At 66.9% G+C, this 57473-nt stretch carries 51 protein-coding genes and 3 pseudogenes (1 of these 54 running past the window's edge); 29 read left to right on the forward strand and 25 right to left on the reverse strand.

Features of this window, described 5'->3' with window-relative positions:
• Positions 1-10: 10 nt before the first annotated feature.
• From ABQE89_RS19585 to ABQE89_RS19595, 3 genes and pseudogenes are all read right to left on the reverse strand, one after another.
• A complete protein-coding gene (locus tag ABQE89_RS19585; RefSeq protein WP_448419653.1) occupies positions 11-1273 on the reverse strand; it encodes a DEAD/DEAH box helicase in 1263 nt (420 codons plus the stop codon).
• Positions 1274-1455: 182 nt separating this feature from the next.
• A pseudogene (locus ABQE89_RS19590) lies at positions 1456-2490 on the reverse strand (LLM class F420-dependent oxidoreductase); the annotation flags it as partial.
• A 12-nt stretch (positions 2491-2502) separates the two neighbouring features.
• Positions 2503-3357 (reverse strand): dienelactone hydrolase family protein, encoded by an 855-nt coding sequence (locus ABQE89_RS19595; RefSeq protein WP_448419655.1) that lies wholly within the window; start codon positions 3355-3357, stop codon positions 2503-2505.
• Between the two features lie 55 nt (positions 3358-3412).
• Between ABQE89_RS19595 and glmS the strand changes: the two genes are divergently transcribed.
• Together glmS and ABQE89_RS19605 are read left to right on the forward strand one after the other, a co-directional pair.
• A complete protein-coding gene (glmS, locus tag ABQE89_RS19600; RefSeq protein WP_448419657.1) occupies positions 3413-5278 on the forward strand; it encodes a glutamine--fructose-6-phosphate transaminase (isomerizing) in 1866 nt (621 codons plus the stop codon).
• Positions 5278-6165: an alpha/beta fold hydrolase gene (locus ABQE89_RS19605; RefSeq protein WP_448419659.1), complete on the forward strand. Its 888-nt coding sequence runs from the start codon at positions 5278-5280 to the stop codon at positions 6163-6165. The genes glmS and ABQE89_RS19605 overlap by 1 nt, the downstream gene beginning before the upstream one ends.
• Here ABQE89_RS19605 and thpD read toward each other — a convergent pair.
• The 4 genes from thpD to ectA are packed head-to-tail and all read right to left on the reverse strand — an operon-like array spanning position 6116 to position 9321.
• The gene (thpD, locus tag ABQE89_RS19610) at positions 6116-7033 is read right to left on the reverse strand and encodes an ectoine hydroxylase (RefSeq protein ID WP_448419661.1); all 918 of its coding nucleotides are present in this window, start codon (positions 7031-7033) and stop codon (positions 6116-6118) included. The genes ABQE89_RS19605 and thpD overlap by 50 nt on opposite strands.
• Positions 7034-7038: 5 nt before the next feature.
• A complete protein-coding gene (locus tag ABQE89_RS19615) occupies positions 7039-7431 on the reverse strand; it encodes an ectoine synthase (protein WP_448419663.1) in 393 nt (130 codons plus the stop codon).
• A 27-nt stretch (positions 7432-7458) separates the two neighbouring features.
• On the reverse strand, positions 7459-8748 hold the full coding sequence (gene ectB, locus ABQE89_RS19620) for a diaminobutyrate--2-oxoglutarate transaminase (protein ID WP_448419665.1): 1290 nt from the start codon (positions 8746-8748) through the stop codon (positions 7459-7461).
• A gap of 24 nt (positions 8749-8772) precedes the next feature.
• Positions 8773-9321, reverse strand: a complete 549-nt coding sequence (gene ectA, locus ABQE89_RS19625; RefSeq protein WP_448419666.1) for a diaminobutyrate acetyltransferase — start codon at positions 9319-9321, stop codon at positions 8773-8775.
• Positions 9322-9658: 337 nt separating this feature from the next.
• Here ectA and ABQE89_RS19630 point away from each other — a divergent pair, with 337 nt between their 5' ends.
• The 12 genes from ABQE89_RS19630 (at position 9659) to ABQE89_RS19685 (ending at position 21287) form a co-directional block, all read left to right on the forward strand.
• The gene (locus ABQE89_RS19630; RefSeq protein ID WP_448419668.1) at positions 9659-11080 is read left to right on the forward strand and encodes an NAD(P)H-hydrate dehydratase; all 1422 of its coding nucleotides are present in this window, start codon (positions 9659-9661) and stop codon (positions 11078-11080) included.
• A gap of 25 nt (positions 11081-11105) precedes the next feature.
• Positions 11106-12488, forward strand: coding sequence for a glutamate decarboxylase (locus ABQE89_RS19635; protein WP_448419670.1), 1383 nt, complete (start codon positions 11106-11108; stop codon positions 12486-12488).
• A 40-nt stretch (positions 12489-12528) separates the two neighbouring features.
• Positions 12529-13695, forward strand: a complete 1167-nt coding sequence (gene alr, locus ABQE89_RS19640; RefSeq protein ID WP_448419672.1) for an alanine racemase — start codon at positions 12529-12531, stop codon at positions 13693-13695.
• Positions 13696-13781: 86 nt separating this feature from the next.
• The gene (locus ABQE89_RS19645) at positions 13782-14798 is read left to right on the forward strand and encodes an alpha/beta fold hydrolase (RefSeq protein WP_448419867.1); all 1017 of its coding nucleotides are present in this window, start codon (positions 13782-13784) and stop codon (positions 14796-14798) included.
• Entirely contained in the window at positions 14791-15261 is a 471-nt protein-coding gene (gene tsaE / locus ABQE89_RS19650; RefSeq protein ID WP_448419674.1) for a tRNA (adenosine(37)-N6)-threonylcarbamoyltransferase complex ATPase subunit type 1 TsaE, read from the forward strand. The genes ABQE89_RS19645 and tsaE overlap by 8 nt, the downstream gene beginning before the upstream one ends.
• On the forward strand, positions 15243-15833 hold the full coding sequence (gene tsaB, locus ABQE89_RS19655; protein ID WP_448419869.1) for a tRNA (adenosine(37)-N6)-threonylcarbamoyltransferase complex dimerization subunit type 1 TsaB: 591 nt from the start codon (positions 15243-15245) through the stop codon (positions 15831-15833). The genes tsaE and tsaB overlap by 19 nt, the downstream gene beginning before the upstream one ends.
• Positions 15830-16282: a ribosomal protein S18-alanine N-acetyltransferase gene (gene rimI, locus ABQE89_RS19660; RefSeq protein ID WP_448419675.1), complete on the forward strand. Its 453-nt coding sequence runs from the start codon at positions 15830-15832 to the stop codon at positions 16280-16282. The genes tsaB and rimI overlap by 4 nt, the downstream gene beginning before the upstream one ends.
• On the forward strand, positions 16279-17304 hold the full coding sequence (tsaD, locus tag ABQE89_RS19665; protein WP_448419677.1) for a tRNA (adenosine(37)-N6)-threonylcarbamoyltransferase complex transferase subunit TsaD: 1026 nt from the start codon (positions 16279-16281) through the stop codon (positions 17302-17304). Before rimI ends, tsaD begins: the two co-directional genes overlap by 4 nt.
• Positions 17301-17753 carry a nuclear transport factor 2 family protein gene (locus ABQE89_RS19670; RefSeq protein WP_448419679.1) on the forward strand — a complete coding sequence of 151 codons (453 nt, stop codon included), beginning with the start codon at positions 17301-17303 and terminating at the stop codon, positions 17751-17753. The genes tsaD and ABQE89_RS19670 overlap by 4 nt, the downstream gene beginning before the upstream one ends.
• Positions 17754-17915: 162 nt before the next feature.
• Complete coding sequence (gene groES, locus ABQE89_RS19675) at positions 17916-18218, forward strand: co-chaperone GroES (RefSeq protein ID WP_006244188.1); 303 nt, start codon at positions 17916-17918, stop codon at positions 18216-18218.
• Between the two features lie 77 nt (positions 18219-18295).
• A complete protein-coding gene (gene groL, locus ABQE89_RS19680) occupies positions 18296-19921 on the forward strand; it encodes a chaperonin GroEL (RefSeq protein WP_448419682.1) in 1626 nt (541 codons plus the stop codon).
• A gap of 310 nt (positions 19922-20231) precedes the next feature.
• Positions 20232-21287, forward strand: a complete 1056-nt coding sequence (locus ABQE89_RS19685) for a 3-deoxy-7-phosphoheptulonate synthase (protein WP_448419684.1) — start codon at positions 20232-20234, stop codon at positions 21285-21287.
• Positions 21288-21289: 2 nt separating this feature from the next.
• On the opposite strand, the gene ABQE89_RS19690 is transcribed toward ABQE89_RS19685, so the two are convergent.
• Positions 21290-21580, reverse strand: a complete 291-nt coding sequence (locus ABQE89_RS19690; protein ID WP_448419686.1) for a WhiB family transcriptional regulator — start codon at positions 21578-21580, stop codon at positions 21290-21292.
• Between the two features lie 400 nt (positions 21581-21980).
• Here ABQE89_RS19690 and ABQE89_RS19695 point away from each other — a divergent pair, with 400 nt between their 5' ends.
• The 3 genes from ABQE89_RS19695 (at position 21981) to ABQE89_RS19705 (ending at position 24541) form a co-directional block, all read left to right on the forward strand.
• The gene (locus ABQE89_RS19695) at positions 21981-22748 is read left to right on the forward strand and encodes a hypothetical protein (protein WP_448419688.1); all 768 of its coding nucleotides are present in this window, start codon (positions 21981-21983) and stop codon (positions 22746-22748) included.
• Between the two features lie 91 nt (positions 22749-22839).
• On the forward strand, positions 22840-23418 hold the full coding sequence (locus ABQE89_RS19700) for a sigma-70 family RNA polymerase sigma factor (protein ID WP_448419690.1): 579 nt from the start codon (positions 22840-22842) through the stop codon (positions 23416-23418).
• Positions 23411-24541: an anti-sigma-D factor RsdA gene (locus ABQE89_RS19705; RefSeq protein WP_448419692.1), complete on the forward strand. Its 1131-nt coding sequence runs from the start codon at positions 23411-23413 to the stop codon at positions 24539-24541. Before ABQE89_RS19700 ends, ABQE89_RS19705 begins: the two co-directional genes overlap by 8 nt.
• 77 nt (positions 24542-24618) lie before the next feature.
• Here ABQE89_RS19705 and ABQE89_RS19710 read toward each other — a convergent pair whose 3' ends face one another.
• Complete coding sequence (locus ABQE89_RS19710; RefSeq protein ID WP_003882245.1) at positions 24619-25023, reverse strand: DUF5319 domain-containing protein; 405 nt, start codon at positions 25021-25023, stop codon at positions 24619-24621.
• A gap of 89 nt (positions 25024-25112) precedes the next feature.
• Between ABQE89_RS19710 and guaB the strand changes: the two genes are divergently transcribed.
• From guaB to phoU, 4 genes are all read left to right on the forward strand, one after another.
• Positions 25113-26702, forward strand: coding sequence for an IMP dehydrogenase (gene guaB, locus ABQE89_RS19715; RefSeq protein WP_448419871.1), 1590 nt, complete (start codon positions 25113-25115; stop codon positions 26700-26702).
• Between the two features lie 22 nt (positions 26703-26724).
• Positions 26725-27846, forward strand: coding sequence for a GuaB3 family IMP dehydrogenase-related protein (locus ABQE89_RS19720; RefSeq protein ID WP_448419873.1), 1122 nt, complete (start codon positions 26725-26727; stop codon positions 27844-27846).
• A 133-nt stretch (positions 27847-27979) separates the two neighbouring features.
• Positions 27980-29716, forward strand: coding sequence for a GMC oxidoreductase (locus ABQE89_RS19725; protein ID WP_448419694.1), 1737 nt, complete (start codon positions 27980-27982; stop codon positions 29714-29716).
• 29 nt (positions 29717-29745) lie between these two features.
• Entirely contained in the window at positions 29746-30405 is a 660-nt protein-coding gene (gene phoU, locus ABQE89_RS19730; protein ID WP_448419696.1) for a phosphate signaling complex protein PhoU, read from the forward strand.
• Between the two features lie 12 nt (positions 30406-30417).
• Here phoU and ABQE89_RS19735 read toward each other — a convergent pair whose 3' ends face one another.
• Both ABQE89_RS19735 and ABQE89_RS19740 read right to left on the reverse strand, forming a co-directional pair.
• On the reverse strand, positions 30418-32775 hold the full coding sequence (locus ABQE89_RS19735) for a glycoside hydrolase family 65 protein (protein WP_448419698.1): 2358 nt from the start codon (positions 32773-32775) through the stop codon (positions 30418-30420).
• Positions 32772-33566: a beta-phosphoglucomutase family hydrolase gene (locus ABQE89_RS19740; RefSeq protein ID WP_448419700.1), complete on the reverse strand. Its 795-nt coding sequence runs from the start codon at positions 33564-33566 to the stop codon at positions 32772-32774. The genes ABQE89_RS19735 and ABQE89_RS19740 overlap by 4 nt, the downstream gene beginning before the upstream one ends.
• A gap of 31 nt (positions 33567-33597) precedes the next feature.
• Between ABQE89_RS19740 and guaA the strand changes: the two genes are divergently transcribed.
• Positions 33598-35157, forward strand: a complete 1560-nt coding sequence (gene guaA / locus ABQE89_RS19745; RefSeq protein ID WP_448419702.1) for a glutamine-hydrolyzing GMP synthase — start codon at positions 33598-33600, stop codon at positions 35155-35157.
• Here guaA and ABQE89_RS19750 read toward each other — a convergent pair whose 3' ends face one another.
• Genes ABQE89_RS19750 through ABQE89_RS19765 form a run of 4 tightly spaced genes read right to left on the reverse strand, consistent with a single transcriptional unit; the run spans position 35158 to position 39313 of the window.
• A complete protein-coding gene (locus ABQE89_RS19750) occupies positions 35158-36066 on the reverse strand; it encodes a MerR family transcriptional regulator (RefSeq protein WP_448419704.1) in 909 nt (302 codons plus the stop codon).
• A 1-nt stretch (position 36067) separates the two neighbouring features.
• Positions 36068-37570 carry a flavin-containing monooxygenase gene (locus tag ABQE89_RS19755; protein WP_448419706.1) on the reverse strand — a complete coding sequence of 501 codons (1503 nt, stop codon included), beginning with the start codon at positions 37568-37570 and terminating at the stop codon, positions 36068-36070.
• Positions 37554-38474, reverse strand: a complete 921-nt coding sequence (locus ABQE89_RS19760) for a ferritin-like domain-containing protein (protein WP_448419708.1) — start codon at positions 38472-38474, stop codon at positions 37554-37556. The genes ABQE89_RS19755 and ABQE89_RS19760 overlap by 17 nt, the downstream gene beginning before the upstream one ends.
• Positions 38475-38482: 8 nt before the next feature.
• Positions 38483-39313, reverse strand: a complete 831-nt coding sequence (locus ABQE89_RS19765; protein ID WP_448419710.1) for an SDR family NAD(P)-dependent oxidoreductase — start codon at positions 39311-39313, stop codon at positions 38483-38485.
• A gap of 221 nt (positions 39314-39534) precedes the next feature.
• Between ABQE89_RS19765 and ABQE89_RS19770 the strand changes: the two genes are divergently transcribed.
• The 3 genes and pseudogenes from ABQE89_RS19770 to ABQE89_RS19780 all read left to right on the forward strand — a co-directional run.
• The gene (locus tag ABQE89_RS19770) at positions 39535-40236 is read left to right on the forward strand and encodes a DnaE2-dependent mutagenesis accessory factor ImuA' (RefSeq protein ID WP_448419712.1); all 702 of its coding nucleotides are present in this window, start codon (positions 39535-39537) and stop codon (positions 40234-40236) included.
• Position 40237: 1 nt separating this feature from the next.
• A complete protein-coding gene (locus ABQE89_RS19775) occupies positions 40238-41815 on the forward strand; it encodes a DNA polymerase Y family protein (RefSeq protein ID WP_448419714.1) in 1578 nt (525 codons plus the stop codon).
• Positions 41816-41844: 29 nt separating this feature from the next.
• Positions 41845-41895: pseudogene (locus ABQE89_RS19780) on the forward strand (DUF6480 family protein); the annotation flags it as partial.
• A gap of 30 nt (positions 41896-41925) precedes the next feature.
• Here ABQE89_RS19780 and ABQE89_RS19785 read toward each other — a convergent pair.
• The 5 genes and pseudogenes from ABQE89_RS19785 to ABQE89_RS19805 form a co-directional block, all read right to left on the reverse strand.
• A pseudogene (locus tag ABQE89_RS19785) lies at positions 41926-43444 on the reverse strand (IS1182 family transposase); the annotation flags it as partial.
• A gap of 106 nt (positions 43445-43550) precedes the next feature.
• Positions 43551-45146 carry an FAD-dependent oxidoreductase gene (locus ABQE89_RS19790; RefSeq protein WP_448419716.1) on the reverse strand — a complete coding sequence of 532 codons (1596 nt, stop codon included), beginning with the start codon at positions 45144-45146 and terminating at the stop codon, positions 43551-43553.
• Positions 45147-45175: 29 nt separating this feature from the next.
• Positions 45176-46609, reverse strand: coding sequence for an NAD(P)(+) transhydrogenase (Re/Si-specific) subunit beta (locus tag ABQE89_RS19795; RefSeq protein ID WP_448419718.1), 1434 nt, complete (start codon positions 46607-46609; stop codon positions 45176-45178).
• Positions 46606-46932 carry an NAD(P) transhydrogenase subunit alpha part 2 gene (locus tag ABQE89_RS19800; protein WP_448419720.1) on the reverse strand — a complete coding sequence of 109 codons (327 nt, stop codon included), beginning with the start codon at positions 46930-46932 and terminating at the stop codon, positions 46606-46608. Before ABQE89_RS19800 ends, ABQE89_RS19795 begins: the two co-directional genes overlap by 4 nt.
• A complete protein-coding gene (locus ABQE89_RS19805) occupies positions 46932-48020 on the reverse strand; it encodes a Re/Si-specific NAD(P)(+) transhydrogenase subunit alpha (protein WP_448419722.1) in 1089 nt (362 codons plus the stop codon). The genes ABQE89_RS19800 and ABQE89_RS19805 overlap by 1 nt, the downstream gene beginning before the upstream one ends.
• A 305-nt stretch (positions 48021-48325) precedes the next feature.
• On the opposite strand from ABQE89_RS19805, the gene ABQE89_RS19810 reads away from it, so the two are divergent.
• The 3 genes from ABQE89_RS19810 (at position 48326) to ABQE89_RS19820 (ending at position 51372) form a co-directional block, all read left to right on the forward strand.
• The gene (locus ABQE89_RS19810) at positions 48326-49096 is read left to right on the forward strand and encodes a FadR/GntR family transcriptional regulator (RefSeq protein WP_448419724.1); all 771 of its coding nucleotides are present in this window, start codon (positions 48326-48328) and stop codon (positions 49094-49096) included.
• A gap of 323 nt (positions 49097-49419) precedes the next feature.
• The gene (locus tag ABQE89_RS19815) at positions 49420-50463 is read left to right on the forward strand and encodes a WD40/YVTN/BNR-like repeat-containing protein (protein ID WP_448419726.1); all 1044 of its coding nucleotides are present in this window, start codon (positions 49420-49422) and stop codon (positions 50461-50463) included.
• A gap of 36 nt (positions 50464-50499) precedes the next feature.
• The gene (locus ABQE89_RS19820; protein ID WP_448419728.1) at positions 50500-51372 is read left to right on the forward strand and encodes a phytanoyl-CoA dioxygenase family protein; all 873 of its coding nucleotides are present in this window, start codon (positions 50500-50502) and stop codon (positions 51370-51372) included.
• A 65-nt stretch (positions 51373-51437) separates the two neighbouring features.
• Here ABQE89_RS19820 and ABQE89_RS19825 read toward each other — a convergent pair whose 3' ends face one another.
• From ABQE89_RS19825 to ABQE89_RS19845, 5 genes are all read right to left on the reverse strand, one after another.
• The gene (locus ABQE89_RS19825) at positions 51438-52415 is read right to left on the reverse strand and encodes an alpha-ketoacid dehydrogenase subunit beta (protein ID WP_448419730.1); all 978 of its coding nucleotides are present in this window, start codon (positions 52413-52415) and stop codon (positions 51438-51440) included.
• A complete protein-coding gene (pdhA, locus tag ABQE89_RS19830) occupies positions 52412-53461 on the reverse strand; it encodes a pyruvate dehydrogenase (acetyl-transferring) E1 component subunit alpha (protein ID WP_448419732.1) in 1050 nt (349 codons plus the stop codon). The genes ABQE89_RS19825 and pdhA overlap by 4 nt, the downstream gene beginning before the upstream one ends.
• A 350-nt stretch (positions 53462-53811) precedes the next feature.
• Complete coding sequence (locus ABQE89_RS19835) at positions 53812-54030, reverse strand: ferredoxin (RefSeq protein ID WP_448419734.1); 219 nt, start codon at positions 54028-54030, stop codon at positions 53812-53814.
• Positions 54023-55234, reverse strand: a complete 1212-nt coding sequence (locus ABQE89_RS19840; RefSeq protein WP_448419736.1) for a cytochrome P450 — start codon at positions 55232-55234, stop codon at positions 54023-54025. Before ABQE89_RS19840 ends, ABQE89_RS19835 begins: the two co-directional genes overlap by 8 nt.
• 82 nt (positions 55235-55316) lie before the next feature.
• Positions 55317-56621: a dihydrolipoamide acetyltransferase family protein gene (locus ABQE89_RS19845; RefSeq protein WP_448419738.1), complete on the reverse strand. Its 1305-nt coding sequence runs from the start codon at positions 56619-56621 to the stop codon at positions 55317-55319.
• Between the two features lie 224 nt (positions 56622-56845).
• Here ABQE89_RS19845 and ABQE89_RS19850 point away from each other — a divergent pair, with 224 nt between their 5' ends.
• Positions 56846-57473, forward strand: partial view of a fumarylacetoacetate hydrolase family protein gene (locus ABQE89_RS19850; RefSeq protein WP_448419740.1) — the 5' portion only. It continues 392 nt past the right edge of the window; 628 of the gene's 1020 nt are visible here — the first part of the coding sequence; its start codon is at positions 56846-56848; its stop codon lies off the right edge, out of view.

Here is a 57473-nt window from a genome sequence, read left to right on the forward strand (position 1 = left end):
CCTCCGCGACCTAGGCGTTGACTGGGCGCCTGCGTCGTGACGGACGACGCCGACCGGGCTGCTGAGGCTTCGTCGGTGCCGGCCGGCTGGCGACGATCGGCTGAGAGAACGTGCGCTCACCCGGAGCGATCTGGTGCAGCACGGGATGCGAGGGCCCGCTGAACCGGGTGATCGTCGGCTTCACGCCCGCCTTACGGGTCAACTGCCGCACATCGGACACCTGATCGTCGAGCATCAGAGTGACCACGGTGCCCTCGGCTCCGGCGCGCGCGGTCCGCCCGGACCGGTGCAGATACGCCTTGTGTTCGACGGGCGGATCGGCATGCACGACCAGGGTCACCTCGTCGACGTGGATGCCGCGCGCGGCGATGTCCGTGGCGACGAGCACAGAAGCCGAGCCGTCGGAGAACGCCGCGAGGTTGCGCGTGCGTGCATTCTGCGAGAGGTTGCCGTGCAATTCCACGGCAGGCACGCCGCGTGAGTTCAGTTGACGGGTAAGCGCTTTGGCGCCGTGCTTGGTGCGCGCGAACACGATGGTCCGGCCCGGCGATGCCGCCAGGTCGGCGAGCACGTTGACCCGCGACGCCTTGTCGATGTGAAGCACGTGGTGATCCATCGCGCTGACCGGCGACTGCTCGGAGTCGACGCTGTGCACGACGGGATTGTTCAGGTACCGCTTGACCAGCACGTCGACTCCGCGATCCAGCGTGGCGGAGAACAGCATCCGCTGCCCGGTGCGCGGTGTCTTGTCCAGTAGCCGCTTCACCGGGGGCAGGAAGCCGAGATCGGCCATGTGGTCGGCCTCGTCGAGCACCGTGATTTCGATCGCGGAGAGGTCGGCGTGACGTGAGTTGACGTGATCTTCCAGACGGCCCGGGCACGCGATGACGATGTCGACGCCCTGACGCAGTTTCTGAATCTGCGGCTGTGGCCCGACGCCACCGAAGACGGTCACCGACCGAAGGCCGGTGGCGGCCGCCAGCGGTGCGAGGGTCGCCTCGATCTGGGAAGCCAATTCCCGCGTCGGCGCCAGGATGAGCGCCCTCGGGCGGCCTGGCTGACGCTTGGCCGGACTGGCAGTGAGCCTTGTCACAATCGGCAACAGGAAGGCGTATGTCTTACCGGATCCGGTGCGGCCGCGGCCCAAGACGTCGCGTCCGGCCAGCGAGTCCGGCAGTGTCGCCGACTGGATGGGGAACGGCGACTCGATGCCGTTGCGCGCCAGCGTGGCGACGACGGCCTGCGGCAGGCCGAGTTCGGCGAAGGTGGACACGGTTGTGCCACCGGGGTTTTGAACAGACAAGGGGAAACTCCGAAAGATGAGGATGGTCGTCCTGCCCGGCGCGGGTGATTCCGCGGCGCTCGGTGTGACGATCGAGAAGCGGCAAAAGGCAGAACAGAAATTGCCGCAGTCACCACTGTACAGACCCGCCGGCGATTTTCGTAATCGCTACCCAGCAGTGCGTGCACTTCCTCGACGAAGCCGACGGTTTCTCGCGGGTCGACAGACAGCGGTTGCAGCAGCAGTGTCGTCGCCCCGGCGTCGGTGTAGGCGGCCAGGCGCTCTTTGACGAAACCGCGTGGCCCAACCAGCGATATGGCGCGCACCAGGTCGTCGGGAACGGCGCCGATCGCCTCGGCCTTCCTGCCAGCCAGGTACAGATCCTGGATGTGGTCGGCCACCGCGCCGAACCCGTAACGGGTGGCCAGATCGTGGTAGAAGTTGCGGCCGCGGGCGCCCATCCCACCGATGTAGAGCGCCAATTGCGGCTTGACCCAGGACAACCGGTCGTCGACGTCGTCGCCGATCGCCAGTGGCGCGCTGACCATGACATCCAACGGACCCAGCGCCGCGTCCCGTTTGGCCAACCCGGCGCGCAGTGCGTCGCCCCAGACCTCGTCGGCCTTCTCCGGGTGGAAGAACACCGGCTGCCAGCCCTCGGCGATCTCGGCGGTCAACTCGACGTTCTTCGGGCCGAGTGCCGCGATCACAATCGGGATACGTTCGCGCACAGGGTGATTGATCAAGTGCAGCGGCTTACCCAGGCCGGTACCCCGGTCAGCGGGCAGCGGAATCTGGTAGTACTTGCCGTCGTATTGGACCCGCTCGCGCCGCCACACCTGCCTGCAGATGTCGACGACCTCGCGCGTGCGTCCCAGCGGGGCGTCGAACGGCACCCCGTGAAAGCCCTCCATCACCTGCGGACCGGACGTGCCGATGCCCAGCCGGAACCGGCCGTCGGAGACGTAGTCCAGGCCAGCTGCCGTCATCGCCAGCAGCGTGGGCGTGCGCACGTAGATCGGGACGACGCCCGTGCCCAGTTCGATTCGCGACGTCCTGGCCGCCAGGAATCCGAGCTGGCTGATCGCGTCATAGGAGTACGCCTCGGGAACCAGCACGATGCCTGCGCCGAGCTTTTCCAGTTCGACGACCTGATCGACGGCCTCGAGGAACCCGCCCGCGTAGTTGAGGAAGATGCCGGTGCGCATGTCAGAGATCCGTCACGGCTTCAGGAGGGCGACGACCTTGTTCTCGAGGTCCACCGGATCGTCGGCGAACGGGTCGAGAACCGGGGCCTTGGGCAGCGCGGCGTCCGGATCGGCGAATTCGCGGTAGGCCTTGTCACCGGTCAGGGTGTGCAGCAGGTAGCCGGTCATCAGCGCACGCACCACCTTCTGGGTGCTGCGGTCGGCGCCGGGCAGCCCGACCACGCGCGCCAGCCTGCGCCCCTCGATGAGCCCACCGGCCTTGGCCTTGTCGACCGTGCGGATCGTCGCGGTCTTCCACGCGCGGGCCAGCTCCACGGCGTTGGACCGCAGCGTCATCGGGTCGCCCGGTGCGGTGAACACCAGGCCGGGCACCTGCAGCGACGCTGCCGGTTCCTCGGCGCGGGGCTTGGTGACCGTCGGGAACGCCGCCACGACGGCCTTGGGTGCGTGCGGGCCGGCAGGCACACCGGCCGCGGCGAACACCGCCGCCGATGCGCCGAACCCGTGTCCGGCCAGGCCCAGTTTCGTCGGGTGCACGCTGATCTGACCCGGTCCGAGCCGCACGCCGGTGATGATGTCGAGGGTGGTGCCCAGGTCGAACGCGAAATTGAGCACCGACGGGGCCAGCCCGGTCTCGGTGTGCGGCGCCGCGGCGACGATGCCCCAGGACGCCAGGTGCTCCAGCGTTCCGTGGTAGCGGTCGGCGCCTGTGACCCAATCGTGGCCGAACGCCACCCCAGGAAGATTCAGGCCCGACTCGGGGGTGAACACCACGCCCGACAAACCGGCAAATGCCAGGTCACCGCGTAAAACGCGGTGCGGGCCGCGGCGGGTCAACGCCGTGAAGAGCTTCTTCGTGCGGGCCACCAGACGACCGTAGCGCAGGCGGTTGCCCGGCGCTCTTGCACTACCCTGGATGGCTATGTGCGGCATCGTCGGCTACGTCGGAAAGCGCCCTGCCTGCGCCATCGTCGTCGATGCGCTTCGCAGGATGGAGTACCGCGGATACGACTCCTCGGGTCTCGTGGTGCTCGACGGCGACGGTGAGTTGACGGTGCGGCGGCGGGCCGGGCGGCTGGCCAATCTGGAGGCCGCGCTGACTGAGGCCGACGCGCCCAGCCTGGCGGGCAGCACCGGACTCGGGCACACCCGGTGGGCCACCCACGGCAGACCGACCGACCGCAACGCGCATCCGCACCGAGATGTCAGCGGAAAGATCGCGGTGGTCCACAACGGCATCATCGAGAACTACGCCGCGATGCGCACCGAATTGGAAGCCCTGGGCGTGGAGTTCGCCAGCGACACCGACACCGAGGTCGCGGTGCACCTGGTCGCCCACCAGTACCACCACGGTGAGACCGCCGGGGACTTCCCGGCCTCGGTGCTCGCGGTGCTGCGACGGCTAGAGGGCCACTTCACGCTGGTGTTCGCCAACGCCGACGATCCGGGAACGATCGTCGCGGCGCGGCGCTCCACCCCGTTGGTGCTCGGCGTCGGTGACGGGGAGATGTTCGTCGGCTCCGACGTCGCCGCGTTCATCGAGCACACCCGCGACGCCGTCGAACTCGGGCAGGACCAGGCCGTGGTCGTCACCGCCGACGGCTACCGCATCACCGATTTCCACGGCGCCGAAGTCAGCGACTACCGCAGCTTCCACATCGACTGGGACATCTCGGCGGCCGAAAAGGGCGGCTATGAGTTCTTCATGCTCAAGGAGATCGCCGAGCAACCCGCCGCTGTCGCCGACACGCTGCTCGGCCACTTCGTGGACAACCGCATAGTGCTCGACGAGCAGCGGCTGTCCGACCAGGAGCTGCGCGAGATCGACAAGGTGTTTGTGGTGGCCTGCGGTACGGCGTTCCACTCCGGCCTGCTGGCGAAGTACGCGATCGAGCACTGGACCCGGCTGCCCGTCGAGGCCGAGCTGGCCAGCGAATTCCGTTACCGTGACCCGGTTTTGGACCGCCACACCCTGGTCGTGGCAATCTCGCAGTCCGGGGAGACCGCCGACACCCTGGAGGCAGTGCGGCACGCCAAGGGGCAGAAGGCCAAGGTGCTGGCCATCTGCAACACCAACGGTAGCCAGATCCCGCGGGAATGCGACGCGGTGCTCTACACCAGGGCAGGCCCCGAGATCGGCGTCGCGTCCACCAAGACGTTCCTCGCGCAGATCGCCGCCAATTACCTTGTCGGACTGGCGCTCGCGCAGGCCCGCGGCACCAAGTACCCCGACGAGGTGGCCCGCGAGTATCACGACCTGGAAGCCATGCCGGATCTGGTGGCGCGGGTGATCGACGGCATCGAGCCGGTGTTCGAGCTGGCCCGACGGTTCGCCAAATCGCAGACCGTGCTGTTCCTCGGCCGCCACGTCGGTTATCCGGTCGCGCTCGAGGGCGCGCTCAAGCTCAAGGAATTGGCGTACATGCACGCCGAGGGCTTCGCCGCCGGTGAGCTCAAGCACGGGCCGATCGCGCTGATCGAGGACGACCTGCCGGTGATCGTCGTGATGCCGTCGCCGAAGAACTCTCCGATGCTGCACGCCAAGCTGCTGTCGAACATCCGTGAGATCCAGGCACGCGGCGCCGTCACGATCGTCATTGCCGAAGAGGGTGACGACACCGTGCGGCCGCACGCCGACCATCTGATCGAGATACCGGCTGTGTCAACGCTTTTCCAGCCGCTGCTGTCGACCATCCCGCTGCAGGTGTTCGCGGCCGGTGTCGCGCGGGCCCGCGGTTACGACGTCGACAAACCGCGCAACCTCGCCAAGTCGGTGACCGTCGAATAGTGCCTTCTGTCGGGCACTTCCGCAGCGATGCGGCGCGTGAGCATTTCTTCGCCGCCTACGACGCCGCGATGGCCGCGCTGCCGCCCAGCGAACCCGTCGACGTCCCCACCTCGTTCGGCACCGTTCGGACCTACCGGTTCTCGGGGCCGGCGGCGGGCGCTCCCGTGGTGTTGCTGCCGGGCCGCAACGCCTCCACCCCGATGTGGGGCACCAATCTGGCCGACCTGCTGACCCGGCGCCCGGTCATCGGCATCGACCTGCTCGGCGAACCCGGCAGGTCCGTGCAGACCGTACCGATCACCGGCCCCGACGACGAGGCGCGGTGGCTCGACGAGACGCTTGCCGGTCTCGCGGTCGACAGCGCTCACCTGATGGGGGTGTCGATCGGCGGATGGACCGCGGTGAACCACGCCGTGCGGCGGCCCGGCCGGGCAGCATCGCTGGTGGTGTTGGACCCGGTGTTCACTTTCGCCCCGATCGCGGCCAAGGCGGTGTTGGCCTCGCCGGCGCTGTTTTTGCCCGGCGTGCCCAAGGCGGTGCGCCGCCGAGTGCTGAGCTGGATTTCCGGTGGCGCCGAGGTGACGGATCTGCCGGAGACGGCGCTGATCTCGGCCGGATCGACCGATTACGTGCTGGCCAAGCCGATGCCACGACGCTTCGGCGACGACGAGTTGCAGGGTCTGGGCATCCCCGTACTGGCGCTGATCGCGGGCCGCAGCGTGATGCACGACGGTGCTCGGGCGGCTGCTCGGGCGCAACAGCTGCTACCGCACGGGCAGGTCGAACTGTGGGCGGCCGCCTCACATGCGATCAACGGCGAGTATCAGGCCGAAATCGCTACGCGCGCACACCGTTTCTGGGCTGAAGTGGACTCGGCCCCGACGTGATATTCGGCCGCGCCGCGAGGAACTCCGGACGGGGCTTGCCCGCGGCGAACGGCGCGGTGAGTTGGTTCTCCACGGAGTTGAACACCAAGAAGATGTTCGACCGGGGAAACGGCGTGATGTTCGAACCGGAGCCGTGCATGACGTTGGCGTCGAACCACAGCGCGCTGCCCGCGGGCCCGGTGAACTGGTTGATCCCGCATCGGTGTGCGGTCTCGGTGAGAACCTTCTGGTCGGGAACGCCGACGTCCTGGCGGACCAGCGAGGTCGCGTGGTTGTCGTCCGGAGTGGCGCCCACGCAGGGGAAGAATGTCCGGTGCGACCCCGGCATCACCATCAGCGAGCCGTTGTAGGAGAAGTTGTCGGTCAGCGCGATCGAGCATGACACCGCGCGAATCGCCGGCATGCCGTCCTCGGCATGCCAGGTCTCGAAATCCGAGTGCCAATAGAAGCCGGTTCCGGTGAAGCCGGGCATGAAGTTGATCCGCGCCTGGTGGATGTAGACGTCGCTGCCCAACAGTTGGCGCGCGATCGGCAGCACCGTGTCGAGCGTGACTACCTGCGCGACAAGGTCGGACAACAGGTGCGGTTCGAACACCGACCGGACGCTGCCGTTGGGCTCCCGGATCACCCGCGGATCGGTCTGCTCGGTGTCGGCGCCCAGCCGGTCGAGTTCCCGGCGAAGCTCGGGCAGCCAGTCGGAGCCGACGGCCGCGGGCCGGATGAGATAACCCTGCTCGGCATAGCTGTTCAACGCCGCCTGATCCAGCGGCCCGTGAATCGCCTTGCCCCACACCGTCGGCTCGATGCGCGCGATGGGGGCAGCGGGCCGCTCCAGTCGGGTGGGGTAGTTGTCTACGACGGACCCCATCCCGATCACGCAGCCGGTTGGGGCGGCGGGTAGGCCCCCGTCTCGTCGTGGACTTCCTGACCTGTCACCGGCGGATTGAACACGCAGAACATCCGCAGCTGTTCGTCACAGGTCAGCTTGTGCCGCTCGTGGCCGTCGAGTAGATACATCGTCCCGGCCGACAGCGGGTACTGCCGACCGGTTTCCAGGTCGGTGAGGCCGCCTTTGCCTTCGACCACCCAGACGGCCTCGACGTGGTGCTGGTAGTGGAATTCGCAGACCGCGCCGGTTTCGATGGTGGTCTCGTGGAAGGAGAAGCCGACCCCGTCGCCGGCGAGCACGATGCGTTTGGATCGCCACGACCCGCCGGACACGTCGCGCTCGGTGCCCGTGATCTCCTCGGTGGTGCGGACAATCATGAAATGACTCCTCGGCTGTCGTCGAAACTAGGCCGCCGTCACGGCGACGGACTCGGCAAGAATGTCCAGTCCCGCCGAAAGGTCGGGCTGCGAGATCGTCAGCGGCGGCAGGATCTTGGCCACCTCGTCGGAGGGCCCGCTGGTCTCCATCAGCAGACCGCGTTCGAACGCTGCCCGGCAGACGGCGCTCGCCCGGTCCTCCTGCTCGAACCTCAACCCCTGCGCCATGCCGCGGCCGCGGGTCGATATGCCCTCGTGCGAGGCGGCGATGCCGTCGAGCCGGTCCCGGATGAACTGCCCCTTGCCAGTGGTGCTCTGGGCGAACGCATCGGTCTCCCAATAGGTTTCCAGCGCCTTGGTGGCGGTGATGAAGGCGGGGTTGTGGCCGCGAAAGGTTCCGTTGTGTTCGCCGGGTGCCCACACGTCGAGATCCGGGTGGAACAGCGTGATGGCCATGGGCAGGCCATAGCCACTGATGGACTTCGACAGGGTGACGATGTCGGGCACGATGCCAGCCGCCTCGAAACTGAAGAACGGGCCGGTGCGGCCGCATCCCATCTGCACATCGTCGACGATGAGCAGGATTTCACGCTGGCGGCACAGCTCGGCGAGCGCCTGCAGCCATTCGATACGCGCCGCGTTCAGCCCGCCCTCGCCCTGCACGGTCTCCACGATCACCGCAGCCGGCCGGTTGAGCCCGCTACCGGAGTCGTCGAGCACCCGCTCGAACCAGTGGAAGTCCTCGGTGACGCCGCCGAAGTAGTTGTCGTAGGGCATCGGGGTGGCATGGACCAACGGGATCCCGGCGCCCGCACGTTTCATCGAGTTGCCGGTCACCGAAAGGGCGCCCAGCGTCATGCCGTGAAACGCGTTGGTGAAGCTGACGATCGACTCGCGACCGGTGACCTTGCGCGCCAGCTTCAACGCCGATTCCACCGCATTGGTGCCGGTCGGACCGGGGAACTGCACCTTGTAGTCCAGATCGCGGGGTTTGAGCACCAACCCCGAGAACGCCTCCAGGAAGTCCTGTTTCGCCGTGGTGGCCATGTCCAGTGAGTGCACGACCCCGTCGGCGGCGAGGTAGTCGAGCACCGCGCGTTTGAGGATCGGGTTGTTGTGCCCGTAGTTGAGTGCACCCGCGCCCGCGAAGAAGTCCAGGTAGCGGCGGCCGGACGTGTCGGTCAGCCACGAACCCTGCGCGGTGTCCATCACGGTGGGCCAACTGCGGCAGTAACTGCGCACCTCGGACTCCACCGAGGAGAACACCTCGGGCAGGTCTTGTTGTTGATCGAGAATCTCAGCTTCTAGCAGCGACACTGCGTCTCCATTTCGGTTTCGGTTCTACAGACGAGCGGTGATGGGACCGATTCGCAGGATCGGCTCGTCCTCGTGATTGCCGTCGGCGTCGAGAAGATCGGCGCCGAAGTGTTCGTGTTCGGTGATCGGCACACCGTGTCGGCGCGCGAAACCGCCGAACAGTGCGCGGGACTGCTCATTACTCGGAGCGACCGTCGCCTCCACCGTGACCGGATGACCCCGACGGTCGGCGCGTACCCGGGTGACGAGCCCGTCGAGCATTGCGCTGCCCAACCCTTTGCCCTGCGCGGACGGGGAGACGGCGACCTGCCAGACGAACAGCACCTCGGGCCGGGTAGGTGGGTGATAACCGGTGATGAACCCCACCGGTTCCCCGTCGGCCTCCGCGATGATCGACGTGTCGGCGAAGTCGGTCGCCCACAGCAGATACGCATACGTCGAGTTGAGGTCGAGCGTTCGCGTGGCGTCCGCCAGTCGATGCATTGCGAGGGCATCCGAACCCTGGGGACGACGCAGGAGATAGGGAGGGGTTTGGGGGCCAGGGGGGCCGCGGTCGTGACCAAGCACGCGCATACCAGTTAGCTGTCACCGCCGATCAAGTTTCGAATCCATAGCGTCAAGTCATCGGTCGGATCGACCCAAGCACAGCGGCGCAGGTGTGATCAAGCTGCGACCAGCCCAGCTAACACGGGGGCAACCACCCCTGATTAGGCGAATGTCCAGCGGAAAGGCCGACAAGCGGGCGGACGGCCGACAGCCGCCCGCCGTTATCAAATCGTTATATTTGAAATGCGGCTCGCTGCTTCGGTTATATCGACGAATTTGCTGGCCAGCGCGTTGACGGACGGTCCCGATGCGTCTTCGGCCCGTCGCCGACCGGAACGATGACTTGCATGGAATCCTGACCTCGATGCGGTACTACTACTCCGCCGACCAGATCCGCGAGGCGGAAGCCCCGTTGCTCGCCTCGTTGCCCGACGGCGCGCTGATGCGGCGGGCGGCCAACGGTCTGGCGATCGCGATCGCGCGTGAGCTGTTCCTGCTCACCGGCGGTGTCGCCGGACGCCGGGTCTGCGCGGTCGTCGGGTCCGGTGACAACGGTGGCGACGCGCTGTGGGCGGCGACGTTGTTGCGCCGCCGCGGAACGGCATCCAGCGCGGTGGTGCTCAACCCAGAGCGGGTACACCGAAAGGGCCTGGCGGCATTCCTGCGCGCGGGCGGGCGGATTGTCGAACGTGTACCCCAGGCAACGGATCTGGTGATCGACGGGGTCGTCGGCATCTCGGGCTCCGGACCGCTGCGGCCGAACGCCGCCGAGGTGTTCGCCGCCGTCGAGGCGGCCGGCATCCCGGTGGTCGCCGTCGATGTCCCCAGCGGCGTCGACGTGCGCACCGGCGCGACCGAGGGCCCGCACGTCTGCGCCGCGCTGACGGTGACCTTCGGAGGTCTCAAGCCCGTGCACGCGCTCGGCGAGTGCGGCCGCGTCGAGTTGGTCGACATCGGCCTGGACCTGCCCGCCTCCGATGTACGGGGGTTCGAGGCCGCCGACGTGGCCGCGCGGTGGCCCACACCCGGGCCCGCCGACGACAAGTACACCCAGGGCGTCACCGGCATCCTGGCCGGCTCGGCGACCTATCCCGGCGCGGCGGTGCTCTGTACGGGCGCCGCGGTGGCCGCGACCTCGGGCATGGTGCGTTACGCGGGAAGTGCGACGCAACAGGTGCTTTCACACTGTCCGGAAGTCATCGCCACGGAGAGTGCGGCCGCGGCGGGCCGGGTGCAGGCGTGGGTCGTCGGCCCGGGATCGGGGACCGACGATTCCGGCGCGGCGGCACTGTGGTTCGCGATGGAGACCGACCTGCCGGTGATCGTCGACGCCGACGCGCTGACCATCCTGGCAGCCCATCCCGAACTGGTCGCCGATCGCGCCGCGCCCACCGTGTTGACCCCGCACGCGGGCGAATTCGCGCGTCTGGCCGGTGCACCGCCGGGCGCCGACCGTGTCGACGCCACCCGCAGACTGGCCGACCGACTGGGCGCGACCGTGCTTCTCAAGGGCAATGTCACCGTCGTCGCCGATCCGGGCGGGCCGGTCTACCTCAACCCCGCGGGCCAGTCCTGGGCCGCCACAGCAGGTTCCGGCGATGTGCTGTCGGGCATCATCGGCGCGCTGCTGGCCGCCGGCCTTCCGCCGGGGGAGGCGGCCGCCGCGGCGGCGTTCGTCCACGCCCGCGCCGCGAATCTGTCGGCCGTCGACCCCGGGCCACACGCCGCGCCGACGTCGGCATCCCGAATCCTCGACCATGTCCGAGCCGCTGTCGCCAATCTCTGATCCGAATCGAAAGGACGCCCAATCCATGTCGCCCAAGCACACTCCCGGTCCGCACGTCGCCCCCGCGTACACCGGACGGCTGGAGATGACGCCGGTGCCGTCACTGCGGATTCCCGACGAGTCGATGGATCCCGACACCGCATACCGGTTCATCCACGACGAGTTGATGCTCGACGGCAGCAGCAGGCTGAACCTCGCGACGTTCGTCACCACCTGGATGGATCCGCAGGCCGAGCGGCTGATGGCCGAGACCTTCGACAAGAACATGATCGACAAGGACGAGTATCCGGCGACCGCGGCGATCGAGCAGCGCTGCGTGTGCATGGTCGCCGACCTGTTCCACGCCGACGGGCTGCGTGACGACGACCCGTCGAGTGCGGTCGGGGTGTCGACCATCGGCTCGAGCGAGGCGGTGATGCTGGCCGGGCTCGCGATGAAGTGGCGGTGGCGGGAGAAGGTCGGCAAGGATTGGAAGAAGCGCACCCCGAATCTGGTGATGGGCGCCAACGTTCAGGTGGTGTGGGAAAAGTTCTGCCGCTACTTCGACGTCGAGGCGAGGTACCTGCCGATGGCCGAGGGCCGCTACGTCATCACCCCCGAGCAGGTGCTGGAGAACATCGACGAGGACACCATCGGCGTGGTGGCGATCCTGGGCACCACCTACACCGGTGAGCTCGAACCGATCGCCGAGATCTGCGCGGCGCTGGACAAGCTGGCCGCCGGCGGCGGATTGGACGTGCCCGTGCACGTCGACGCGGCCAGCGGCGGCTTCGTGGTGCCGTTTCTGCATCCCGATCTGGCATGGGACTTCCGGTTGCCGCGGGTGGTGTCGATCAACGTCAGCGGGCACAAGTACGGGCTGACCTATCCGGGCATCGGGTTCGTGGTGTGGCGCAGCGCGGAGTATCTGCCCGAAGGGCTGGTGTTCCACGTCAACTACCTGGGCGGCGACATGCCGACGTTCACGCTCAACTTCTCCAGGCCAGGCAATCAGGTGGTCGGCCAGTACTACAACTTCCTGCGGCTGGGACGGGCCGGCTACGGGCAGGTCATGCACGCGCTGTCGCGCACGGCGCGCTGGCTCGGCGATCAACTACGCGAAAGTGAGCACTTCGAGGTGGTGGCCGACGGGTCGGCGATCCCCGTGGTGAGCTTCCGGCTCACCGGTGAGCGCGGGTACACCGAGTTCGACGTGTCACAGGCGCTGCGGGCGTACGGCTGGCAGGTGCCCGCCTACACGATGCCCGAGGACGCCACCGACGTCAGGATGCTGCGGGTGGTGGTGCGGGAGGGCTTCTCGGCCGACCTGGCCAGGGCGTTGTACGACGACATGGGCACCGCGCTGTCGCACCTCGACGAGCTCAAACCGCAGGGACACTACGACCGGGTGCAGCCCTTCGCGCACTGAGAGCCGACCCCGTGGTCGCCGTCTGGGACAATCGGGGCAGATGGATACCTTGCAGGCAGACTCCACGACGGCGGCCGCCGAGGCGGTCATCGACCTCGACGCGATCGCGCACAACGTGCGACTGCTGCGTGAGCACGCCGGTTCGGCCCAGGTGATGGCCGTGGTGAAGGCCGACGGGTACGGCCACGGCGCGACGCAGGTCGGCCGCGCGGCGCTGGCGGCGGGGGCCGCCGAACTGGGGGTCGCCACCATCGACGAGGCATTGGCGCTGCGCCGCGACGGCGTCACCGCGCCCGTGCTGGCCTGGCTGCACCGCCCGGGCACCGACTTCGCCCCCGCGCTGCAGGCCGACGTGGAGATCGGGGTGTCGTCGGTGCGTCAGGTCGGCGAACTGCTCGACGCGGTCGAGCGCACGGGCCGCACCGCGACCGTCACCGTCAAGGTGGACACCGGGCTCAACCGCAACGGCGTGGGGACGGGTGACTATCCGGCGCTGCTGGCAGCGTTGAAACCCGCGCTGGCCGCCGACGCGATCCGGTTGCGCGGGATGATGTCGCACCTGGTGCACGGCGACGACCCGGACAACGCGCTCAATGACCTTCAGGCGCAACGACTTCGCGATCTGATCGAGCACTCCCGTGCCGAAGGTGTGCGTTATGACCTAGTGCACCTGAGCAACTCGCCAGCCGCGATGACTCGCCCCGACCTGGCCTTCGACATGGTGCGCCCGGGTATCGCCGTCTATGGCCAGACGCCCATACCCGAACGTGGCGACATGGGGCTGATCCCCGCGATGACGCTCAAATGCACTGTCGCACTGGTACGTTTCGCTCGCGCGGGGGAAGGTGTGTCCTACGGTCACACGTGGTTCGCCGAGCGTGACACCACGGTGGCGTTGTTGCCCATCGGCTACGCCGACGGGGTGTTCCGCAACCTGTCCGGCCGCATCGACGTGCTGATCAACGGCGTCCTGCGCCGCAGCGTCGGCCGCATCTGCATGGACCAGTTCGTCGTCGATGTCGGGCCCGACAGCGATGTCGCCGAGGGAGACGAAGCCATTCTGTTCGGGCCGGGCACCCGTGGTGAGCCGACCGCGCAACACTGGGCCGATCTGCTCGGCACCATCAACTACGAGGTGGTCACCAGCCCGCGCGGACGCGTCCTGCGCAGCTACCGTGCGACGAAACCGGCGGGGCGCAGTCGTTGAACGGCATCGCGCCGGGCCGACGTTGGGGCGGCTGGCTGGCGGGCGGAGCGGGATTGACCGCGGTCGGCGGCTCCGTCGCCGCTTCGATGGCGCGGTCGCTGCGTCGTCGGCTCAGCGCCGAGGATCCGTATGTCGACGAGGACTTTCGGCTGCTCGACGATGACCCGAGCGTGGTCGTCACCGCATCGGACGGCGTGCCGTTGGCGGTGCGCGAGGTGGGTCCGCAGGACGCGCCGCTGACCGTGGTGTTCGCGCACGGCTTCTGTCTTCGAATGGGCGCCTTTCATTTTCAGCGTGCCCGGCTGACCCAACAGTGGGGGCCGCAGGTGCGGATGGTGTTCTACGACCAGCGTGGCCACGGCGAATCGGGAGCGGCGGATCCGGCCACCTACACCGTCACGCAGCTGGGTCAGGATCTGGAGGCGGTGCTGGCCGTGATGGCCCCGCGCGGGCCGGTGGTGCTGGTCGGTCACTCGATGGGGGGCATGACGGTGCTGTCGCATGCCAGGCAGTATCCGCAGCGCTATCCGACCCGGGTCGTCGGTGCGGCGTTGATTTCGTCTGCGGCCGAGGGAGTTTCCCGGTCACCACTGGGCGAGATCCTGAGGAACCCCGCGCTGGAGGCGGTGCGGTTCGCGGCTAGGTACGCGCCGAAGACCGTCCATCGCACCCGCGGGTTCGCCAAATCGGTGATCGCGCCGATCCTGCGTGCCGCCTCCTACGGGGACCAGGAGATGAGTCCGACCGTCGCCGAGTTCTCCGAGCAGATGATGCACGCCACCCCCATCGAGACCGTGGTCGAGTTCCTGCACGCCCTCGAGGTGCACAACGAAACCGCGGGGCTGGTCACGCTGGCCAAGGTGCCCACACTCGTCGCGTGCGGCGACCGCGATCTGCTCACTCCGATGGAGTACTCCAAGAGCATGGCCGAGGTGCTGCCGAAGTGTGAACTCGTGATCGTCGAAGGCGCAGGGCATCTCGTGCAACTCGAAGCGCCCGAGATCATCGACGACGCGCTGGTTCGGTTGGTGCAGCGGGCGACGCCCTCCAAGCTCGTCGCGATGACGCGGCGGGTGCGCGAACGTGTCCGAAACCATGACTGAGCGCGGTTCAGGCACCGCGGAGTTGCCCACCGCCGAGGACACCCTCGCGCTCGGCGCGCGGCTCGGCGCGCAGTTGCGGGCCGGCGACGTCGTGGTGTTGTCCGGTCCGTTGGGAGCTGGAAAGACGGTGCTGGCCAAGGGTATCGCCGAGGCGATGGATGTCGAGGGCCCGGTGATCTCGCCGACGTTCGTGTTGGCCCGCGTGCACCGCGCGCGGCAGCCGGGCGCGCCCGCGATGATCCATGTCGACCTGTACCGCCTCCTCGACCAGGCGTCGGTCGACCTGCTCGCCGAACTCGACTCGCTGGACCTCGACACCGACCTCGGCGATGCCGTCGTGGTGGTGGAGTGGGGCGAGGGGCTGGCCGAGCGCCTGTCCGAACGCCATCTCGATGTCCGGCTCGAACGCGGTCGTGACACCGAGGTGCGCACCGCGATGTGGCGGTGGAGCACACCGTGCTGATCCTGGTCATCGACACCGCGACGCCCGCGGTGACCGCGGGCGTGGTCCACCGCGATCTGTCGGCGCGGACGCTGGCCGAGCGGGTCACCGTCGACGCCCGCGCGCACGCCGAGCGACTGACACCCAACATCGTCGCGGCGCTGGCCGACGCGGACATCAGCGCCGAGGACCTCGACGCGGTCGTGGTCGGCTGCGGGCCGGGCCCGTTCACCGGCCTGCGGGTCGGGATGGCGACCGCCGCGGCCTACGGCCACGCACTGGGCGTGCCGGTGTACGGGGTGTGCAGCCTCGACGCGATCGGCATCGACACCACCGGCGAGGCGCTGGTGGTCACCGACGCCCGCCGCCGCGAGGTGTACTGGGCGCGCTACCGCGACGGCGCGCGGGTCGACGGGCCCGCCGTCGACGCACCCGCCGATGTGCCGGGCGCCGCCGAGGCACTGAGCCGTCCGCCCACGTACCCGACGGTCGCGAACCTGGTGCGCGCCGTCGCGGACTGGGCCGCCGAGCCCGCCCCGCTGGTGCCGCTGTATCTGCGGCGCCCGGACGCCAAGCCGCCGGCGGCCAGATGACCGTCGAATACGGGCCGCTGAAGCCGTCGGATGCCGCGCGGTGCGCGGAGCTGGAGAGGCAGCTGTTCGACGGTGACGACCCGTGGCCCGAGCGGGCGTTTCTGACCGAACTCGCGGCCAAGCACATCCACTACGTGGCCGCGCGGGAGGCCGACAAGCTGGTCGGTTACGCGGGCATCGCTCGCCTCGGCCGGAGACGGCCCTTCGACTACGAAATCCACACCGTCGGCGTCGACCCCGCCTATCAGGGCCGGGGCATCGGCCGCGGGCTGGTGGCCAGGCTGCTCGACTTCGCCTCGGACGGCACCGTTTTCCTCGAAGTCCGCACCGACAACGAGGCCGCGATCAAGCTCTACGAGAGCTTCGGCTTCGTCAACGTCGGGCTGCGCAAGCGCTACTACCGGGTCAGCGGCGCCGACGCCTATACGATGAAGCGGAATCCGTCATGACAGTCATCCTGGCCATCGAAAGCTCCTGCGACGAAACCGGCGTCGGCATCGCCCGTCTCGGCGACGACGGCACCGTCACGCTGCTCGCCGACGAGGTCGCTTCCAGCGTCGACGAACACGCCCGGTTCGGTGGCGTCGTCCCGGAGATCGCGTCGCGCGCGCACCTCGAGGCGCTGGGACCGACGATGCGTCGGGCGTTGGCGACCGCCGACATCGAACGGCCCGACGTCGTCGCCGCGACCATCGGTCCGGGGCTGGCGGGCGCGCTGCTGGTGGGAGTCGCCGCGGCCAAGGCGTATTCGGCGGCGTGGGGAGTTCCGTTCTACGGCGTCAACCATCTCGGTGGCCATCTCGCCGCCGATGTGTACGACCACGGACCGCTGCCCGAGAGCGTCGGGCTGCTGGTGTCGGGTGGGCACACCAACCTGCTGCACGTGCGGTCGCTGGGTGAACCGATCGTCGAACTCGGCGGCACGGTCGACGATGCCGCGGGTGAGGCCTACGACAAGGTGGCCCGGCTGCTGGGGTTGGGCTACCCCGGCGGCAGAGTGCTCGACGAGCTGGCCCGCACCGGCGACCGGGAGGCGATCGTGTTTCCCCGCGGCATGACCGGGCCGCGCGACGACCCCTACTCGTTCAGCTTCTCCGGGTTGAAAACCGCGGTGGCGCGCTACGTGGAGGCGCATCCCGACGCCGCGCAGGCCGATGTGGCGGCGGGGTTCCAGGAGGCCGTCGCCGACGTGCTGAGCGCAAAGGCGATCCGGGCCGCCAACGACCTCGACGTGTCCACACTGCTGATCGCCGGGGGAGTGGCCGCCAATTCGCGGCTGCGGGAGCTGGCCGAACAGCGCTGCGCTGCGGCGGGATTGACCCTGCGGATTCCGCGGCCCCGGCTGTGCACCGACAACGGCGCGATGATCGCCTCGTTCGCCGCACACCTGATCGCGGCGGGGGCTGCACCGTCGGGGCTGGACGCGGCCAGCGATCCGGGGCTCCCGGTGGTACAGGGCCAGGTGGCGTGAGCGCGGCCGACAAGCTGGCGATCGGCGAGCTGCTGTACCGCTACGCCGAGCTGATCGATGCCGGCGACTTCGACGGTGTCGGCCGGTTGCTCGGCCGCGGCAGCTTCGCCGGGGTGGCCGGCGCCGAGGCGATCGCGAAGCTGTTCGCGTCGACCACCCGCCGGTACCCCGACCACGCGAACACCCCGCGGACCCGCCACCTGGTGCTCAACCCGATCGTCGAGGTCGGCACCGACGGCACCGCGACCGCCCGCTCGACGTTCTGCGTCGTGCAGAACACGGATGCGCTCGCCTTGCAGCCGATCGTCGTCGGCCGCTATCTGGACACCTTCGGTCGGGACGCGGATGGCTGGTACTTCACCGAGCGTCGGGTCGACGTGGAGATGGTCGGCGATGTCTCGGCCCACCTGTTCCTCGATTCGGGCGATTTAGGCAAGGGCCAACCTTGAGTGCTAGCACTCTCGGGTATAGAGTGCTAGGTGGCAGGTGGCCAACCCCCTGTGCCGGCACCCGCGACGACGGCGCGAGGGCTCGGACGCCGGCCGAACACCTGGTAAACGACACATCCGGGCTACCCGGATAGACAACCCAAACTAGTGGAGGGCTCCATCGTGGCGAGCGTGAACATCAAGCCACTCGAGGACAAGATCCTCGTCCAGGCCAACGAGGCCGAGACCACGACCGCGTCCGGTCTGGTCATTCCCGACACCGCCAAGGAGAAGCCGCAGGAAGGCACCGTCGTCGCAGTTGGCCCCGGCCGCTGGGACGAGGATGGCGAGAAGCGCATCCCCGTGGACGTGTCGGAAGGTGACACCGTCATCTACAGCAAGTACGGCGGCACCGAGATCAAGTACAACGGCGAGGAGTACCTGATCCTCTCAGCGCGCGACGTGCTCGCTGTCGTCAACAAGTAAGCACCGTGTTCCGCCCCGGCGATCCCCGTACCCACGGGTGATTTCCGGGGCGGTATGCGTACTAGGGGAAGACTTCTATGAGTAAACAGATTGAGTTCAACGAAACCGCGCGTCGCGCAATGGAAGCCGGTGTCGACAAGCTCGCCGACGCGGTACGCGTGACACTGGGCCCGCGCGGCCGTCACGTGGTGCTGGCCAAGGCGTTCGGCGGCCCGGTGGTGACCAACGACGGCGTCACCATCGCCCGCGAGATCGAACTGGAGGATCCGTTCGAGAACCTGGGCGCACAGCTGCTGAAGTCGGTGGCCACCAAGACCAACGACGTCACGGGCGACGGCACCACCACCGCCACGGTGCTGGCGCAGGCCCTGGTCAAGGCCGGGCTGAAGAACGTCGCAGCGGGTGCCAACCCGATGGCGATGGGTGCGGGCATCGCCAAGGCCGCCGACGCGGTTTCGGAGGCGCTGCTGGCCGCGGCCACCCCGGTGTCCGACAAGAAGGGCATCGCGCAGGTGGCCACCGTGTCCTCGCGCGACGAGCAGATCGGCGAAATGGTCGGCGAGGCGATGACCAAGGTCGGCCACGACGGGGTGGTGTCGGTCGAGGAGTCCTCCACGCTTGACACCGAGTTGGAGATCACCGACGGCGTCGGCTTCGACAAGGGCTACATCTCGGCGTACTTCATCACCGATTTCGACGCCCAGCAGGCGGTGCTCGAGGACGCGCTGGTGCTGCTGCACCGCGAGAAGATCAGCTCGCTGCCCGACCTGCTGCCGCTGCTGGAGAAGGTCGCCGAGGCCGGCAAGCCGCTGTTGATCGTCGCCGAAGATGTTGAGGGCGAGCCGCTTTCGACGCTGGTGGTCAACGCCATCCGCAAGACGCTGAAGGCCGTTGCGGTCAAGGCGCCGTTCTTCGGTGACCGCCGCAAGGCCTTCCTCGACGATCTCGCGGTCGTCACCGGCGCCCAGGTGGTCAACCCCGACGTCGGCCTGGTGCTGCGTGAGGTCGGCCTCGAGGTGCTCGGCACCGCGCGACGTGTCGTGGTCGACAAGGACAGCACCACGATCGTCGACGGCGGCGGCACCAAGGAGGCCATCGAGGCGCGTAAGGCGCAGTTGCGCGCGGAGATCGAGACCACCGATTCGGACTGGGATCGCGAGAAGCTCGAGGAGCGGCTGGCCAAGCTGGCCGGCGGCGTCGCGGTGATCAAGGCCGGTGCGGCCACCGAGACCGCGCTCAAGGAGCGCAAGGAAAGCGTCGAGGACGCCGTCGCGGCGGCCAAGGCCGCCGTCGAGGAAGGCATCGTCGCCGGTGGCGGTTCCGCGCTGGTGCGCGCCGCGAAGTCGCTGGACAAGCTGCGCGACAGCCTCAGCGGCGACGAGCGGCTAGGGGTCGAGGTGTTCGCCTCGGCGCTGTCGGCGCCGCTGTATTGGATCGCCGCCAACGCGGGCCTGGACGGATCGGTCGTGGTGCACAAGGTCGCCGAGTTGCCCGAGGGGCAGGGCTTCAACGCCGCCACGCTGACCTACGGCGATCTGGCTGCCGAGGGTGTGGTCGACCCGGTGAAGGTCACCCGCCTCGCGGTGCTCAACGCGGCGTCGGTCGCCCGGATGGTGCTGACCACCGAGACCGCTGTCGTCGAGAAGCCCGAGGAGGAAGACGAGCACGCGGGCCACGGCCACGGTCACGGCCACGCGCACTGAGTCAGTTCGTGACGAGCGCTCATCCTCGTACGGTTTGGCACCTCAAATCTGTACGAGGGTGAGCGCTCGCGCTTTGCACGGGCCCGATTTGGCCGGGCGTCGAGCGCCGGTATACCCTGGGCTCCGTGAACATCGGTATGCGTGCCAGCTATTGGCGCTTTATCAAGGCTCCGGGCGGAGCCGATTAGAGCGCAGCGCTAACGCACGCATCCACCCGGAGCCCAGGCAGTGACCACCAGGTCGCTGCCTTTCGTCATTCAAGGGCCCCGGGGTTGACCGGGTGCCCATAACCAGAAAGGCACCCAAGACCGTGAACCCAGCGCAGATCGCCAGCCCACCGGTGACGTCGGACCGGCGAGTCCGCGGTTTCAGCGCAATCCCCAGCCCGCACGCGGTGCTCAGCGAGTTCCCGCTGGGCTCTCGGCGCGCCGAGCGGGTGCTGCGCGATCGCGAGGAGATCGCCGCCATCCTGGCCGGCCGCGACGACCGCCTGCTGGTCGTGGTGGGCCCGTGCTCGGTGCACGATCCGGCCGCCGCGCTGGACTACGCCAGCAGGCTGGTCAAGGTCGCCGCCGTCCTGGGCGACCGGCTCAAGATCGTGATGCGGGTCTACTTCGAGAAGCCACGCACCACGGTCGGATGGAAGGGTCTGATCAACGACCCCGCGATGGACGGCACCTACGACGTGGCCCGCGGCCTGCGCATCGCCCGTCAACTGCTGCTCGACATCATCGACATCGGCCTGCCGGTGGGATGCGAGTTCCTCGAGCCCAACAGCCCGCAGTACATCGCCGACGCGGTGGCCTGGGGCGCCATCGGCGCTCGCACCACCGAATCGCAGGTGCACCGCCAACTGGCGTCGGGGCTGTCGATGCCGGTCGGGTTCAAGAACGGCACCGACGGCAACATCCAGGTGGCCGTCGACGGGGTGCGGGCGGCCGGCGCCCCGCACGTCTTCTTCGGGATGGACGACCTCGGGCGCGGCGCGCTGGTGAGCACCGAGGGCAACGAGGACTGCCACGTCATCCTGCGCGGCGGCACCCACGGGCCCAACTGGGACGCCGAGTCGGTGCAGGCGACGGCCGCCAAGCTGACCGCCGCGGGCCTGCCAGGTCGCGTCGTCATCGACTGCAGCCATGCCAACTCCGGCAAGGACCACGTTCGCCAGGCGGCGGTGGCCGCCGAGGTGGCCCAGCTGGTGCGCGACGGCCAGCCGGTCAGCGGGGTGATGCTGGAGAGCTTCCTGGTCGCCGGCGCCCAAGCCGCCGAAGCTCAGCCGCTGACCTACGGGCAGTCGGTCACCGACAAATGCATGGACTGGGCGACAACCGATTCGGTGCTGCGGGTGCTTGCCGACCGCGGCTAGAGTCACGACGCGCGGCGCACGGCTCCCTTCAGCAAAATCTCGCGCTCGGATTCCGACAGGCCGCCCCATACGCCGTAGGGTTCGCCGACGCTCAACGCGTGTGAGCGGCACTCCGCGATCACGGGGCAACTGCGGCACATCTCCTTGGCGCGCTTCTCGCGCTGGGCCCGCGCCCGGCCGCGCTCACCGTCGGGATGGAAGAACACGGAGGAATCGACTCCCCGGCACAGGCCGTGCATTTGCCAATCCCAGACATCGGCGTTCGGTCCGGGTAGATGCTGCAGCTGTGGCATGAGAAACCCCTCTCTACACACATTTTCGAAATAGGGGGTGCGTGGGTTTGTGGAACCGATTCGAGTCGAAGTCGACGGTGACCGCTCGTGGTCATCAAAGTAGATTGGCTCACGAAATCCCGTCAATAGCCGGGGCGTGTGCCCAACGCCATAACCGCAGGCCCAGAATTTACCTCACGTTCATCGTTACGACCCCTAGTCGGCGCAGATCGCGGCCCGAACGGGTGCTGGGCCGGTTGGAATCAGACAATTGCCCTGATCGCGTTCGACCGTCGACGGCAATTCCGGGCAGCTAATTCTTTGGCGAGGTAATTGGCTTACCTGGAATTAACATGACGACCATCAACTGTTAACCATTGTTGGTCGAAAATCGACGCCCGTTGATAGCGTTCCCGGTCGGATGACGCTCTTCGACGCCGCCTTCGGGCGCGACCCCGGACGCTGGCCGCTGCCCGCCGCGACGACGCCGCACGAGTTGTGGCTGCGCGCGGTCGCGGCGGGCGGGCAGGGTCGCTACGGCAGTGCGCTGGCGGATCTGGCCCTGCTGCGCCGCGGGCCGTGTCCCGGCCGGTTGCTGTCGCTGGCGCACAGCACCCGCGCGTCGTTCTTGCGTCAACTCGGCGGCCACGCCGACGCGCGCGGCTGGGACGGGCGGGCCCTGGCGGTCGCCGGCGCCGACGCGGAGGCCCGCGCCGATGCGCTGATCGGCCTGGCCGCCGATGCGCTCGGCATCGGCAGGCTCGCGGCGGCGGCCAGGGCGCTGCACCGCGCGGCCGACGCCGCGACCGGACCACGGGTCGCGGTGCGACTGGCGTGGGTGTCCGCCGAACTGGCGATGGCCGGCGGTGCCGGACCCGCGGCGGTGGGGCACGCCGAGCGGGCCGTCGAGCGGGCCGCCGCCCTCGGATCCGCGCGACACGCCGTGAAGTCAGAGGTGGTACGGGCCGCGGCGCTGTGCAGTGCCGGGGACCTGGACGCCTCCCGGGCGGTCGCCGATTCCGCGCTGGATGCCGCCGAGCGGTTGGGAATGTTGCCACTGCGCTGGGCGTTGGCCTGCTTGCTGGCCGACATCGGCAGCGCGACGCGTTCGGCGGCGCAGGTGGCCGCGATCCGCGACGAGTCCGCCGACACAGTCCGGTCACGGGGCGGCGTGTGGGCTGCCCGCTGAGCGGGCGCACGCCATCCTGAAAGTTATTGTTTAGCCGAGCCAACCCTGCCCGGGTTCCGTCCCATCCGTAACGCTGGAGAGATCGCCCACGATGACATCTTCGGGAGAACGTCTCGATGCCGTCGTTGCTGAGGCTGTTGCCGGCAACCGGGACGCGCTCCGGGAGGTGCTGGAGATCATTCGCCCGATCGTCGTCCGCTATTGCCGGGCAAGAGTCGGCGCGACCGAGCGAAGCGGTCTGTCAGCAGATGACGTTGCACAGGAGGTCTGCTTGGCCGCCATCACGGCGCTGCCGCGCTACAAGGATCAGGGACGACCGTTCCTGGCCTTTGTGTACGGCATTGCGGCCCACAAGGTGGCCGACGCGCATCGCGCGGCGGCCAGAAACCGCTCCGACCCGACCGATGTCGTGCCGGAACGGTTGTCGGTGGACGCCGGCCCCGAGCAGATGGCGTTGGACGCCGAGGCATCCGACCGGATGAAGAAGCTTCTGCAGATCCTGCCCGAGAAGCAGCGCGAAATCCTGATCCTGCGTGTGGTGGTGGGCATGAGCGCCGAGGAGACCGCGGAGGCCGTGGGCAGCACGGCGGGCGCGGTCCGGGTGGCCCAGCACCGTGCACTGGCCCGGCTGAAGGCCGAAATCATCGCGACGGGGCACGACCATGCCTGACTTCGGACGCTGGACTTCCAACGGGGGCGACCCGTCGCTCAACGAGATCAACCGCACCGACCGGTTCCTCGACGCGCTCGCGTTCGAGCAGCCGGTGTACTCGACCGATCCCGGTGAGGCCGAGTTGGCTCACCTGCTCGCCGGCTGGCGCGACGAGGTCCGCGACGCACCGCTGACGGCGGCGTTGACGCCGCGCGACGCGGTGCTGGCGCTGGACGGTGCGCGGGCGTCTCGTCGCCGTGGCCGGATGACGCTGGCGGTGGTCGGCTCGGCGGCCGCCGCGGTGCTCTGCCTGGGCGGGTTCGTCAGCGTGGTCGCGGGTGCGGGTCCCGGCGATTCGCTCTACGGGCTCAAGACCATGTTCTTCGGTGAACAGCAGGCGTCTCGCGACGACGCGGTGATGCTGGCCTCGCAGCAGCTGGCCGAGGTGCAGCAGCTGATCGAGGAGGGGCAGTGGGATGCGGCCGAACAGAAGCTGCAGACGCTGACGACCACGGTCGCGTCGGTCAATGACGTTGAGCGCAAAGAGGAATTGGTCACCCAGTGGCAGGAGCTGACCGTCAAGGTCGAGAGCAAGGACGCGAACGCGACCGTGCCGCCGGGCGCGCCGCTGCCTCAGATGCCGGACGTGCCAGTGGTTGTCGCGCCGGGAACGGACACCTCGGCGATCACTACGGTGCCCTTGGAGACGACGACGGCGACCCCGCCGTCGGAAACCACCGTCACCTCGCCGCCGCCGTCGGAGACCACCTTGCCGTCGTCGCCGACCGAGACCACCTTGCCGTCGTCGCCGACCGAGACGACCCTGCCGTCGTCGCCGGCCGAGACCTCGCAGATCCCGCGGCCGACGCCCTCGCAGACGCCGCAGCCGTCGTCGCCGACGCTGCTGCCCGCACCGTCGCCGACCGTTGTGCCGACACCGACACCGACACCGACACCGAAGCCGACGTCGCAGGCGCCGTTGCCGACACCATCGGCGGTCACACCGCAGCCGACACCGTCGGCGGTGCAAGAGGACACACAAGAGGACGACTCCACGGCCGAGGCGCCGACACGGGAGGCACCGCGAACCGCGGTGACGACGACTGTGGTGCTACCGGAACCGGCCGACGAGCCGCGCTAGCGCCCAAACTCACGTTTGGGCGCAGAAGTGCGAGTGGATCACGCCATTTCGTGGATTTCGGCGCGCGAGCGAACGGCTCAGCGGTAGCCGTCGGTGTCGGAGGTGGCCTCGTTGAGCGAGGCGTCCGCGTAGCCGCGGCAGTAGTCCCATGTGACGTAGGCGTCGGGTTCGGGATCGTAGGCCGGTTCGTGTGGCCGGACCGTACCGTCGACGAGCAGCTGCAACAGGTTGGCGCGCAGCATGTCCCAGTCGTGGTAGTGGTCCTGCTGGCATTCGTCACAGCACACCACCAGTCCGCGGATCCCCTTGTGCGCCAGGAGTGCCTCGTATACGGCCAGGTCGGCCAGATCGGCCTCCACCGCGGTCCGCTCTTGAGGATCCAGCGGCTGACCGGGCTCGATCGCGTCGAGCGCGGCGGAGGGGTCGCAGGGGTCGTCAGCGAAGGGATCGGGTGGCAAACCCGGCGGTAAATGGTCGCGCACGCCTCCACCCTACGCAGCCGTACTCATTTCGCGCCAGCCGTCGAGCGGTGTGCCGCGCAGTCGAGTGTGGCACCGAACCGCCGGTGTCGATGCCGATAGGATGGTCGTCTAGCTCGACGCTGATGGAGGCCCCACCCATGTCGATCGCTGAAAGCAGCCTTCCGCTCGCCGTACCGGTGTCCACCGGCGGCGATGACCCGACGAAGATTGCGATGCTCGGCCTCACGTTCGACGACGTGCTGTTGCTGCCCGCGGCGTCCGACGTGGTGCCCGCGGCCGCCGACACTTCCAGCCAGCTGACCAAGAGGATCCGGCTGAAGGTGCCGTTGGTGAGCTCGGCGATGGACACCGTGACCGAATCGCGGATGGCGATCGCGATGGCGCGCGCCGGCGGGATGGGCGTGCTGCACCGCAACCTGCCGGTGGCCGAGCAGGCCGGTCAGGTCGAGACCGTGAAGCGCTCCGAGGCCGGGATGGTCACCGACCCGGTCACCTGCTCGCCGGACAACACGCTGGCCGAGGTCGACGCGATGTGCGCGCGCTTCCGGATCTCCGGGCTGCCCGTCGTCGACGACACTGGCGAGCTGGTCGGCATCATCACCAACCGCGACATGCGCTTCGAGGTGGACCAGTCCAAGCCAGTCTCGGAGGTGATGACCAAGGCGCCGCTGATCACCGCCCAGGAGGGCGTCTCGGCCGAGGCGGCGCTGGGACTGCTGCGCCGGCACAAGATCGAGAAGCTGCCGATCGTCGACAACCACGGCAAGCTGACCGGGCTGATCACCGTCAAGGACTTCGTCAAAACCGAACAGTTCCCGCTGTCGACCAAGGACTCCGACGGCAGGCTGCTCGTCGGCGCCGCGGTGGGGGTCGGCAACGACTCGTGGACGCGGGCGATGACGCTGGTGGACGCCGGCGTCGACGTCGTCGTCGTGGACACCGCGCACGCCCACAACCGACTGGTGCTCGACATGGTCAGCCGGCTCAAGGCCGCGGTCGGTGACCGGGTCGACGTGATCGGCGGCAACGTCGCGACCCGCGCGGCCGCCTCCGCGCTGGTCCAGGCGGGCGCCGACGCGGTCAAGGTCGGGGTGGGCCCGGGGTCGATCTGCACCACCCGGGTGGTGGCCGGGGTGGGCGCCCCGCAGATCACCGCGATCCTCGAGGCCGTCGCCGCCTGCGCACCCGCGGGTGTGCCGGTGATCGCCGACGGCGGGCTGCAGTACTCCGGCGACATCGCCAAGGCGCTCGCGGCGGGGGCGTCCACCGCGATGCTGGGCTCGCTGCTGGCAGGCACCGCCGAATCGCCCGGTGAGCTGATCTTCGTCAACGGCAAGCAGTTCAAGAGCTACCGCGGCATGGGTTCGCTGAGCGCGATGGCCGGGCGCAGCGGCGGCAAGTCCTTCTCCAAGGACCGCTACTTCCAGGACGACGCGCTGTCGGAGGACAAGCTGGTGCCCGAGGGCATCGAGGGCCGGGTACCGTTCCGTGGGCCGCTGTCCACGGTGATCCACCAACTCACCGGCGGGCTACGGGCCGCGATGGGCTACACCGGCTCGGCCACCATCGAGCAGTTGCAGCAGGCCCAGTTCGTCCGGATCACTGCGGCGGGTCTGAAGGAAAGCCATCCCCACGACATCACGATGACCGTGGAGGCCCCCAACTACTACGCCCGCTAAGGGGGCTTTGGTCATGCGTGACATGGTTGAAATCGGCATGGGCAGAACCGCCCGCCGGACCTATGAACTCGACGACATCAACATCGTGCCGTCGCGTCGCACCCGCTCGTCGAAGGACGTGTCGACCGCCTGGCAGCTGGACGCCTACCGGTTCGAGATTCCCGTCGTGTCCCACCCGACCGACGCGCTGGTGTCCCCGGAGTTCGCCGTCGAACTGGGCCGTCTCGGCGGCCTCGGCGTACTCAACGGGGAGGGACTGATCGGCAGGCACGCCGATGTGCGCGAGAAGGTCGTCGAGGTCATCGAGGCCGCCGACAAGGAGCCGTCGGCGGGCGTGCGGTTGCTGCAGCAGTTGCACGCCGCGCCGCTGGATCCGGACCTGCTGGGTGCCGCAGTGGCGCGGATCGCCGAGGCCGGGGTGACGACGGCGGTTCGGGTGAGCCCGCAGAACGCGCAGGCGCTGACCCCGACGCTGGTCACCGCGGGCATCGACTTGCTGGTCATCCAGGGCACGATCATCTCGGCCGAGCGGGTCGCCCAGGACGGCGAGCCGCTCAACCTCAAGACGTTCATCTCCGAACTCGACGTGCCGGTGGTGGCCGGCGGTGTGCTCGACCACCGCACCGCGCTGCATCTGATGCGCACCGGCGCGGCCGGCGTGATCGTCGGCTATGGCTCCACCAGCGGCGTCACCACCAGCGACGAGGTGCTCGGCATCAGCGTGCCGATGGCCACCGCGATCGCCGACGCCGCCGCCGCCCGCCGCGAATACCTCGACGAGACCGGCGGCCGGTACGTGCACGTGCTCGCCGACGGCGATATGCACACCTCCGGCGACCTGGCCAAGGCCATCGCGTGCGGCGCCGACGCCGTGGTGCTCGGGACGCCGCTGGCCACCGCCGCAGAGGCACAGGCCGACGGCTGGTTCTGGCCCGCCGCGGCCGCGCACCCGTCGTTGCCCCGCGGGGCGTTGCTGGAGGTCGCGCTCGGCGAGCGGCCGCCGCTGGAGCAGGTGCTCAACGGGCCCTCCGACGATCCGTTCGGCTCGCTGAACCTGGTCGGCGGCCTGCGCCGCTCGATGGCCAAGGCCGGTTATTGCGACCTCAAGGAGTTCCAGAAGGTCGGCCTGACCGTCGGCTCCTGAACCGCTCCGGCCGCTCCGGCCGCTCCGGCCGCTCCGGCCGCGAGCAGACGCAAAATGCGTGCTTTTCCTGGTCATACCGCGGAGTTTGCGTCTGCTGGCGATGTGGCGGCGCGACCGAGTTCATACTGGGGCAATGAAGCCTGACTACGACGTCCTCATCATCGGTTCGGGGTTCGGCGGCAGCGTCACCGCGCTGCGGCTCACCGAGAAGGGTTACCGGGTCGGCGTGCTCGAGGCCGGCCGCCGGTTCGCCGACGAAGACTTCGCCAAGACCTCCTGGAACCTGCGCAAATTCCTGTGGGCGCCCAAGCTGGGCATGTACGGCATCCAGCGCATCCACCTGTTGCGCAACGTGATGATCCTGGCGGGCGCGGGCGTGGGCGGCGGGTCGCTGAACTACGCCAACACGCTCTACGTACCGCCGCAACCGTTCTTCAGCGACCCGCAGTGGAAGGACATCACCGACTGGCGCGCCGAACTGATGCCGCACTACGACCAGGCGCAGCGGATGCTCGGTGTGGTCAAGAACCCGACGTTCACCGACGCCGACCGCATCGTCAAGGAAGTCGCCGACGAGATGGGTGTCGGTGACACCTGGGTGCCCACGCCGGTCGGGGTGTTCTTCGGGCCAGACGGCAAGAAGACCCCGGGCCAGACGGTGCCCGACCCGTACTTCGGCGGGGCGGGCCCGGCGCGCACCGGTTGCATCGAGGTCGGCGAGTGCATGACCGGATGCCGCCACAACGCGAAGAACACGTTGGTCAAGAATTACCTGTATCTGGCGGAAAAGGCTGGCGCGGAAGTGCTTCCGATGACCACGGTGACCGGGTTCGAGCAGCGCGCCGACGGATTGTGGGACGTTCGCGTCATGCGCACCGGTCGGTGGGTGCGCAGGAAGAGGCGCACGCTGACCGCAACGCACGTGGTACTGGCCGCGGGCACATGGGGCACCCAGAAGCTGCTGTTCAAGATGCGCGATAAGGGCAAGCTGCCCAAGATGTCGGATCGCCTGGGCGTGCTGACGCGGACCAACTCGGAGTCCATCGTCGGCGCCGGCAAGTACAAGGTGTCACCCGACCTCGATCTGACCCACGGCGTGGCGATCACGTCGTCGATCCATCCCACCCCCGACACCCACATCGAACCGGTGCGCTACGGCAAGGGCTCCAACGCGATGGGGCTGTTGCAGACACTGATGACCGACGGCGGCGGCCCGGAGGGCACCGACGTGCCGCGCTGGCGGCAGTTCCTACAGCAGGCCGCGGCCAACCCCCGCGGGCTGCTGCGCATGCTCAACGTGAGGAGGTGGAGTGAGCGCACGGTGATCGCGCTGGTGATGCAGCACCTGGACAACTCGATCACCACCTTCACCGAACGCACCAGGCTCGGGTTCCGGCGGATGACCAGTAAACAGGGCCACGGCGAACCGAACCCGACGTGGATCCCCGTCGGCAACGAGGTCACCCGCCGTATCGCCGAGAAGATCGACGGCGTGGCGGGCGGCACCTGGGGTGAGCTGTTCAACATCCCGCTCACCGCGCACTTCCTCGGGGGCGCCGCGATCGGCGACAGCTCGCAGACCGGCGTCATCGACCCGTATCAGCGGGTGTACAACTACCCGACCCTCTCGGTGCACGACGGTGCGGCGATCTCGGCGAATCTCGGTGTCAACCCGTCGCTTTCGATCACCGCTCAGGCCGAGCGGGCGGCGGCGCTGTGGCCGAACAAGGGCCAACAGGACCTACGGCCCGCCCAAGACCAGCCCTACAAGCGGCTCGCACCGATCCCGCCGCAGCACCCGGTGGTGCCCGCCGACGCGCCCGCGGCCCTGCGGCACCTGCCCATCGAACCGGTCAGCTCGACGGGTTGAAACCGGAACGCCCCGGGTATTTCCCCTCGATGCGAACCGCGTATCACCAGCAGCTGTCGGGGTTGTCCGCGCAGCTGGCCGAAATGTGCGGTCTGGCGTCGACGGCGTTGCGCGACGCGACGCAGGCACTGCACGACGCCGACCTGACGCTGGCCGAACAGGTGATCGCCGAACACGACCGGATCGTCGAGCAGAGCCGCCACGTCGAGGAGACCGCGATCCGACTGCTCGCGCTGCAGCAACCGGTGGCCGGTGACCTGAGAAGGATCGTCGGCGCCATCCACATCGCCGCCGACATCGAACGGATGGGTGCGCTGGCGGTGCACGTGGCCAGCATCTCGCGGTTGCGCCATCCCGACTGCGCGTTGCCCGAAGGGGTGCGGGCGAGTTTCGCCGAGATGGGCGCCCGGGCAATCACCTTGGCGCACACCGCGCAGGAAGTGCTGTTGGCGCCCGACGCCGCCAAGGCCGCGCAGCTGGATGACCAGGACGACGCCGTGGACGCCGAGCACCGGCATCTGTTCACCCTGCTGATGGACCACAAGTGGGACAGCGGGGTCTGCTCGGCGGTCGACGTGGCGCTGCTGGGCCGCTACTACGAGCGGTTCGCCGACCATGCCGTCGAGATCGGCAAGCGCGTGGTCTTCGAGGCCACCGGCGGATTGCCGCTCTCCAAGCAGATGTCCTAGTGCGCTGTCGAGTCAGCCCAGCATGCGGTGACGCAGCGGTTCGCGGCCCTCGGGCTGCAGAGGCGGCGGCAGCAGCGGTTCGCGACGTTTGATCGCCAGGGTAATCGGCTGCTGGCTGTGCAGTTTGGTTTCCTCGCCCGCGTGCAGGATCGTCAACGAGGCGTCCGGTCCGTCACGCACGGTGTAGGTCACCGACTCGTGGTTGACGTCGACGGTGAGTCGAAAATTGCGCCACCGCAACCGAAACCGCAATCGCGTGATGCCTCGGGGCAGTTGCGGGTCGAGGCTGAGCACACCCTCGTCGTCGCGTAGCCCACCGAACCCGGCCACCAGGGCCGTCCACGCACCGGCCAGCGACGCCATGTGCAGGCCGTCGCGGGTGTTGCCGTGCAGGTCGCGCAGATCGATGAGCGCGGCCTCGTAGGTGTAGTCGTGGGCGAGTTCGAGATGGCCGACCTCGGCGCACATCACCGCCTGCGTGCACGCCGACAGCGACGAGTCCCTGGTGGTGCGCCGCTCGTAATAGTCGACGTTGCGGGCCTTTTGCTCCGCGGTGAACGCATGTCCCTGCCAGTGCATGGCCAGCACCAGGTCGGCCTGCTTGATCACCTGCGACGGGTACAGCCGCACATAGGGTTCGTGCAGCAGCAACGGATAGGACGGGTTGGCCGAGAAATCCCACTCCTTGAGGGTGGTGAACCCGTCGTGCTGCTGATGGACGCCGAGCTCCTCGTCGTAGGGGATGTGGACGGTGTCGGCCGCCGCGCGCCAGGCCGCCATCTCGGCGGTGGTCACCCCCAGTTCGTAGGCGGCGTCGAGGGCGCGTTCACAGGCTTCGGCGGCGGTGCGGAGGTTGGCGGCGGCCATCAGGTTGGTGAACACGTTGTCGCGCACCACGGCGGTGTACTCGTCGGGGCCGGTCACCCCGTCCAGGTGCCACACCCCGTAGCGGTCGTGATGCCCCAGCGACACCCACATCCGCGCGGTCTCGACAAGCACCTTCAGACCGCACTCTTCTTCCAGCGACTGGTCACCCGTCACGATCCGGTACCGCTCGAACGCCATCGCGATGTCGGCGTTGACATGCCATGCCGCGGTGCCCGCCGGCCAGTACGCCGAGCACTCCTGCCCGGCGATGGTGCGCCACGGGAAGGCCGCACCGTCGAGATCGAGCAGGGCGGCGCGTTCCTGCGCCAGATGCAGCGTCGACGCCCGCCATCGCAGCGCGTCGGCGGCCGCCTGCGGTGCCGTGTAGGTCAGCAGCGGCAGCACGAAGCCCTCGGTGTCCCAGAACGCGTGGCCGTCATAACCGGTGCCGGTCAACCCCTTGCCAGGAATCGCCCGACGCTCGGCGCGCGCGCTGGCCTGCAGCACGTGGAACAACCCGAACCGCACCGCCTGCTGGACATCGGGATCGCCCTCGACCTCCACGTCGGCGCTGTCCCAGAAGTCGTCGAGATACTCGCGCTGGGAACGCAGCAGCCCGTCCCAGCCGGTGTAGCGCGCACCGGCGATGGCGGCGGCCACCTGGTCGCGCAGCGCGGGCCGGGACCGCAGGCTCGACCACCCGTAGCCCAGGTACTTGACGATGCGCAGCCGCTGGCCGGGCCGCAGCCCGCAGATGATCGTGGTGCGGGCCAGATCCTCGCCGGTCTCGGTGGCGACGCCGACGCGTCCGGGAACGTCCACCTCGTGATCCATCGCCGCGGCCATCATCAGGTTGCTTCCCCTGGTGCGATGCAGCAGAACCGCACCGGTCTCGGTTGTCTCGTGGAAGACCGCCTCCAGCGGCCGGTCGAGGACGGCCGCGACGCGCGGATCGGCCGACGTCGGTGGCTGGTCCTCGTTCGCGACCAGTTCGGACTGCACGGTGACCCGGACGAACTCGTCGAGGGCCTCGACGATGTATTCGATTGCCGCGACGCTGCGTTGGGCAAGCGACACCAACCGGGTGCTGGTGATCCTCACCTGCTTGCCCGCGGGAGAACACCAATGCGCGGTGCGTGTCAGCGTGCCCGCCCGCATGTCGAGAACGCGCTCGTGCTCCAACAGTTCGCCGTAGCGCATGTCGAACGGTTCGTCGTCGACGAGCAGACGCATCACCTTGCCGTTGGTGACGTCGACGACCGTCTGGCCGGCTTCGGGGTAGCCGAAGCCGGCCTCCGCGTACGGCAGTGGGCGCACTTCGTGAAACGAGTTCAGATAGGTTCCCGGCAGACCGTAGGGTTCGCCCTCGTCGAGGTTTCCGCGCATGCCGATGTGCCCGTTGGACAGCGCGAACAGCGATTCGGATTCGCCGAGCAGGTCGAAGTCGAACCTGACTTCGCGAACGTGCCAGGGCTCGACCGGAATGATCTCTTCGGTGTTCACGGTGCCAGCAGCTCGGCCAGATCGGTTACCACGATGTCGGCGCCGTTGCGCCGCAACGCATCTGCCTGCCCGACCCGGTCGACACCCACGACATAACCGAAGTCGCCGGCCCGCCCGGCAGCGACACCGGCGATGGCGTCCTCGAATACGGCGGCCTCTGCCGGTGCGACGCCGAGCAACTCCGCGGCCCGCAGAAAGGAGTCAGGGGCCGGCTTGCCCTTGATGTTCTGTTCGCGCATGACCACTCCGTCTACCCTGTGTTGGACGAACTTGTCGAGTCCGGTCTGCTCGAGCACCTGTCGAGTGTTGGCGCTGGAGGACACCACCGCGATGGACAGCGCCGCCGCCGCGACCGCCTCCAGGTAGCGCCGCGACCCCTCGAAGACGACGATCCCCTCGGTGCGTAACGTCTGCTGAAACATCTCGTTCTTGCGATTGCCCAACCCGTAGACGGTTTCGGTGGCGGCCGGGTCGCCCGGTTGGCCGTCGGGCAGGGCGATGCCGCGACTGGCCAGGAAGGCGCGCACGCCGTCCTCCCTCTTCCTGCCGTCGACATAGCGCAGGTAGTCGGCGGCGGCGTCGAACGGCACGAACGGTTCACCGGTGCGCTTTGCGTGGGCGCGGAGGAACTCGTCGAACATCACCTTCCACGCCTTTTTGTGCACGCTGGCCGTGTCGGTGAGGACGCCGTCGAGGTCGAACAGCGCGGCGCGGATCTGTGCTGGTAGGCCGAGCACGGGCACACCTCTCGTCGTATCCGGTAGTGGCGGGTCGCACCTGTACCTTCCCATTCCCGCTATCGGGCGCAACTAGACTGTCCGGGTGACTTCAGCATCCCCGCGGCCGGTATTGGTGGTCGACTTCGGCGCTCAGTATGCGCAACTGATCGCGCGCCGGATCCGCGAGGCCCGGGTGTATTCCGAGGTCATCCCGCACACCGCCGGGGTCGACGGGATCAAGGCGCGCGACCCGCAGGCCATCGTGCTCTCCGGTGGGCCCGCCAGCGTCTACGAGGAAGGTGCTCCGCAACTGGATCCCGCGGTGTTCGACCTCGGGGTGCCGGTGTTCGGGATCTGCTACGGCTTCCAGGCGATGGCCCAGGCGCTGGGCGGCACCGTGGCCAGGACCGGCACCAGTGAGTATGGCCGCACCGAGCTGAAAGTCACTGGCGGACAGCTTCATTCCGACCTGCCCGACATCCAGCCGGTGTGGATGAGCCACGGCGACGCGGTGACCGTCGCACCGGACGGTTTCGAGGTGGTGGCCACCACCGCCGGGGCGCCCGTCGCGGCCTTCGAACACCGGGACAAGCGCCTTGCCGGTGTGCAGTACCACCCCGAGGTGATGCACACCCCGCACGGCCAACAGGTGCTGAGCCGGTTTCTGCACGAGTTCGCCGGGATCGATTCGACGTGGACCCCGGCCAACATCGCCGATGCGCTCGTCGAGCAGGCGCGCGCGCAGATCGGCGACGGCAGGGCGATCTGCGGGTTGTCCGGGGGAGTGGACTCCGCGGTGGCCGCCGCGCTGGTGCAGCGCGCCATCGGCGACCGGTTGACGTGTGTGTTCGTCGACCACGGCCTGCTGCGCGCGGGGGAGCGCGCGCAGGTGCAGCGCGACTTCGTCGCCGCCACCGGCGCCAAGCTGATCACCGTCGACGTGGCCGACCGGTTCCTCGAAGCCCTCACCGGGGTGACCAACCCGGAGGGCAAGCGCAAGATCATCGGCAGGCAGTTCATCCGTGCGTTCGAAGAGGCCGTGCGCGACATCGTGAGCGACGGCGGCGATGACGTCGAGTACCTGGTGCAGGGCACGCTGTATCCCGACGTGGTGGAGTCCGGTGGCGGCTCGGGCACCGCGAACATCAAGAGCCACCACAACGTCGGCGGCCTGCCCGACGACCTGAAGTTCAAGCTCGTCGAACCGCTGCGGTTGCTGTTCAAAGACGAGGTCCGCGCCGTGGGACGCGAGCTCGGTCTGCCCGAGGAAATCATTGCCCGCCAACCGTTCCCGGGCCCGGGCCTGGGAATCCGCATTGTCGGCGAGGTGACCGCGGCGCGGTTGGAGACGTTGCGGCGCGCCGACTGGATCGCCCGCGAGGAACTGACCGCGGCGGGTCTGGACCATCAGATCTGGCAGTGCCCGGTGGTGCTGTTGGCCGATGTGCGGTCGGTGGGTGTGCAGGGCGACGGCCGCACCTACGGGCATCCGATCGTGCTGCGCCCGGTGTCCAGCGAGGACGCGATGACCGCCGACTGGACGCGGGTGCCCTACGAGGTGCTCGAACGCATCTCCACCCGGATCACCAACGAGGTTCCGGAGGTCAACCGCGTGGTGCTGGACATCACCAGCAAGCCGCCGGCCACCATCGAGTGGGAGTGATCAGGCCTCAGCCTCGGTGGCGTCTTCGGCGATGACGTCACCGAGGACCTGACCGACCAGCGACTCGATCGTCGACTCGATCGAGAACGCCAGTGTCGACGACACCGCGGACACCGCCTGGGTGCGGAACCTCACCAGCATCGTGATCAGTTCGGCAATTTCGGTATCCGGCGGCAGGGCGGCGCCGGGGTTGATGCGGTGTAGCACCTCCTCGATGCCGGCCTGCACCAGGATTTCGCTGATCTGGTCGAGCAGCGGCGCGATCCGCTCATGTAGGTCGATCAGCTTCTCGGTGGCCACACCGTACTGGCGGATGTCGCCGAAGGCCTCGATCAGCTTTGGCCGCACCACTGTGGCTTCCCCGTCATCCAGCCTGATCAGTCCCAGACCGACCATGCGGTCGAAACCGGTGTCGTCGTCGACCAGGCGTCTGGCGTCGCTCACGCTCATACGTTCGGGCTTCTCGGTCGCCCAACTTCCCGCGATCGCCGACTCCAGGCCGAGGATGTCGCCCACGCTCTTGCCCTGTTCCCAGGCCGTCAGCATCTCGTGCACATGGGAGATGTTGTAGCCGCGGTCGAGCAGCGAGGTGATCAGCCGCAGCCGGGTCAGATGGGTGTCGTTGAACAACGCGATCCGGCCCACTCGCAACGGCGGGTGCAGCAACCCCCGGTCGCGGTAGACCCGGATGTTGCGGGTGGTGGTGCCCGCCAGTCGCGCCAGTTCGTCGATGCGGTACTCACCGGAGGCCTCGACGTCGTGCGGTTGGACAGCGGCGTCGAACAACTGCGACACAGCCGTCTGAATCACGTCACGCGACCCGCGGCGCACCCGCCGTGGCGCGCGCCGAAGCCTGCCGAGAATCGCCGAGACCGGACCGGCCTGCGGCCGTGGCTGTCGCGTCGTCACGTCAGACCGGTGTGGTGACCGTGTGGCGCTCCCGCGCGACCACGACGTAGTCAGAGGTTCGGAAATCGCGCATCTGTCGAAGATACTGCGTGGCGAAACCGGGGAACATCGCCGCGTTGAACCCCTCAGCGGTCAGATACCAACTGCGGCAGCCCGACATCCACGTGGTCTTGGCCAGCCGTTTCTGGATGCGCTCGTTGTGGCGCCGCTGCACGTCCTCCCGCACGTCCAGATAGCGCAGGCGCCCATCGAGGATGGTGGTGATCGCCTTGACCGTGTAGTCGATCTGGCCCTCCACGTAGACCAGCAGCGAATTGTGGCCGGGACCCGAGTTCGGGCCGGTCATGAAGAACAAATTCGGATATCCGTGGGCGTTGACGGACTTGTAGGCCTGCGCGCCGGTGGCCCAGTCGTCACGCAGCAAGCGGCCACCGATCCCGGTGACCGGAAACGGCGGACCCGTCAGGTGGACGTCGTACCCGGTGGCGAACACAATGCAGTCGAGGTGGTGCTCGACGCCGTCACTGGTGCGAATACCCGAGGGGCTCATCGTGGCGATCGGCCAGTCGATGAGCTTGCAGTTGTCGCGTTGCAGCGCCGGGTAATAGTCGCTGGACATCAGCATCCGTTTGCATCCCGGGGTGAAGTCGGGGGTGAGCTGGCGGCGTAGCCACGGATCCTTGACCTGCAGCCGAAGATGCGCCTTGCCCAGCCGCGCGACCAGCCCGCTCAGCGGGGTGTCCCACACCAGCGCGGTGGCGGTCAGTTCATGGCCCCAGAACAGCGCCTGGCGCGCCAGCTCCTGTGCCGCGGGGACTTTCGTGAACAGGGTCTGTGCCGCGGCCGGGGTGGCCAGGTCGAGTCGCGGCAGCACCCAACCCGGGGTGCGCTGGAAGACCTTGACGAAGTCAGCGCGCTTCACCAGTTCGGGCACGATCTGCACGGCACTGGCCCCGGTGCCGACGACGGCGACCCGCCTGCCGGTGAAGTCGTAGTCGTGATCCCAACGCGCGCTGTGAATTTTGTGGCCCCGATAGCTGTCAAGGCCGCGGATGTCGGGCCACTTGTGATCCGGAAGTGGCCCAGATGCGAGCACCACGGTGCGGGCCAGAAAGCGCTTGCGTCCCGTTGTCCTGACGGTCCACACGCCGTCGTGCGCATCGAAATCCAGACCGCTGACCTCGATGCCGAACTGGATCCGCGTGCGCAGGCCGAAGTCGTCGACCATTTCCTCGATATGCCCGCGGATCTCGCCGCCGGAGGAGTAGGACCGCGACCAGTTCGGGTTCTTGACGAACGAGAACGAGTACAGCAGCGACGGGATGTCGCACGCCGCACCGGGATAGGTGTTGTCGCGCCAGGTGCCGCCGACCTGGTCGCCACGTTCGAGGATGACCACGTCGTCGACGCCGGCCTCGGTGAGTTTGATCGCCGCCCCGATGCCGGTGAACCCGGCGCCGACGATCAGCGTGTCGTGGACCTTCATCTCAAGCCGCCGGCTCATGGGTGACCTCTTTGACCCAACTCGGCACCGACGGCAGCAGCGGACGCGGATATCTGTCGGAAACCCAGACCATTGAGTTGGCCAGCAGGTGATACGGATGACGCGGGTTGGTGACGACCCCGGCGTAGCGCCGAAGGAACCGGTAGGTCGGAACCCGCCTTGTGTGCTCGCCGCGGTCGCCTAGTTCCTTGAATCGCTTGACCGCACGGTACAACCGCTCCGGTTCCATGCCCATGGCGACGATCTCGTTGCGGATCCGGTTGATCAGCGGGGCGCCCATCACCGCGCCGATCACCAGGCCCGGTGTGGCGTGGTGGCCGACGAAGTCGATCAGCAGGCGACGAATCCTGGCTTGCCCGATCATGTCGAGCACCTCGAAATCGACTACCAGGTGCCGCGATTCGTCGTTGTTGATCTTCTCGAACACCTGATGACAGACCGGGTCTTGTACCTCGTCGAGCAGGAATTTCAACAGCGCGCCGTCCAGCGCCACCTCGAGCATCGGAATGACGGTGCCGAGCAGGGACAGGGGCATGTCGTCGGCCCACCGGTCCAGCCAGTCGATGGCCAGCCGGATGTTGACGTTGGGCTCGGGGACCTCGCCGTCGTCGAGCATGCCCCAGCGCTTCATCAGCGCGAGTTCGGCGTTGGCGTGCCGCTGTTCCTCGGCGTGGAAGTACCGGTAGATCTCGGCGATCGTCGGCGTCGGCGCCTTTTTGGCGAGGGCCGCGAACCCGCGGGCGCCGATGTTCTCGATCCAGCACAGGTCGGCCATGAACGCCTTCAATTGCGGGCGTTGCTCGTCGGTGATCAGATCGGCGCCTGTTGCGTCCCAGTCGATGTCGGCCAGCGCCCACTGACGGTCTTTGATCTTGGCCAGCATCGCGTCCATATCGATCGCCATCGGTCCTCCTAGGTGGTGACGCGGTTGGTGAGACCGACAGCGCGGGTGTACACCGTCGGGGTGAACCGCTTGATGCCCCAGCCGATCCGGGCGTCGGGTTGGGGCATGCAGTACAGACCGCCACGGTCCATGGTGTCCAGACACATGCGCGCCACGCGCCGGGCGGAGAAGCCGGTCCAGCGCATCAGCCGGTCGGCAAGTTGCGTGGATCTGTCTGATATCCGCCCGGATTGGACGATGTTCGTCTTGACGAATGTCGGACACAGTGCGGTGACGTTGACGCCGGTGCCGGACAGTTCGGCGGCCAACGTCTCCGACAGCGACAGCACACCGGCCTTGCTGACGTTGTAGGCCGCCATCCCCGGTGCCGCACCGAAGGCCGCGGCCGATGCGACGTTGATGATGCCGCCCGCCCGGCCGGAGCCGCGCAGGATCGGCGCGAACACATGACAGCCGTTTATCGGACCCCACAGGTTGATGTCGAGGACCCAGCGCCAGTCCTCGAGACTGATCGCGCCGATCGGCAGACCGCCCGCGGCGACGCCGGCGTTGTTGACCACCACGGTCGGTGGGCCGTCGAACCAGGATTGTGCGTGCTTGGCCAGCGCGGTGACGTGGTCGACCCGAGCGACGTCGCAGCGAATCGAGATGGCTTGCCCGCCTCTGGAATTAATCGCATCTGCGGTGGCTTGGGCCGCGGGTTCATCGACGTCACTGCACACCACCCGGCCGCCGCGGCCGGCAAGTTCGACCGCAAAGGCCGCACCGATACCACTACCCGCGCCGGTGATGACGGCGGTGGCGTTGCGACTGCGCTTGTCGGCGAACAGTGCGAGCATCGTTGAAGCACAGCACTAAATGGTGACATTTGTCAATGTCAGCAATTGCTGATGTCTTGAGTCCGAGTGATGGGTGGTGTCACGCGCCCGGGCGACTCGCGTCGCACAACCCCACACTCGGCGCCGGCGCGCTTGACGGTTGTCGGAGGGTGGGTGTTTACTCGATGTATCGAACATACTTTCGAAAACAGCGGGTAACTGATGAGACGGGAGGTGCTGTTGTGACAGCCGCTGTGGACCTCGAGCTGCGCCGGCTTACCCGCATTGAACAGGTGGAACACTTGCGTCGCAAGATAGCGGCAGTGTCCGGCAAGGTGGGCGGCGGCTGTCGCGGGCAGGCTCAGGCGAGTGCGGTGCTTCCGGCCTCGGAAAGTTTGCTGCCGATGCCCGAACCGCTGGGTGAACTCCCGCTTGCGCCGTTGCCACGCGGGACGGTGGCGGTGTTGTCGGGCGCCCGGTCGCTGCCGGTGAGCATGGTGGCGGCGGTGACGGCCAAGGGCGGGCACGCCGCGATCGTCGGCCAGCCCGATATCGGTCTGCTGGCCGCCGTGGAAATGGGAGCCGATCTGAGCAAGATCGCGGTCATCCCCCAACCCGGGACGGACCCGGTGGAGGTGGCCGCGGTGCTGATGGACGGCATGGACCTGGTGGTGCTCGACCTGGGCGGCCGGTCGGTCCCTGCCACCCGTGCCCGGGCGGTGGTGGCGCGAGCCAGGCAGAAGGGCTGCACCCTGCTGGTCACCCACGGCGACTGGCAGGGCGCGTCCGCCCGGCTGGAGGCCAGGGTCTGCGGTTATGAGATCACCGGACCGACGGGTGTGCGACGTCCGGGTTTCGGTCGCATCGGCAAGGTGCGGCTGGCCTTCTCGGTAAGTGGGCGGGCGGTGAGCGGCCGGTCCGGTCCGACGCCCGTGGCGCGGTGAGATGTCCTCGCGCGTACTGGCGATCTGGTGCATGGACTGGCCTGCGGTCGCTGCGGCCGCCGCGGCGGGGTTGGCGCCGACGGCCCCGGTGGCGGTGACGCTGGCCAACCGGGTCATCGCCTGTTCGGCCTCGGCGCGGTCGGCGGGCGTGCGACGGGGGCTTCGCCGGCGGGAGTCGCAGGCCAGATGCCCGGCTCTACACGTCGTCACCGCCGATCCGGCGCGCGACGCTCGCCACTTCGAGCGGGTGACCGCCGCGGTGGACGACCTGGTGCCGCGCGCCGAGGTACTGCGGCCGGGTCTGCTGGTGTTGCCGGTGCGCGGGGCGGCCCGCTACTTCGGGTCCGAACAAACCGCCGCCGAACGACTGGTCGACGCGGTGGCCGCGGCCGGGGCCGAATGTCAGGTCGGCATCGCCGATCAGCTGCCCACCGCGGTCTTCGCCGCGCGGGCCGGGCGGATCGTCGAAGCGGGCAGCGATGCGCTGTTCTTGTCCGCCCTGTCGATCCGGCAGCTGGCCACCGAGCCCAGCCTGGCCGCACCGGGGCGGGAGGACTTGGCAGATCTGCTGTGGCGCATGGGTATCCGCACCGTCGGACAGTTCGCGGCGTTGTCCCGCAGCGACGTGGCATCGCGGTTCGGGGCCGACGCGGTGGCCGCACACCGGTTCGCCCGCGGCGAGCCCGCGCGGGGGCCATCGGGTCGCGAACCGGCGGCCGAACTCGACGCCGTCATGGACTGCGACCCGCCGATCGACCGGGTGGACGCCGCCGCATTCGCCGGCCGCACCCTGGCAAGCGACCTGCACCGCAGCCTGGAGTCCTCCGGGGTGGGCTGCACCCGGCTGGCCATCCACGCCGTCACCGCCAACGGTGAAGAGCTGGAACGGGTTTGGCGTTGCGCCGAACCGCTGACCGAGGACGCCACCGCGGACCGGGTGCGCTGGCAACTCGACGGCTGGCTGAACAGGCGCCACCCCGAGGACCGGCCCACCGCACCGGTCACGGTCATCCGGTTGCGGCCGGTGGAGGTGGTCTCGGCAGAAGCGCTGCAACTGCCGCTGTGGGGTGGGGTCGGAGAAGAGGACCGGCTACGCGCCCGTCGGGCACTTGTGCGGGTGCAGGGTCTGCTCGGACCCGAAGCCGTGCAGCTGCCGATGCTCAGCGGTGGCCGTGGACCCGCCGAACGCATCACGTTCACGCCGCTGGGCGACGAGCAGATGCCCCGCGCCGATCCCGATCAACCGTGGCCCGGCCGGCTTCCGGAACCCTCCCCGACGGTGCTGCTCGATGATCCGGTCGAGTTGCTCGATGCGGACGGCAATCCGGTGCGGGTGACCGGCCGCGGGCTGTTCTCCGCCGACCCCGCGCGACTGGCCGCGCCCGGTAAGACGATCAAGGCGGGCCGGCTGGCCTGGTGGGCCGGGCCGTGGCCGGTTGACGAACGGTGGTGGGATCCCCAAGCCAGGGCCTGCCGCACCGCCCGCGCGCAGGTGCTCGTCGAGCACGGCGACGAGGGTCGGGCGCTGCTGCTGTGCTACCGCAAACGGCAGTGGTATGTCGAAGGGATTTATGAGTGACGTCCGCGCGAAGGGGTTTCCGCACAGCGATGACCGCCATACCTCCGGATCCCGACCCAGCCGACGTCCCCGACCTCAAACCCGGCGGTAGAGTGCCGTCCGGGTCGACGCCGCCGGACTTCGATCACGATGAGGCGACGCAGATTGAGTGCGCGCTGCGGTGGTGCAGCCAGTGGTCGTTCTTCGCGACACCGCGGTAGCGCACTTTGCGGTTGCCTCGGGTGAGCCAGGCGATGGAGCGTTCGACCATAGTTTGGTGCCGGCGGTACTCGTTTTGCCATCTGGCAGTGCGGGCGCGACGGCGGGCCTCACATAGCAGCGGTTCGCACTCGCCGATCTGGATGCTGCGGCCGTCTTTGGCGGTCGTGCACTGCGATCTGAGCGGGCATGGGCCGCAGTGCCTTTGGAAACTCACGCTACCCCGCGGTGCGATAGCGGCGGTGTGGCCGGCCGGGCAGGTGACGGTACGGGCGTCGAAGTCGACGATGAAGTCGTCGCTGGTGAATCCGCCGCGTACCGGGGTTCGCAACGGCATCGGCTTGATCACCGCGACGTGCTTGGCTTCAGCCAGTGCGGCCCGCGCCGCGCCGATGCCGTAGGCCGCATCCCCGAGCACCCGCACTGGTCGGGTTTCGCTGTCGAGTAGGCCCAGTCCGACGACAGCTTCGTGGTTGTCGGGACCGGTGGCCCTGGTCAACGCGCAGTCGGTAATGATGCCGGTGTCGGGTTCGATCGCGAGGTGGGCTTTGAAGCCGTCCTGTCGGCGGTGCACCGTCTTGTGAGCGTGACGCGTATCGGGATCGACGGCGGAGATCACCCGATCCGGGGCCGACTCGCTGAGCGATGCGCCACTGCCCGTCGGTGCCATCAGACCCCTAGACGGGTTCGACGTCCTGGCCGGCGATGAGCGCCAACAACGCGACGGCCTCAGCGCGCGGGGACCCAGATCCTGGTCGGGCAGATGACCGAGCAGGCGGTGCGCGTCGCCGACCAGGGCGTCGACCAGCTGATCGCGGGCGGCCTTGTCGTTCCACGCGATCGCGGGTTTGCCCGGATCGGTGTAATCGTGGGCTGTGCACTCGGATTTGACCACCTCGGCCGCGCCGGGGACCTCGCGGCTGACGCGGCGGGTCGCGGCGATCAGCTGAGTCACGGTGTCCTGGGGGCGACAGCGTCCTCGAGCACGGTGGAATCCAGCGCTCGCCGTGTCTTGTTGGCCAGCACCCCGGTCTCGGCGACGACGGCCTTGACCGCCTCGAAGATCCGGTTCGGTGACTGCGAGGCCGCCAGTCGGCGTCGCCAGTAGGTCAACGTCGTGGAGTGAAACGCCGGCGCGGTGATCGGCAACCCGCACGCGGCCTGCCAGCGCAGGTCGAAGGTGACCGCGTCGACGGTCTCGGCATCCGACAGCCAGCGTAGTGCCTGCAGGGTGATCACCGAAGCCATTACCTCGGCCGGGACACTCAGCCGACCCCGACGTGACGGGAAAAGATCGGCGAACATCTCCTCGGGGAACAATGAACTCCAATGCGCGGCCAGGAACGCGAACACACTGTCGGACTTCAAAAGATGCCCCGCCACCGACTCAGCATCCAACAACTCACGCTGATCATCAGAACGACCCTGCACCCATCGATCATCCCCGGGACCTCAGCACAACCACCCCCGCCACGCGGGTTTAATTCAGCACAGTCCTAGGCGTTCCAGCTGCGGCCGCCGTGCGGGGTCAATCGTACTACCGTGCCGCGGCGAGCATGTCCTCGATGGAGACGAACTTCAGGCGAGGACGCGATGATGCCGACCCCCGGTCCCGCTCCGCGCTATCGATTGCACGCCAACCTTGCCACGTCACCGGATTCGCGCGTTGTCCCAGAAGTGTCAACAGCGACGAGCGATCTGCCACCGGGCGGTCGAGGAGTCCGGCATCGAAGTCCTCCCACAGCTTAGACACGGTCTCCTGTGCACAGGGCCGGTTGGTGCCGATCACGCCGCGCGGTCCGCGTTTGATCCAGCCGGTCACGTAAACGCCCGGGATCGACTCGTCATCCTCGTTGAGTACCCTGCCTCCCGAATTCGGTACCACTCCGTGTGAGTTGTCGTAGGGGAGCCCGTCGACCTTCGCCCCGGTGTAGCCGATCGAACGGAGCACCAGCGCGGTTTCGAGCACTTCGGCTGTCCCGTCGGCATGCTGTACGCGAAGCCCCTCGACGCGAGTGTCACCGATTACCTCGATGGGTGAGGTGAGAAAACGGAAAACGATTCGCTTGTGAGCAGGGTTTTGCTGACGCCCCGCAACCTCTCGGGCGATCTCGAGTTTGAGCGTGGTCTCCACATCGTCGTCAGGATGATCGTCGAGGTCGTCGCTGTCGATCACCACATCTACTTCAGGCAGGTGGGTGAGCGCCAAGAACTCCCCGACGGAGAAGGCGGCGTCGCGGGGTCCACGTCGACCGATGATCGTCACTTCTCGAATGGCGCTGTTGGCCAGGGCATCGAGGGCATGCTGAGCAATATCGGTTTTCGACAGCTCAGAGGTTTCGCTGAGCATGACACGCGCGATATCAAGAGCGACGTTCCCATTTCCGATGATCACCGCGCGCTCGGTCGAGAAGTCGAAGCCCGCCGATGCGTGATCCGGATGGCCGTTGTACCAGCTGACGAAATTAGACGCTGGATGGCTACCCAGCAAATCCTCACCGGGTATATCCAGACGACGGCTCGAAGAGGCGCCGACCGCATAGATCACCGCGTGATGGTGATCTAAAAGATCACCATGGGTGAGATCCCGGCCGACCTCGACGTTGAGATGGCAGCTGAACCGCGGATTGGAGAAGCGGGATTCGAACAGCGCACCAATTGATTTGGTGTTCTGATGATCGGGTGCGACACCGGATCTAATGAGCCCGAACGGGGTTGGCAGTCGTTCGAACATATCAACCTCCACCCCGCCTACACGAAGCAGTTCTGCGGCGGCGTAACAAGCAGCCGGACCAGCACCGACAATCGCAACGCGGAGCGTTCCCGGCGCGACTTGATCGTGGGTTCCACCGATCGCGGGGCCGTCCGATATCAAGGAGTTCCGGCGGAAATAAGCGGCGTTGATCTCACGGAACCGCTCCAGCTCTGGGGGCAAGTCATCTTCGTAGTGGATGGCGTCGACCGGACACTCCTCCATGCAAGCACCACAGTCGATGCAAGTGTCCGGGTCGATATAAAGCATCTCGGTCTCGGTGAATTCCCCTGCGCCCGAGACTGGACGGATGCAGTCGACCGGACACACAGGGACACAACTGGCGTCCTTACAGCAGTTCTGGGTGATCACGTATGCCATGGCGCAGTGAACCTCCTTAGTTGAGATGGCTAGAGGGCTTTGAGTTCCTCGATGGCCTCGCCGACGGACTTCTTGGCGTCGCCGAACAGCATCGAGGTGTGTTCGAGGAAGAACAGCGGGTTCTCGATCCCGGCGTAGCCCGAGTTCATCGACCGCTTGAGCACGATCACCGACCGCGACTCGTCGACGTTGAGGATCGGCATCCCGTGAATCGGGCTCGACGGGTCGTTGCGCGCCGCCGGGTTGGTGACGTCGTTGGCGCCGATGACGAGCGTGACATCGGTGCGGTTGAACTCACCGTTGATGTCGTCCATCTCTTTCATCGTGTCGTACTCGACGTCGGCCTCGGCCAGTAGCACGTTCATGTGCCCGGGCATGCGGCCTGCAACCGGGTGGATGGCGTACTTCACCTCGACGCCCTTGCTTTCGAGCAGGTCGGCCATCTCCTTGACGGTGTGCTGCGCCTGGGCGACGGCCAGCCCGTAGCCGGGCACCACGATCACCTGGTTGGCGTAGGCCATCTGGATCGCGGCGTCGGCGGCGGAGGTGGACTTGACGGCGCCCTGGTCCCCACCGGGCCCGGCCACCGCGGCAGCACCGCCGCCGAACGAGCCGAACACGATCGCCGGGATCGACCGGTTCATCGCCACCGCCATCAGGTTGGTCAGGATCGAACCCGAGGCGCCGACGATCATGCCCGCAACGATCATCGCGGTGTTGTTGAGCGCCAAACCGGCTGCCGCGGCGGACAATCCGGTCAGTGCGTTGAGCAACGAGATGACCACCGGCATGTCCGCACCGCCGATCGGGAACACCACGAACAACCCCATCAGACCGGCCAGCACCAGCACCAGCACGATGGTCCACGGCGCGCTGCCGACGCCGGCGGCCAGCCCGATGTAGATCGCCGCGGCCGTCGCACCGAGTAGCAGGACGACGTTGGCGGCCTGAAACAGCTTGGCGGAGGCGACCAGCCGCTTCTCGACGTTCTTCGGGATCGACTCCTGCAGTTTGAGGAACGCCACCAGCGAACCCCAGAACGACACCGACCCGATGATCGCCGCCAGAAGCGACCCGGCGACCAGCGCGACCGTCGGGTGCTGCTCGGGGGTGAAGTGCGCGAACCCGTCGGTCTCGATGAACTCCGCCCAGGCGATCAGCGCGACAGTGCCGCCGCCGACACCGTTGAACAGCGCGACCAACTGCGGCATCGCGGTCATCTTGGTCTTCTTCGCCGGTGGCACACCGAGAATCACGCCGAGCGCCAGACCGGCGAGGATCAGGATCCAGTTGATCGGTGCGGTCTCGCGCACCTTGATCAGCGTCGCGACCACCGCGATGGCCATACCGGTGGCGGCGATCCAGTTGCCGCGCACCGCGGTCTTCGGGCCGGTCAGCCCGGACAGGCCGAGGATGAACAGCGAGAACGCGACAATGTAGAGAACAGTGACGAGGTAGTTCACTTGTCGGCCACCTCAACGGCTTTCGGCTCGGGTTTGCGGGACTTGAACATGCCCAGCATTCGGTCGGTGACCAGGAAGCCGCCGATCACGTTGAGCGTCCCGAAGATCAGCGCGACGAACGCGATGATCCGCACACCCCAGGGCGCGTCGGTAGGCAGCTCGCCGAGCACGATCAGCGCGCCGAGCACCACGATGCCGTGTATGGCGTTGGTGCCCGACATCAGCGGGGTGTGCAAGGTGTTGGGCACCTTGGAGATCACGGCGAAACCGACGAAGCCGGCGAGCACCAGGATCGCGAGGTTGGCCAGCAACTGGTCGTACATCAGTTCTCTCCTTGGGTGACGCAGGAGGCCGCCACGACCTCGTCGTCGAAGTCCGGTGCCAGCACACCGTCGGTGATCAGCAGATCCAGCAGCGAGGTCACGTTCTTCGAGTACAGCTCGCTGGCGTGTTCGGGCATGGTCGCGGGCAGGTTCAGCGGCGACGAGATCGTCACGCCGTGCTTGACGACGGTGCGGCCGGGTTCGGTGAGCTCACAGTTGCCGCCGGTCTCGCCGGCCAGGTCGACGACGACGCTGCCGGGTTTCATGCCCTCGACCGCCGCGGCGGTCACCAACCGGGGCGCGGGACGGCCGGGCACCAGCGCGGTGGTGATCACGATGTCGAAGCCGGTGATCGCGCGCTCGAGCTCCTTCTGCTGCTGGGCTCGTTCCTCCTCGGACAGTTCGCGGGCGTAGCCGCCCTCGCCCGCCGCTTCGATGCCGAGATCGAGCCACTGCGCGCCGACCGAGCGGACCTGGTCGGCCACTTCCGGACGCACGTCGTAGCCGGTGGTGCGCGCACCGAGGCGCTTGGCCGTGGCCAGCGCCTGCAGACCGGCCACGCCGACGCCGAGCACCAGCACGGTGGCGGGCTTGACGGTGCCCGCCGCGGTGGTGAGCATCGGTAAGAACCGCGTCGACTCCCAGGCCGCCAGCAGCACCGCCTTGTAGCCGGCGACGTTGGCCTGTGAACTCAATGCGTCCATCACCTGCGAGCGGGAGATCCGGGGGATCGCCTCGACCGCGAAGGCCTGCACCCCGGCGTCGCGCAGCGCGGCGGTCTGGTTGTCGGCGTCGCGCGGGGCCAGGAACCCGACCAGGGTCTGCCCGCAGCGCAGCCGGGCGACCTCGTCGGCGCTCGGCGGGGCCACCTTGACCACCACCTCGGCGGCCCAGGCGTCGCCGATGGTGGCGCCAGCCTCCTCGTAGAGAGCATCGGGCAGCAGCGCCCGCTCCCCAGCTCCCGACTCGACCACCACGGACAGCCCGGTCTTCGCGAGCGTCGCGACCGCTTTGGGCACCAGAGCGACCCGGCGCTCGTCGGCGCCGGACTCGCGCACCACTCCGACCGTCGTCTTGATATTTGCCACCCTGGCCCCAGTCGTTCAGCCCTCACGAAACTGTCTGACAATAACATGGGTTACGAAGCCTTCATGCTTCCCTCAGTGGTGTGGCCCGAAGCGCCAAATATGGGCAGGATCACTAGAGCACCGTAAAGTACAGGTAGCAAGCTCTATAACCCGCAGTCCCGCGGGTGACCACGCCTACCGGATCCAGGCGCATACTAGGGTTGGTCCATATCCACTCAGTTCATTGAGGTGTACAGTGTTGCCATACAATTGTTATACAGTTGATCCATTGCGGGGAGGATGCTTCAAACTCGAGGAGTCCGGGGATGACTGAGGTAGACGAGATGGCCACTTCGCCTGGAACGAAAGTGATCGGCCAGCGAGTTCTACGACCGCGGGCTCAGGTCGAGGAGAGGATTCGCGAGATCATCTTCTCCGGCGAACTCAAGGACGGCGAGAAGCTACCGCCGGAAGGTGAGCTCGCCCGGCAGTTTGGGGTGAGTAGAACAACGGTTCGAGAGGCATTGCGGTCGCTGGCTGCGGAGTCGCTGATCACCAAGACGCCTGGTATCAAAGGCGGAAGTTTTGTCAGCCGCATCGATTATCGATCGTTGGGAAGGGCGCTCCAGCAGTCGGTAAACAAGCAACTGCGGGTAGGGGCTCTGGAGGCGAATGAAGTCGCCATGGTGCGTCAGTACCTGGAAGTTCCTGCCGCCCGCCTCGCCGCCGAGCATCGAACGGATGAACAACTCGAGATTCTGGCCGAAACGGTCAGACGCCAGAAGACAATCTCGGTCGAGTCACCCGAGGTGCCCGATTTGGATGCCAAGTTCCACGCCACCATCGCATCTGCCTCAGGAAACCGCCTGTTATCGGCCTTTGTCTATGCAATGCACCGGGAGACCGAACCCGTGCACTACTTGGACTTGTCGCCCACGGTCGGGCGCGAGACCGTTCGCCAGCATCAGAAGATTCTGAAAGCCATTGTCAATCAGACACCGGACGCTGCAGAGGCGGCGATGGTCGAACACTTGACATATCTGCGGAAGCACCTGCCTCAGGTCGATTTGAAGTCGTCGCCTCCTAGCGTGGACTGACAGTGCGGACAGTTCAACTGCGTCGGTACATCCTTGCGGGTGATCACGTCGATGAGTTTCTTCGATGGTTCCCGCGTGCCGCAGCGACGCGACTAAAGCATGGCTTCAACGTCGAGTTCGCATACATGAACCGCGGAGAGTCTGAGTTCACGTGGGCCGTCAGTTTTCCTGGTACCGAGCCCGAATTCGTTGCTGCAGAGGAGACTTGGCGGAACGATCCGTCTCGGTCCGACGTCTACGCGGACTTGCCAAAAAACTATATTGTTCGACATTTTGTTGCTATGGTGGAGCCTGCAATGCCGTTGGGTGATTGAAGGGTCGACATGAAGAGCAGCTTCGCCGTCTGTCTGGGTACCCAGAACGAAGGCGTATGGGTCAGTCACGACGGCGGCCGGCAGTGGTTGCGCAGCATGCTTGAGCTTCCGCCGTATGCCAAGGCCGGTGAGGTCGACGTTCGAGCGGTGGCATTCGCACCCGATAACCCGACTGTCATCTGGGCGGCATCTACCGGCGAACCCGGCCGAAGTGTATTGCTGCGAAGTGACGACAGTGGTCGTCACTTTCGTGCGGTCCCGGCACCATTGGACGGCCGAGAGGTTTGGTCACTGGCGGTCAGCCCCGAAGACTCGTCGACGCTGTTCTTGGGACTGCGCCCTGGTGGTGTCCTGAGATCCGCTGACGGAGGCGCGACTTGGACAGAACTGCCGGTCAAGATCGCGCAATTGTGCAACGCGGGATCAACGAGAGTCACTGATATCGCGATCGATCGGGAAGACTCCGACCATATTTGGATCAGTGTCGAGATCGATGGACTTTTTCGGAGCACCGACGGCGGTGACACCTGGGAGCAGGTACTGCTCAACAATGGGCAGAGTCTGCTCGGTCCGACCGAAGTGTGGCGCGACGATCGGCACGAGGATCTGCATAGTGTGGAGCTCGCGCAATCAGGAGTCCATGCGACGTGTCCGATCGGCTTCTTCCAGAGCACAGACTCCGGGCTCAATTGGAACCCCTCGCGGTATCCGGAGCCTAGTCCGGACTCAGGCCAAATATGGTACAGCCGCGGTCTATTGGTGAAGTATGACGAGCCGAGGACCGTGCTGGTGGGTGTCGGTGACTACATCCCGGGTATGCGGGGCGTAATTCAACGCAGCACCGATGGGGGACGGACGTTCTCGCCGGTGTCACCGCTGACCAACTCCGTCGTCTATGCGATTGCCGGTCATCCAGACATGCCAGACGTGATGGCCGCGTGCAGCGTGTTCGGTCAGATCCTCACAAGTACCGACGGCGGCGAGAGCTGGGCCAAGGGCGAGCGCGAGTTCGGAGAAACCCGCGCGATCGCGGTCGCACCCAACGCCGATTGATCCGGATCATCACCAATTTCACACCAGGGAGTTAATGTGACCGCATCACTGCAACCCACCGATGTCGTCCGCGAAATCAGTGACGATGAGGTCGCCTTCTACCGTGAGAACGGTTGGGCGTGCCTACGTAATCTAATCAGTGCGGATCTTGCCGCCGAACTGCTCGACCAAGCCAAAAAGGTAATGGGGCCGGACGGCCAAGCGCATCGGCCACGCCCCGGGATCGACCCGACCCTGGAATGGTCGAGTCAGTATCACTACCCCGCCTACGAAGGGATTCCGCACTACGTCGACGTCGGTATGTCGGCGGGCATCGGCCGTGCTGCTCAACGGCTGATGGGTCGCAGGGTCGGTGTCCGCTACTACCGCGACATGATTGCATGCCGCCCACCGGAGAGCACCCGCCTCGCAGGCTCCGAAGCGACTCCGCCCCATCAGGATTACCCGTCGCGGATCTTCGATCGTGTCGGCTATGTGAATTTCTGGATCGCGCTCAACGAGGTCGGGCCAGAGCGCGGAAGTATGCAGTTCCTCTCCGGATCGCACCAGGAAGGCCCGCTGGGCTGGGACAGCAAAGATCGACCCAAGGAGGAACAACTCAAACTGCTTGAGGTCTATCCCGAGGTGGAGGAACGTCACGAGTGGTCAGAACCGCTGCGGCTACAGCCGGGTGACGCCACCTGCCATGGGATGCTGACGGTCCACCGGGCCGGTCTGAACCGGACCTACGAGCCGAGATGGTCCTACATCACCATCTATATTCCCGAGGATGTTCGATACGTGGGCAACCACGCTATCGCGAATCTCAGAGTTGGTAACCCATCCCATGTCACGGGTGATCAAGTCGGTGTGGTGCCGGGGGGAGAGTTCGATCATCCGCACTTCCCGCTGGTGCTGCCAGGCGAGTGAGTGCTGTGACGAAGGCCCCGTTCTGCTGCGCAGGGCGGGGCCTTCGTCGTGGCGGGCTGAGCGCTCTAGAAAGAAAGTGAACGCTCGATCTGGTCGAGTACGCGGTCGACGTCTGGTAGCCAGTACTTCTCGAGGCGCGGCGGTGGATACGGAGTGTCAAAGCCGGTAGCGCGCAGCACCGGCGCCTCGAGGTGATAGAACGCCTTTTCGGTGATTCGCGCAGCGATCTCCGCACCGAGGCCCAGGGTCTGGGGCGCCTCGTGAATCACCACAGCGCGACCGGTTTTCTCGACGCTGCTTACTATGGTCGCTTCGTCAAGCGGACTCAGCGAGCGCAGATCGATGACCTCGACGGACCATCCCTGCTCGCAAGCGGCTTCTGACGCTTGCATTGCGGTGTGAACTGTGGGCCCGTAGCAGAGCACCGTTATGTCATCACCTTCTGTCCGTACCACAGCCTTGTCCAGCGGCTCGCTCTCCACCGGAAGCTCGATGTCCTCGCGCAGATAGTAGCGACGTTTGGGCTCCAAAAAAATCACTGGATCGGGGCACTGAATCGACTGGCGTAGTAGTGAGTACGCATCAGCGGTCGTGCCAGGGGTGATCACTCGTAGGCCGGGGGTGTGCGCCCAATAAGTCTCGGGACTCTCACCGTGCTGTTCGATGGCGCCGATACCCCCGCCATACGGGATGCGCACCGTCACCGGCAGCGACACCGCACCGCGAGTCCGATTGTGGTACTTGGCGAGATGGGTGACGATCTGCTCGAATGCGGGATGGGCGAAACCGTCGAACTGTAGTTCGGGTACCGGAATTAAACCGTAAAGCGCGAAACCGATCGCAGTGCCGATGATCGCCGATTCCGCCAGAGGAGTGTCGAAGCATCGGTCCGCTCCGAATTGGGCTTGAAGCTGGTCAGTCACTCTGAACACGCCGCCGAGGACTCCGACGTCCTCTCCGAACACCACTACGCGCCGGTCGCTTTGGATCTCATCCGCAAGTGCACGATTGAGTGCCTGCACCATTGTCACTGATGTCATCATTGCCCTTCGGCGTTGAGTTCGCGACGCAGAACGTCACGTTGGTGGTCGAGAACCGGGGTGCCGCCGGCGTAAACGTGGTCGAACAGCTCGAGTGGATCGGGGTGCGGTGCGTCATAAATGCCGCGACGCAAGGCCGCTGCCAGCTCGTCACCAGTGCGTTCGGCGGAGTCTTGTAACTCCGTCGTCCATAGGCCGCGTTGTTCGAGGAACTGCCGATACCTGTTCAGGGGATCACGGTCACGCCAGGGTGCGAGATCCTCCGGTGTGCGGTACCGATTCGGATCGTCGGAACCGGAGTGGGCTTCCATGCGGTAGGTCAGCGCTTCGATCAGCACCGGGCCGGCACCGCTGCGTGCGTGCTCGACGGCCCAGCGGGTAACTGCAAGGCACGCCAAGACGTCGTTGCCGTCCACCCGTATCCCCGGCATGCCATAGCCGATGCCACGGTGCGCGATGCTGGGCGCGGCCAGCTGTTCGTGGATCGGCACCGAAATCGCCCAACCGTTGTTCTGGCAAAAGAACACGCAGGGGGCCTTGAAGACGGAGGCGAAGTTCATCGCCTCGTGGGTGTCGCCCTCCGAGGTTGCACCGTCTCCGAAATAGGCCAGGACCACGAGGTCGTCCTGAGCCATCTTCGCAGCGACGGCCAAACCCGCCGCGTGCGGCAGATGTGTTGCTATGGAGACCGTCTGGGGTGCAAATCGGTATTCCTGCGGGTTGTGTGCGCACACCCAGGTACCTCGGTTGTGATGCAGTTGCTCAACGGGATCCACGCCGCGTACCCGCGCTGCCCCATGCTCTCGATAGGAGGGAAATATCCAATCTCGGGCCCTCAACGCATAGCTGCTGCCTACTTGGGCTGCCTCCTGGCCCAGAGACGATGTATACACTGCGAGTTGGCCCTGCCGGCCCAGCTTCAGGGCTTCGTCGTCGACTCGACGGGTCACCGCCATGTATCGGAACAGCGCGCAATAGTCCTCGTCCTGGAGCTTCAGCGGATAGCGCGGGTGATCGGTGGGCGATCCATCGACGTCGATCAATCGCACGGGTGTTTCTTCAGGTAGCAGGTCAATCCGCGCTTCTACTATCCAATCACTCTGTAGAGCAGGGTTATTCGAAGTCGGCATCAAGTCCCCTTTGTCGTGGTCATCGAGTCGGCACGCGCCTTACGAGCGGCTGACATCGACAAGGCGGTCCAGTCTGCAGCCGAGTAGCTGAGCGGTTCCATGGTCACCTAGAACTGTCACCTCTACCATCCACCGGCCGGTCGGACGGATAGCGGCGCTGAATGCCACCGTGTCGTAGTGTCGACTCCGTAGCACGTTCATCACTCTGGCGACACCGCCGAAGTCGTCAGCTGTGACCACGAAACGATGTCTCGCAACCTTCCCGCCAGTCATTTCCCCTGCCAGGTTATGGCCTGGGCAGGACAGACGTTGATGGCAGCTTCGATTGCTTCTGTGTCCGATTCGGCCACACCGGTGATATCGGATCTGAGCCGGGTGATGCCGTTCTCGTCCATCTCCAGGTACTTGGCCGCATGGTCATGACAAAGTCCGTAGCTGACGCACTTGTCCGCATCGACGTCGGGAGGCGGCAACAGGTGGTCAGCCATTGCTGGAATTCCTTGCCTGAATCCGGTACAGCTGAGCGGGATAGGAGGTGTAGACGGTTTTGAAGTTGTCTGCGCTGACCGTGGGGGGTTGGCCCGGTACACGGTCCACACCGTGGGCAAGCAGGTCACGGAGGATGCTCACGGTTGACCCCTGATACATGCCGGAATCGAACCGTCCGAGGGCGAGCGCGCGGCCGATGCAGGCGTGTTCTCCGTGACCGAAAGCCAGGCCCCACAGCGGGATGCCTTTCGCCGTCTGCCGGTATGGGTTGAACTGCTCTGGATTCTCGCCGAACAGTTCTGCATCCAGATGAGCTGCCGGGATGTGTAACACCAATTCGTCGCCCTCAGCGTAGGTCCGGCCGCCTCGGGTCTTGCCAGATCGGATCGCACGCCGGGTCAACGCCGGATTCGGGACGTGCAATCTCAGCGCCTCACCCACCGCGCGCACCAAGAACTCATTCGACTCGTCGAGCGCAGCCTCGCGGGCCTGCGGGTGCTCGCTCAGATAGTCGATCAGATGGTTGAGGGTGTCCAGGACGGTGTTCGACGTGCTACGAACGCCGGCCACCATGTAGAAAGTCGCTTCCCGGGTGATCAGCTCCCCGTCCCAGCGGGTGGCGTCGTAGGCAGTCACCAGAGTCGAGATCAGATCGTCTCCTCTGGGTCCGTTCTCGCGCCGGTCTCGGATCGCGGGCATCACATACCGGTCGGTGAACTCGACCAGAGCGCGTCTGATCTCCCAAGCTTCTTCGATCGGATCCTTGCGACTGAACATCAGTCCGGCAGCGCTGTTGACAAAAACCATGTAGTGGGTCAGTTCATCCAGTGCTTGATCGGTGCTTTCGGGCAGTTGAAGACCGACGAACTGCGCGACCACCAGGGTCGTGATGCGAGGCAGCATCGTCGCCAGATCTGTTATCACCGGCTCGTCTCCGGCGGCGTCTCCCAGCACTTCGCCGAAGACGTGATCGATCGCTGCCTGGACAGCCTCGGCGCGGGTGGTGCGCAGCACCGCGGGCCGAAAGTGCTTGGCCTCCAGTCTGCGCCGGTGGGCATGTTCCTCGCCCGAGGTCAGCGAGATGGTCTCGAGCTTGAACGGCGTCGTCATCGGATCGGTGCGGGCGAAATCGGGTGACGAGAGGACGTCAGCGATCTCGTGATAATCCGTCACCGCCGTCATACGGTTGATGGTGTCCGGCATCGCCTGCAACGCGTGGCTCTCTGTGCTCACTGGTTGCGAGGCGGGTTGGGTTGTTTCAGAGGGGGGCATGTTCACACTTTCGTCAGCTATGCAACAGGATTCGGGCGGGCTCCTCGCATAGGTCGGCGAGGTAGGTGAGGAATCGGCCAGCGTCGCCGCCGTCACAGACACGGTGGTCGAAGGCGAGGGTCAGCGTCGCAATCCGACGAACCGCGAGTTGCCCGTCTACCACCCACGGCCGTTCCCGCATGGTGCCGATACCCAGGATGGCGGCCTCGGGCGCATTGATGATCGGGTCACCGACGTCGGTACCGAAGTATCCATAATTGTCGACCGTAAAGGTGCCGCCGACCAGTTCATTCGGTTTGATCGCACCCGACCGGCAACGATCAGCGACGTCCTTCATCTGTTCGGCTATCTGCAATGTCGTCATGTGCTGCACGTTCTTGAGGTTGGGCACCATCAGGCCGCGCTCGGTATCGACGGCAATACCGAGGTGAATCGGTTCGAGCAAGCGGATGGTTTGTTCCGCCTGGTCGTACCGTGCATTCAGGGTGGGGAAGCGGCGCAGCGCGATGACGGTTGCACGGCAGATCAGCGCCATCGGTGTGACCCGGATGTCATGACCATCGGCCGCGGCGGCCTCCGTGAGCGGACCGCGCAGATCCCAAAGCTGTGTGACATCGACGTCCCGGGAACAAAGAGCCTCCGGGATGTCACGACGGGATTCCTCCATCTTCGCGATGATTCGCTTGCGAATGCCCCGCACTTCCTCAACCTCGCCGGGGACTCGGCCGCGGAAGCCGGCGGAATGGCCACCCGACAGCGGCGCGGCGAGAGGAACCGGTTCGGCCGCATGCGATCCGGCCTCGGCGGCACGCCGAACGTCGCTGGTGGTGACCGAACCTTGCGGCCCGCTGCCGGGAGAGACCGCCTCTAGGCTGACGCCGAGGTCGCGTGCCAGTTTCCGGGCGGGCGGTTTGGCCAGCACAGACCGGCGCCTACGACGGCTGGGCGTTGCCTCCTGGGCGCCGTAGCCGACCAAGAGTTTGGGCTCCTCCTCAGCGGGCGGCTCAGTGAGCTCGACGGTCGGTGACTCGGGTTCAGCCGACGACGGAGCGGTATCACCGGACTCGATGCGAGCCAGCAGAGAACCGACCGCCAGAGTTGTGCCCGGCGTTCCCACGGTTTCGAGTACTGTACCCGCGAACGGCGACGGGATCTCGACGAGCGCCTTGGCCGTCTCCACCGATACCAGGGTCTGATTCAGTGTTACTGAATCTCCGACGTTCACGTGCCACCGAACGACCTCAGCGTCCTCGAGGCCCTCGCCGAGATCGGGGAGCAGAAACTCATGGACGGTCTTCGCTGTTGTATCTGTAGTCATCTCGTCCCCATCTTGCCTGGTCCAGCGGGTCTTTCGGCCATTTCACTCCTCGACCCTTGAATACGAGCCGGACGTGGCTCTTTGAGCTCGGTCCAACATTTCAATGCGCTCCCGCCAGCTTAGACGCTTTTGTCGGACAAATGGTAGCGTTGGTTCATGCTTGAAAAGCACGAAACCGCGTCGAAGCACGAGTCGATCTGTCAAAATGGTCCGGTGGTCGACCGATGAAGTTGGCGACCTATTCCTGCGCAACGCCGCACGGGCGGGTGAGTCGTGTAGGGGTCTTGCGCGACGGCGGACTGGTCGATGTCACTGCGGTGACAACTGAACTTCTTCGCCGCCGGAAGCGTGTCGAGCGTGCGAGCCAAATCGCCGAAGCAGTAGCGCCTTCAAACATGAACGACTTCATCGCGGCCGGTGCCATGGCGTTGGAGCTGGTGGCCGAAGCGCTGCAGGCTCTCGCTGCCGGAGAAATCGAAACAGTCGGTGCCCGTGGCGAAAGAGTGATGTGGCCGATCGAGGATGTGTCGCTCGAGGCACCCCTGCTGCCGACCAGTATGCGCGAATACGGGGTGTTCAACGCACATCTGGAGCGCCTCGGGATTGACATCCCGCCCGTGTGGTTTCGGTTTCCCCTGTGTTTCAAGGGGAATCCGCGCTCGGTGATCGGTCCCGAGCAGCAGATAGCATGGCCCGCATATACCGAGGCATTGGACTTCGAACTCGAGATCGGAGCCATTATCGGCCGCACGGTCCGCAATGCGACCACCGATAACGCGATGGACGCAGTGTACGGGTACACCATCTTCAACGATGTATCTGCTCGAGATATTCAGCGTGCCGAGCAGACCT

This window comes from Mycolicibacterium sp. XJ1819 (assembly GCF_053483675.1).

Bases quoted from the DNA above. Each gene is read 5' to 3' on its own strand.
- ectA (WP_448419666.1), bottom strand. From the start codon at position 9,321: ATGCGCGTGCTTGGTCACGACCGCGGCCCCCCTGGCCCCCAAACCCCT.
- thpD (WP_448419661.1), bottom strand. From the start codon at position 7,033: ATGGGGTCCGTCGTAGACAACTACCCCACCCGACTGGAGCGGCCCGCT.
- ABQE89_RS19760 (WP_448419708.1), bottom strand. From the start codon at position 38,474: ATGGCGATCGATATGGACGCGATGCTGGCCAAGATCAAAGACCGTCAG.
- tsaD (WP_448419677.1), top strand. From the start codon at position 16,279: ATGACAGTCATCCTGGCCATCGAAAGCTCCTGCGACGAAACCGGCGTC.
- ABQE89_RS19740 (WP_448419700.1), bottom strand. From the start codon at position 33,566: ATGGGAAGGTACAGGTGCGACCCGCCACTACCGGATACGACGAGAGGT.
- ABQE89_RS19720 (WP_448419873.1), top strand. From the start codon at position 26,725: ATGGTTGAAATCGGCATGGGCAGAACCGCCCGCCGGACCTATGAACTC.
- groL (WP_448419682.1), top strand. From the start codon at position 18,296: ATGAGTAAACAGATTGAGTTCAACGAAACCGCGCGTCGCGCAATGGAA.
- ABQE89_RS19690 (WP_448419686.1), bottom strand. From the start codon at position 21,580: ATGCCACAGCTGCAGCATCTACCCGGACCGAACGCCGATGTCTGGGAT.
- ABQE89_RS19800 (WP_448419720.1), bottom strand. From the start codon at position 46,932: ATGTACGACCAGTTGCTGGCCAACCTCGCGATCCTGGTGCTCGCCGGC.
- ABQE89_RS19835 (WP_448419734.1), bottom strand. From the start codon at position 54,030: ATGGCTGACCACCTGTTGCCGCCTCCCGACGTCGATGCGGACAAGTGC.
- ABQE89_RS19705 (WP_448419692.1), top strand. From the start codon at position 23,411: ATGCCTGACTTCGGACGCTGGACTTCCAACGGGGGCGACCCGTCGCTC.
- ABQE89_RS19815 (WP_448419726.1), top strand. From the start codon at position 49,420: ATGAAGAGCAGCTTCGCCGTCTGTCTGGGTACCCAGAACGAAGGCGTA.
- ABQE89_RS19790 (WP_448419716.1), bottom strand. From the start codon at position 45,146: ATGGCATACGTGATCACCCAGAACTGCTGTAAGGACGCCAGTTGTGTC.
- rimI (WP_448419675.1), top strand. From the start codon at position 15,830: ATGACCGTCGAATACGGGCCGCTGAAGCCGTCGGATGCCGCGCGGTGC.
- ABQE89_RS19840 (WP_448419736.1), bottom strand. From the start codon at position 55,234: ATGCCGGACACCATCAACCGTATGACGGCGGTGACGGATTATCACGAG.
- ABQE89_RS19775 (WP_448419714.1), top strand. From the start codon at position 40,238: ATGTCCTCGCGCGTACTGGCGATCTGGTGCATGGACTGGCCTGCGGTC.
- ABQE89_RS19765 (WP_448419710.1), bottom strand. From the start codon at position 39,313: ATGCTCGCACTGTTCGCCGACAAGCGCAGTCGCAACGCCACCGCCGTC.
- ABQE89_RS19825 (WP_448419730.1), bottom strand. From the start codon at position 52,415: ATGATGACATCAGTGACAATGGTGCAGGCACTCAATCGTGCACTTGCG.
- ABQE89_RS19695 (WP_448419688.1), top strand. From the start codon at position 21,981: ATGACGCTCTTCGACGCCGCCTTCGGGCGCGACCCCGGACGCTGGCCG.
- tsaE (WP_448419674.1), top strand. From the start codon at position 14,791: ATGACTGAGCGCGGTTCAGGCACCGCGGAGTTGCCCACCGCCGAGGAC.
- ABQE89_RS19630 (WP_448419668.1), top strand. From the start codon at position 9,659: ATGCGGTACTACTACTCCGCCGACCAGATCCGCGAGGCGGAAGCCCCG.
- phoU (WP_448419696.1), top strand. From the start codon at position 29,746: ATGCGAACCGCGTATCACCAGCAGCTGTCGGGGTTGTCCGCGCAGCTG.
- ABQE89_RS19755 (WP_448419706.1), bottom strand. From the start codon at position 37,570: ATGAGCCGGCGGCTTGAGATGAAGGTCCACGACACGCTGATCGTCGGC.
- ABQE89_RS19615 (WP_448419663.1), bottom strand. From the start codon at position 7,431: ATGATTGTCCGCACCACCGAGGAGATCACGGGCACCGAGCGCGACGTG.
- ABQE89_RS19845 (WP_448419738.1), bottom strand. From the start codon at position 56,621: ATGACTACAGATACAACAGCGAAGACCGTCCATGAGTTTCTGCTCCCC.
- glmS (WP_448419657.1), top strand. From the start codon at position 3,413: ATGTGCGGCATCGTCGGCTACGTCGGAAAGCGCCCTGCCTGCGCCATC.
- ABQE89_RS19645 (WP_448419867.1), top strand. From the start codon at position 13,782: ATGGCGCGGTCGCTGCGTCGTCGGCTCAGCGCCGAGGATCCGTATGTC.
- ABQE89_RS19635 (WP_448419670.1), top strand. From the start codon at position 11,106: ATGTCGCCCAAGCACACTCCCGGTCCGCACGTCGCCCCCGCGTACACC.
- ABQE89_RS19810 (WP_448419724.1), top strand. From the start codon at position 48,326: ATGACTGAGGTAGACGAGATGGCCACTTCGCCTGGAACGAAAGTGATC.
- alr (WP_448419672.1), top strand. From the start codon at position 12,529: ATGGATACCTTGCAGGCAGACTCCACGACGGCGGCCGCCGAGGCGGTC.
- ABQE89_RS19725 (WP_448419694.1), top strand. From the start codon at position 27,980: ATGAAGCCTGACTACGACGTCCTCATCATCGGTTCGGGGTTCGGCGGC.
- ABQE89_RS19700 (WP_448419690.1), top strand. From the start codon at position 22,840: ATGACATCTTCGGGAGAACGTCTCGATGCCGTCGTTGCTGAGGCTGTT.
- guaB (WP_448419871.1), top strand. From the start codon at position 25,113: ATGCCGATAGGATGGTCGTCTAGCTCGACGCTGATGGAGGCCCCACCC.